The organism is Methanolobus sp. WCC1 (assembly GCF_045690315.1).
GTDB classification, from domain to species: Archaea; Halobacteriota; Methanosarcinia; order Methanosarcinales; family Methanosarcinaceae; genus Methanolobus; species Methanolobus tindarius.
On record NZ_CP146979.1, the window covers coordinates 3,110,189 to 3,167,859 of the forward strand.

Here is a 57,671-nt window from a genome sequence, read left to right on the forward strand (position 1 = left end):
TGAAGCAACAGGATTCGGTACCTCTGTTATTATGTGCCCTGCAGAAGCAGGTATTGAAAAGTTCGTAGGTCCTGATGAGACTCCTGACGGAAGACCTGGTGTATATGTCCAGTTCTGTACCTTCGGATACGAATCACTTGAACACCAGTTACTTGAGCGCCTTGGCCAGTGTGTGCTTACAGCACCAACAACAGCTGTTTTCAACGGTATGCCAGAAGCTGAGAAGCAGTTCAATGTAGGGTTCAAATTGAAGTTCTTCGGTGACGGAATGGAATCCGAAACAGAAGTAGACGGTCGCAAGATGTACAGCATCCCAATCATGGAGGGTGACTTCCTTGTAGAAGAGAACATCGGCGCTGTAGCAGGTATTGCAGGCGGTAACTTCTTTATCTTCGGTGACAGCCAGATGACAGCACTTACAGCAGCAGAAGTTGCAGTAGACGCTATCAAGGACCTTGAGGGTACAATCACTCCATTCCCAGGCGGAATTGTTGCAAGTGGTTCCAAGGCTGGTTTTAACAACTACAAGTTCATGAAGGCAACTGCAAACGAGAAGTTCTGCCCATCAATCAGGGACAAGGTCGAAGGTACCGAAATTCCAGAAGGTGTAAAGGCAGTTTACGAGCTTGTCATCAACGGTGTCGACGAGGATGCTATCCAGAAGGCAATGAAGGCAGGTATCGAAGCAGCTATCGCAGTTCCTGGTGTCTCAAAGATCACCGCAGGAAACTACGGCGGCAAACTCGGTAAGTACCAGTTCCACCTGAAAGACCTTTGTTAAAAAGGCTCTTTCATTTTTCATATTTTTTGTATTTTAGTCATATTGTAATTCTGTTAATCTAAGTGGCTCCAAAATTGCTATTTTTCATCTTCACAAAAGCAACCTGTAATCTAAAAATAAAGTAGCTATCCGCCGAAGGTGGCACATTACGATTCTGCTGCACAGAATATAATTACAAAAATGATTGTATTTATACAGAGATTTCTACAGAGCCGGAAATGAAGAGATTTATTCTTCTCTTCATGCAATTGAATACCCAAAGTCTATGGATAAGGTTCCACTGTTATTATTAATATCCATGGAAACTTCTGCAGTAGGTTGTACTTCGAAATTATATGTGCTAGTTACATTATTTCCCAAAGTGGCCTTATATACATAACTCGTATCATTTTTATCGATTGGTGCTGACATGATGTATGTATTGGCCTCCAAATTGTATATCTCACTAAATATTGATGTTCCTGCGGAATCGAATATTTCGACTTTAATGTTATGTGAATATATGTCATTATTAAAGACTGAGAAACGTAGTGGTTCTTCTTTATTTCCTAAAGCATACATCAATATAAGAGCCAAGATTGCTATAATTATGATGGAGACAATTAGTTTATTCTTGGTCATTTTTTCCTCAGTTTAACTTCAAATAATTATTTTATTTTTATAGTAGATTTATTAATATGTCTGCGTTTTTTAGTATATATAAATTTTGTATTAAAAAATAAAAATAACACCGTAGTGTTATTTATTTTACTGGAAGCCTGCTACAGTAGATTTATGGGAAGAAACTATACCCGCATTGTCATGTGAATCATCACCATGTCCTGAAGGGCCTGTTGTTGAGAATTCCATCATTGTACTAGCCACGAACATCTCAGGCATTACTGTTGTGTATGTAATTACTCCACCTGCCATATTGTAGATTCATCATATGATTGTGATTGGTAGACAGTAATATGTCCTTGAGTCCAAGTAGTTCCCTCACTATGGGTTGCAGTTTCTTTATTCTTCATGTGATTTTTCAAGTATCTGTACAATGACTAAAATACACATAAAAACTAATGTCATAAGAGCCAGTATCGAACTGGAATTATCTTTAATCACCTCTAGATAAAAATTAGTGGATGCAGTTATTAAAGTTATTATTCCAAGAAATCGAGACATTTTTTTACTTAAATTATGCATATCTTTCACCTATATTGTCTCCTGTGTCAGGAACAGCATATAGTTCCACTCTCTGATTACAAAGCTTGGCTCCAATCAGAAGCACTTTGGTTTATTTGCAATACATCCATACCTAATTCTTCTACTTTTGAATCTCCATAAGCAGGATTTGGATAATCATAAAATACTTCTGCATAAAGTTGTATAAGTACGTCCTGATTTTCTCTTTCCAGATCAAGTCTTTGTCTGTAATGATATTCTTCCATATATTCCAGAGTCAGAGGTTCTTGATACCTCAATTCATAATTGCCACTTGGTAATCTTCTGGAACTAATGTGAATATCCGCGGACAGTATGTCTCCAAATCCATTTGGATATGCATACTTATCATTGTAGATTAAGTCAAAGGAGAGAGTTCCTCTGGTATGAGTTTCATTTATAGCTTCATTATCCGTCCATTGCATATTTGTTATTTCCACATTTTCGGTCATTCCGGCTTCAAATGGGAAATACCATGCAAGAAGCAAAATAACTGATATTATGATCAATATAACCAAACCAAAAAGTCCCTTCTTCAACCAGGATAAACCGAAATGAAAAGCAATTATAGTTAATACTATCAGAGTGATGATTACAATGAGAATATCCTGTAATGGACTAAGTTTTATATTTTCAGCACGGTTGTCTGCAAATGAATTATCCTCAATGGTATTTTTATCGTCTGGAAATCGATGGTAAATAGCATATTCTTCATTTGACCGGAACTTATTATTTTTAATAATATTGTTGTCAGTGCTTTCGATGGTTATCCCATTTAGGTTGCTGTAGAAACTATTTCGCTCGAATATGTTGTTTGAACTCAAGGAAATTAAACGTATCCCAGAGTTCTTATTTTCTGAAAAATAATTATCTGTCACTGGATTTGAGTTTGAATGCCATACATTGAGACCATACTGATTGTTTTCATTCAGATTGTTACCAAAGACTGTGTTTTCATCAGATGATGTCAATGCCAGACCGATATTATTGAGAATAAGTTCGTTCTCGGTAATTGTGCAGAGTGAGGATTTCCTGAGGGCTATTCCATACATCTGGTTATTACTAAATTTATTATCTTTAATGGTAATCTGATCAGATTCATCCACATAAAGACCACGTTTGTTATTCAGAATATTGTTATTTTCCAGTTTGCTTAGCGTCGAATCAAGAAGATGTATCCCATGTTCAATATTTGAAAAAACAGTGTTATTTTGAATCTCATTACCTGAAGAGGACTCGATATAAAAACCGTCCTGCGTATTAGAGATAATGTTGTTACTTACATGGCAATTTTTTGACTTTTCAATAAATATACCTGCAACAGAAGGATTGGTACTATCTCCTTTAACTGTCAGGCCACTTATCCTTACGTTATCTGCTGTTATGTGAATTATTGAAGCAGATGAATTGTTAGATGTAATAACGACATCATCAGGTTCAAGCGAAGAAGATCTTATGCTTAAAGGTTTGTCCACCTTAAGAGTTTCAGAATATGTTCCACTGTAGATAATTATGGAATCATTCTTTTGAGCCTGATCTATTGCATCCTGTATAGAACTGAAAGAGTTATTTGTATTGCTGTTGTCACCTACTGTTATTGTAGTTGCAGAGACACAACTAACAGTAAGAAAAAGAAAGATCATCAATGTGATTATTCTAAGATTCACGGTTTTTGTCCTTTAAACTTGGATCTGATCAGAAAATCGGTCTAACTTCATACTAATTTTTTAGTATAATATATATTTTTTATGGCCAATGTATCCAACCAATATGCTTGTCATTCCTGACTTTACCCTGCTGAAAGCATCAGTTGGATTGTATGACCATAATTAATAAATAAATTACATGTAACTTTTAATTAATTTATGAACTAATTTTAGAATATAGTAATTTTTGTAAATAATGGAGTGATTAAATGACAGAAAACCGAGGAAGATACCTGGCAATAATTGGTGGAGTTTTAGGTATCTTTGTAAGTTTAGGACTATACGGCTTAATTGAAGGGTTAATACCCACCAATGGTATAGCTATAGGCGTTATTTATGGTGCGACACCAATACTGGGAATATCTGACCCAAAAACAGTGTTGGCAATCCATACATTTTCAGCAACAGCACTTGCAGTTATTGGGATCATAGCAGCTTATAAATTATCGAAAAACGTGCGTAATTCTGCATTAATTATAATTGCATCAGGTATTGCCGGATTCATATTCATGGGAATTTTATGGATTCCAACCGGAATTTTGTTTGTACTCGGCGGGATACTATTAATGAGAGACATGAAGGTTAGTACCTCAGCTTAGCATTATACAAATTAAGAACTGATTGAGAAAAGAAGTGGTACTAATGCCAATTGAGAAAAGAAAACTCGATGAAAATAAGGAAAATCCATATATTTCTATAGCAAAAGCAGTTGGATTGTTAGTTGTTGTATTTTTCCTGCTTTTTGCAGCCTTTTTTACGTGGAGTGCTTACAACCACATGTATTCAAAAGCAATTGATGCAATGTTATTAGACACTGCCTCTGATGATTTCATAATACTTACGAAACAGGAAATCAACAATTACCCAGCACTATTAAAAGGTAATGATTATTTTCTGATAAAATTTGATACTACCACCTCTTAAAAATAAGTTTACTCTTTCAACAGGAATTATTATTCTTATCCTGTCCACACCTGAACAACTGCACGAGTATCCATATCAATCAGGGCAGATATCGAACTATCCATCCAGGTTACACTAATCAGGGGTTTTCCGGTATAGAATTTCTCCGAGGTCTCTGGTAATATTTGTTTTACGAAAGGATCTCCGTTGGTATACATACCAGAACCCATAGCACTGGCAACTTCTTCGTTTTGAAGAGCAAGGCTAATAGCTTCAGACCGGACAGATTCAGGGATAGCTTCAAGGATATATCCGGTGATAATTATTTCATTGTCACTGTATACGAAATCATATCTATCCATATACTTTGAAGCTGATGTAGAGGCAGTAGCATGTATGTGGATTTTGTTATTCTTTTCTGATGTAGCGAGTGTTATGTTGTCATATTCTATACCCTGGTAAGGACTGACCAGCTGAGATATTCTTGCCTCGATTTTATCAGCATTAGAAGGAGGAGCCCCGGTCCATAGAAATTCATTAACAGAAGAAGAATTAGTAGAATTTGTCAGGGAAATAATACCTGCAAAGAGAAATATCATAACTACCAAAGCTATGGATATTTTAGACATACCAACCATGTATTTCACCTAAAAAGATAGACAGGACGTACCAATACGTCCATGTCTGGTATTTATTCCGAGTCCCCAATGGTTATCAAATAGTCAAACTCTTCTATATTAATCGGAAGAATGTTCAATGTCCATTCTCCAACAGCACCTGATGTTTCATATGTTTCCACATATGATTCCAGAGTTTCCTGATAAATTCCAGCACTATCGATTTCCCATGGAGGATAGGAGGAAGCTCCAAGACTTACAGTACCGCCATAAGTTGTTCTGATCAGCTTCAGTTCAACATTACCGGATCCATTTTCAAGTTCCAGGTCAAAGGAAGGATCTTCGGTTTCTGTTTCACTGCCTGTCCCCATCCATTTGTCATAATTGTAAACACTAGAGGACAACTCAATTGTGATAGGATCGTTGGTCTGAGTTGTAAATTTCTTAGCGTAAGGCTCAACAGGCTGGGTCCATACATCAAAGTTCAATGAAACTTCATCGTCCCATTCATCTATAGAAGGATCATCAATATTCAGATCAATATCCCCGTAATATGTGCCTCTTGCATCCTCAGGTACTTCAAGGTGTACATTGACTACAGCCGTTTCTCCGGCTTTGACGACAGATGGAGCAGTAATTTCCATTGCATCACTTTCAAATGCAAATCCACTTGTTCCATATCTACTGGAAAAACTCCATTGATCATCATCAAACTCAGGATCGATTTCAATATCATAGTCAGCTATGTTCTTAAGTGTGATCTCATAATCATATTCTTCTCCTGATTCGACACGGTCTCTTATGTATGATGTCTGTATCTGAATGTTTGGAGGAGTCCATACTTCGACATATAAGTACATAGCATTGATATATTGTGGATAGACGGAGTATGATTGCGGCATTGTATCGTCTGTGAAAGCAACACTAGCCCCGTAGTCTCCTATATCTGCGTCTTCAGGAATGTCCACTTTAATTGTAAATTCTACCTTTTCTTCCGGTTCCAAATCTTTGCTGGAAGGTGTTATGCTTACCCAGTTTTCATCAATGAGATTTTGTTGATATGCCGTAGGAACCATTTTTGGCTCAAGAGTGATTGTTTTATTATCTTTGTTGGTGACTGTTACGGAAATCTCATTATTGTCCCCTGGCTTTAAATCAATGTTTGAATAAGTCGGATTGATATTGAGTTTTGCAAAAGTTATATCCGAGTATAGTATTGCTTCATCACTGCCTTCGATTAATATCGTTTCTGATGTGGCATATGTTTCAATATCCGCACTGGCAACAGGTGAAAATGCCATTCCGATAAGTAGCATCGAAGCAATTAAACTGTATATTCGTATTCTTTCATTGTTGTACATATTTTCCTCCTCTTTGATCAGATCATTTTGTTTGTTGGTTTAAAATCTAAGAGCATTTTTAATTTTTATGTATATAATGCTATATTATTTTCAATGTTAGTATGCTTAATTGGTAGCCTACTTATAAAATAATTATGGCCATTGTCTAAAACTATGAAATAGATTTTTTATATATATCTAATAGTTTTCATCAAATAACAGAGAAGCTTGTGGATAGTATTTTTTGTATCGTCCATCCTTTTTGAACTCAATCAGGTCATCTTCATGGAGTGCTTTGATATGCCAGTGTACTGTACTTTTGTCAATGTTCAGGGTAGAGGATAATTCCTGCCCTGTGATACCCGGTCTTTCAGATATTATCTCAATTATTTTCCTGCGGTTCTTGTTCTTCCTGTGAAGATGAAGCAATTTTGCATCTTCCGTTTTTGAATAAGTGATATGAAAGAGGCCTTTTAACTTGCCTTTTTTAAATGTCTGTATTCGATTATCAGAGGACAGTTTCGAAAGATAATAACGTAAAGTACCTCTTTTCAAATCAAGGTCTTCAGATATCTCAGACTCCATACAACCAGGATTTTCAGCTATGTAAGAGGCAATTTCCTGCATTTTAGGATTGGTACCTCCTGTCAGTATTTTCCCAAGAAGAAGTGGAAGACATTTAAGTAGTGTTACCGTAGAAAATACAGCTCCACTTATGACAGATAGTTGTATCCATAAAGGCAGTTCCCAGAAAGTGATTTGCTTGTCTGGACCACTGTCATCAACTACATCACCTTCTTCAAGGGGCAAATGCCCCGGAGTGACAATATACTCGTGCTCATCACCACCACCAAATGGATGCAATAATGCAGAAGGATGATATAGATAGAAAAATGGACTTTTTTTAACACGGTAGCCATCATCACCATTTAAAGTGCAGACTGTCACTATCGTTCCAAAAATAATAATCAGGATTAATCCTGCTCTAACCAATGAACCAATTCTCATAATTTTCTAAGTTTGTCCAAATCTAACATTTTAGCATATAGTAATTGTCAACTAATTTCATCAAATATTATTAGAACTTTTTATATAGCTTGCCAAGAAAATTTCTTACCTGAATATGTTATTTATTTTTTATGGCCATATTGTCCAACTGTTCTCCACCCCAAACTTACCCGTGTATTTTTTCTCAAATAACAGAAATCTCTACATTAGATAAAATTATGACAGCAATGCAGGATTATCTGAAACCAACATCCATCATCAACTTTAACCACCCAGCCGTCTTTAAAAAAGCAAAAGAAATCGCCGGAAACAGTCAAAACCCAACAGAAATTGCCAGACTCTGCTTCGAGTTTGTCAGGGATGAGATTAAACACAGCTACGACTACCGTATGAATCCTGTCACCCTGAAAGGATCTGAAGTTCTTGAACACGAAACCGGATACTGCTATGCTAAAAGCCATCTCCTTGCAGCACTTCTCAGAGCAAACTCAATTCCGGCAGGTATCTGTTACCAGCGTCTGAGCAGGGAGGATAATTCAGAAGAAGGTCCATTCTGTTTACACGCTTTAAATGCAGTTTATCTGGAAAATATCGGATGGTACCGGATGGATGCAAGAGGAAACAAGGAAGGAGTAAACGCTCAGTTCAACCCACCTTATGAACAGCTTGCATATGAAATCAGGATCGAGGGCGAAGCTGATCTGCCGGAGATTTGGGCTGATCCACTTCCGGTTGTTGTTGAAGTATTGACTAAGTACAAGAGCTATGATGAAGTTTACGAGAACCTTCCGGATGTTCCGTTGATTAGTAAAAAATGAGAGTTACAGGTAAGTAAGGATTGAGATAATGCGTCCGAGAGAACTTATAGAAAAATGGGTCGAAGCCTTCAACAATGCAGACTTCGACGGACTTGGTGAAATGTATAGTGAGGATGCCGTAAACTATCAGGTTCCCGAAGAACCGGTTGAAGGTAGAGAAGCCATCAGAAAGATGTTCAAAGAAGAGTTTGCCAGAGCCGAGATGGTCTGCATAGTTGAGAATATCTTTGAGGACGGAGAGTGGGCAATTCTTGAGTGGAAAGACCCTCTTGGACTTCGTGGATGTGGATTTTTCCATGTTGTAAATGATAAGATAGTTTTTCAGAGGGGATACTGGGATAAATTGTCGTTTTTGAGACAGCATGGACTTCCGATACCCGAGGAATAGCTTGGAAAAAAGTTTTATCCTAACCGTATTTTTACTCAATCATTCACAGACCCAGATCATCAAGAAAAGAATCAAAATCCTCGCATTTGTCAAGGAAAATTCGGCCTTTATTCGTGATAGAATAACTTTTTCTACTATTTTTTAGCAAACTAACGCAAATAAGGTCTTTCTCCTCCAGTTCTTCTATATACTCCTCAAACATCTGGAAGGAAAGATTTGAAAGGCGCTGAACTTTTGTTGGACCTATCACATCATTAGATTCACGAATTACCTGAAGTATATCTCTTATTATTTCCAGCCGGCTTCTTTTCTGAAATAGCTTTGTTTTTTTAGATTTTAATCCCATCTTTGATTTCCTAAAAAGTAATACAGTCCTCCCCCAATGATTTACCAATTCAGTAAAACATTTCTGTATATGGCTATTGGAGAAATTGGATCCTAAATAGATAAAATTATCGATGTTATGATAGCTGACAAAAGTATGTAGTTAAGTTACCTATTTCAGCTACTTCCTACTCTTATAGATGCCAGTAATTACAGAAAGTCATGAAAAAAGCATTGATCTCATTTCGAGATGTTTGGAAAGTATACCAAATGGGAGAAGTGCAGATCAACGCACTGAAGAACATTAATTTTGATATTCAGCCCAATGAATTTACGGCTATAATAGGACCTTCCGGAAGTGGAAAATCCACCATGATGAACCTTGTCGGCTGCCTTGATAAACCTTCCAGAGGTGAAATACTATTGAACTCAAGGAACATATCCCATATGGACGAATCAGATCTTTCCAGGCTGAGGGGAAAAACAATTGGATTTGTATTCCAGCAATACAACCTGATACCTGGAATAACAGCCCTGGAAAATGTACTTCTTCCATTGGAAATACAGGAAATCGATGACGATAAAGCTCTCAGGACGGCAAAAGAAGTCCTCAAGCTTATGGGTCTTTCAGACAAATTGGACAATCTTCCAAGCCAGCTCTCTGGAGGACAGCAGCAGCGAGTTTCAATTGCCAGGTCTCTTGCCTGTGATCCTGAACTTATTCTTGCAGATGAACCCACAGGAGCGCTGGACAGCCAGACAGGTATTGACGTTATGAACATACTCTACAAACTCTGGAAAGAGGAAGGCAAGACTGTGGTAATGGTTACCCACGATATGAATCTGGCTCAGTATGCCAGAAGACACATAATTCTGAAAGATGGAATAATCGTAGGTGATGAAATAAACAAGCAGCCAATGAATCCGGGCATTGATGATAATGATTTTAAGAAGTGGTAAAAAATGAATTCTAAATGTATAAGGAAAACCCTGCTATTCCTTGTTATCCTGATATTATGTGGACCAAATACCCTGGCTTTAAGTACTACAGATCTTGGACTAACAGTTGATATTCTAAACCAGGACCCTGACCCGGTAAAACCAGGTGAGGTTCTCGAGGTGAGCTTTTCTATCCAGAATACAGGCACAGAAGAAGTAGAAAATGTTATTGTAGAACTGGTGCCTAAGTATCCTTTTTCTGAGATTTCGGGACAAAGCCTGAAAAATAACATCGGCACCTTAGGAAAGCGTTACGTGGACGAAAGAAGCAAGACTGTAAAATTTGAAATACTTGTTGATAACAACATCAATGCAGGCCAGTATCCTCTTGAAGTTATGGTCTATGAACTGGGCAACAGGGACAGTATTTGTATCTCACAGGAATTTGATATTGACGTAGACAGTGAATCTAATGCCGAGATAGAATCCATCAGTCTTGAAAAACTGGTACCGGGAAAAAAAACAAACCTGAGCTTTGTTATAAAAAATGTAGGGAATTCTCCTCTTAAAAATGCAATGTTCTCTTGGGAAAGCACAAGCGACCTCATACTTCCGGTTGGTTCAAGCAACGTAAAATACATCAATTTCATAGATGTACAGGACAATGCAACAGTTAATTTTGAGGTACTCACAAACGTCAACACAATTCCGGGACTTTATAAACTGGATATGAAGCTTACCTATGACGATGTAGAGGAACTGCAAACCATAACCGAAGCAGGAACTGTAGAGAACCAAAAACGTAAGACCATTGAAAGCAAGGCAGGTATCTACATCGGCGGGACAACGGATTTTGATATTGTTTTCCTTGAACAGACAATGAATGGGGATTACTCATTTTCGGTTTCAAATATCGGAAATAATAAGGCCAGTTCAGTAACTGTTTCTATTCCCAACCAGGAAGGGTGGAACGTAAAAGGCGGATCGAATTCCGTAGTCCTTGGTACTCTACAGAAAGGAGACTATACAATTGCAGATTTCGGGCTGACTCCTGATACGTATGATGAATTCCTTCCCCTGAAATTCCAGATAGCTTATACTTCAAGCGACGGTGAAAGAGAATCACAGGACAGGGAACTGTCTGTTTTTGCATCCGAGCCTGTTGTTATACAACAATCAATTCAAAGAGGGCAAAGCGAGAAGTCTGGTAGCTGGCTGTTCCCGGTAACTATACTTGTACTAATCGTCGGTTTTGTGATATACAGGAAGAAAAAACAGTGATCTATCTCTGAATCGGGGATTACAAATGAAACCTGTTAAGATATTCAAAGTATCACTGAACATGGTAAAACATAACAAACTCCGAAGCTGGCTTACCATAATAGGAGTTGTTATCGGAATCGCATCCGTTATGACAGTTGTTACCATGGGAGATTATTTCCATGACCAAGTGACTAAGACACTTGAACAACTGGAAACTGATACCATTTCCATATATGCCTACACGTCTCATGGTTTTTTTTACGAAGAGGAAGTAGGCATTCAGGACTCAGACCTTCAGGTTGAAAATGAATATATAGAGGACACAGATTCTAATTTTGAAGGGAAACTAACAAAAAAAGACATCTATACACTTAAAAAAATACCGGAAATCGAATATATTGATGTTGTAGTTGAAAATTATGCCATGCTAGACACCGGTTTTATTCAGATGGACGTGCGTCTTAAGGGAGTTGACCCTGGAGTGTGGGGTGAGCTCAATGCAGAAAAAATCGCAGAGGGTCGTTCACTGATAGCAGAAGACAGGAACGCAATAGTTATCACTCATTCACTTGCTAACGAAGAATTCAAGGACAGAAAAATAAGAGTTAACCAGATGGTTCTTCTCAACAATAAATCATACAGAGTTGCAGGAATCCTTGAAGAACAGGAAGGAGGACTTTTCGGAGGATGGGGAGATGGTACTATTATTTACATGCCATATGAAGAAGTATATAGAGTTGATTCCGAAAACACCGGTTACAAAAAAGAGAAAGATGTATATGATTCAATTGAAGTGACACTTTATGAAGGCTACGATGAAAGAACTGTAATTGATAAAATGGATCAGGAACTTCAATTAGCCAGGAGAGTGGATGAAGACTCTAAAGATTTTGATATTTATGCAAATCTTGATGGTATCGAAAATGCAAACAAAATCATCACCGGATTGACAGCATTTCTTTCATTAATTGCCGGTATTTCGTTGCTTGTTGGTTCCGTAGGTATTGCTAACAGCATGTTCACTTCTGTACTTGAAAAGACGAAGGAAATAGGCATTATGAAGGCTATCGGTGCCAGAAATCAAGAAATACTGCTGATATTTCTCTGTAATGCTGCTCTAATTGGACTGGTCGGAGGGATTATTGGCATCATTATTGGCACCGTTGTAGTTCAGCTTATTATTCTTGGAATATCAATGTACATGGAGATTCCATTCGAATTTACCCTGAGTATAAAAGCAACAATATTTGCAACATTAGTTTCGATCATAGTCGGATTGATAGCTGGATATATGCCTGCAAAAAGTGCATCGAAGCTAAATCCTGTTGATGCTTTGAGATACGAATAAAATCGTATCAAATTCTGTTATTACTTTTTGAGATTTTTTGGTTTTTGGATGTTATGCTTAATAGCAGAAACAATCTATACTAATATAGAAAATGGTTACAAGACAATTGGACAAACTCAGCAAAATCCTGAAAAATACACCGCTTAATGCATTCGCTGGCTGGACAATGGTCATGTTTCTGACACTGCTTGGAATAGGGAACTTCATCTACGGCAGGTTCATGTGGACCATATTGATCGCCTTTGTCATAGGCATAATAATAATACCTGCCATCAGGATGCGTAAACTCTCAGTTATGCCATCGTGGTATTTTATCTTCCTGGCAATCCTGCCAATAGTAGGGAGTTCCACAGCATGGTACTTCTTTTCTACCAGTATACCGTTTTACATTTCAGTGGCAACCATTTCACTACTTGTAGCTGCTGAAATCAACTGGTTCACCTCAGTTAAGATGACCTACAAATTTGCCATATTGCTGGTTATCGTCACAACACTTGCAATATCAGGACTGTGGCATCTTGTTGAATGGCTGCTGGACATTTATTTTGGAACCAGCTACCTCCTTGGTGATATTTCACCTGATGCTATTAATGATGCTGTGATGTACCAATTCATCTATGCCACAATAGCCGGGGTTGCAGCAGGGGCTTTATTCGGATGGTATTTCAGGTCATCCAATAATACAGATCTTGTTGAGGTTCCAACTTATTTTTCGGTAGAAACAGATGATTATGTCACACACAGACCACCTGCCCCCATACGCAAACTTCTTGGAATTTCCGATAAAACACAGGTTTTAGCAGCCAGAATACTGCAGGGTGGACTTGTACTACTGCTACTGTTTGGAATCTTAAGAAGGGACTTATCCACCACAGTGAATGCAACAACCGGACTTATCCTCACTTTTGTACCTCATATAATCACACGCAAATATAACATCAAACAGGATACAGGAGTAGTACTCTGGCTCACTTTGGCTATCTTTCTGCACACCATTGGGACTTTTGAATTCTATGACTACATTGACAACTGGGACCATGTAACCCATGCACTTTCAGCAAGTGTGGTTGCAGCTGCCGGATATACCCTGATAAGAGCCATCGACATTTACGTCGATGAAATTTACATACCTCCCAGAGTGCTCTTCATTTTCATCCTCATCTTCGTACTTGCAATGGGAGTAGTCTGGGAAATTATCGAGTTTTTAAGCGATGTGTTTACATCAACACTTGGATTTGATGCCATACTTGCCCAGCATGGAATTGGAGATACAATGCTGGATCTCATGTTCGATCTTTTTGGAGCTGTACTTGCAGCAACCTGGGGAACTGCCTATCTCTCAAATATATCCTACATGCTTGCAGCTAAGTTTGATGAAATGGGAAAACTCAAAAAACAAGTGTAAAAACAAATGTAAAAAAGAAAGTAAAAAGGGATTAAAAATGGTTTACTTTTTTAACCCAGTCCAAGAGCTGCAAATCCGGCACTTATTCCATTGCGGATAAGTTCCTGAGGATCGATTCCTGTAACCTGAATCATTACATAAACACCAAGGAAAGTACCGATCATACTTCCAAGATTTGCAAGAGCTGCAACCATTACCACACGGAAAAGGTTGTTCTTCATCATATCCTCAGTTGTTTCGATCTCAACAAGCTCTTTGAAATTATCAGTTGTTGGTGGGCGGTATTTTGCTTCGGTCAGACCTGCAAACCATCCTGCTGCCATCATCGGGTTAAGGGATGTGAGCCATGCAACAGAAAACGCGGTCATAACTGAGTATGGATGACCTCTTGCAAGTATTGCTCCTGCAGCACTGAGAACACCATTTATAATGAACCACCATGCAAATGCAATTGCAAGTGTTTCCAGTGGAACACCGGAAAGAATCAGTAATGCAAATGTTCCAAGAGCAAGTGCAACCACCAGAACACCGAAAAGCTTCATGATGCTGAATTTCTTCTTCGGAGCTTCAACTCCATAGTTAATTCTTGGAATTGACTTTGGGTTCTCAAGATAGCGCTGGATACCAGCCCTGTGGCCAGCTCCTATAACGGCTACGATCTTCTTATTGCCGCCAATGGCAGCTTTAACAAGATTATTAGCCATGTATGCATCTCTTTCATCAATGAGAACTTTGACAGCATTTGGAGATGTGTCCCTGAATTCCTCAACCAGCATGGAAACCATATCCTGATTGGTAATTGTGTCCATGTCGATATCCTGAGTGCCACCAATACCTAAAACAGCAGCAATAAGTCCACCGAGCATCTTCAGTTTCTCGAAAAAGCCCATCTTGCTCCAGAAACGCTGGAGGGTTACCTGAACATTCCTGTCAATGAGTAGAACCTGTGCACCACTGGCTTCAGCAGCCTCTATAGCACTAATCATCTCAGCACCAGGCTGTACACCCATCTCATCAGCGAATTTCTTCTGGATATGAGCCAGCAGCATGTGAACAAGATAGAAATAAACCTTGCCTTCCTTGAGAAGCTCCTTTACCGGAATGTCCGAATTCTGAACATTACCTTTAAGAGCCTCATACCTTGCATGGCAGAGTTCAACTGCAACTATGTCCGGTTTTTCACGCTCAATAGTCTCATTAACTTCCCTGACACTTTTTTCAGAGACGTGGGCTGTTCCCACAAGAATTATCTCGCTGGGCCTACCAGTATTTTCAGTTTCACCTTCAGATGCAGGTTTTTCAGAAATATCATCTTTGATGACCTCTTTTATAATCTGGATCTCAGAAGGCCCTGAACTGGAAAACGATGAACTCCCCGGATATTCCTCAGAATACATCTCATCATTTGTTGATGTGTAACTGTAATCCGAAGAGTTTTCCTGGGAATCACTTAAATTATCATGTTTCAATGTAGATCCTCTTTAAAACTTTAGAACTACCTGCTCACTCGGTCAATAACATCAGTGATCTCATAAGATCAGTTCTTGAGAGGATGCCTGTAACATTACCGTCATCCACTACCAGAATACGCCCTATATTATTGATTGTCATTATCTTGAATGCTTCTGCCGCACTGGAACTTGATGGCAGTGTTACGACATCTTTAGTCATAACATCGGATACAAGAACCGCATATCTTTCATGTGGCATTACATTTCGTATGTCTGTAAACGTTACAATCCCTTTTAAAGAATTGCTTTTTATTACAGGGTATCCCAGATGTTTGTTCTCAAACATAAAATGTGAGAGATCCTCAACTGTCATCTCCGGTTCAACTGATATTACTTCTTTGGACATGACATCAGCAACCTTGTAATTCTCAAGACCAACAGTAACAGTTGTTGATTTGTCCTCTTCTGAAGCGCCCATATATACAAAAAATGCTATCAAAAGCAGCCACAGGTTTGAAACTACACCAACGAGGGCCATCAGGAAAGCAAACATCTTTCCAACTGATGCGGCGTAGTGAGTGGCCTTTACATAGCTCATCCTCTTTGCAAACATAGATCTTAGAATTCTTCCACCATCCATAGGGAAAGCCGGAATCAGATTGAAGATTGCCAGTATTATGTTTATAGTAGCAAGGATGCTTACCATAAGGAAGATCCAGGTATTACTATAAGTTGGGACATAAGCAGAAGCAACCACATTTAGTCCCAGAAGAACGAAACCTATTATCAGACTTACAAGAGGACCTGCAAATGCCATCTTAAATTCCTGTGATGGTTCTCTTGGAATTTCTTCCATGGATGAGACGCCACCCAGTAACATCAGTGTTATATCTTTTATTTCAACACCATAGCCTTTAGCTATGTATGAGTGACCAAGTTCGTGGAGCAGTACACAGACAAATAGTAATATGGTCGTTAAAAGTGAGAGACCGTATGTCATTACAGGCGAACCAATATCCGCAAAACCATAAGGTTGTGGGTTTGTTGCGAATACAAGTGCAAAAATGGGAAGAATAAACAGAAAAGTGATATGCACTTTTATGGGTATTCCCATGATGCTCCCGATCTTATATGAAGAATTCATGACAGTATTTTAGATGGGTTAATATTTAGTTTTAACTTATTTATGAGAATAAGCACAATATTTTTCCTTAACCTCGTTCCTGAAAATATTCTGAGAAATATTTCTGAATACTTTCACCCCGCTTGGCTCAGGAGTATAAGTAACAAACACATACTAGAATTTAGAACAGGCAAGATGAACACACGCCTTACACGCTTCAAGGCCAGGTGTCATCAAGCCTCATCCCCTCAACTTTTATTTTCAACTTTTTTCATTTTCATTATTTCCTCTCTTTTTCGTTTTATTTTTTTATTCTAAAAACTTAAAAAGGGGAAATATAGAGGAGGTCAAAGCGTGTCGAGGACTTTTTTTAGGTCAGCAACAAAAGAGTCTATCATCTCAAAACTGACATGAGGCATAATAACAAGACGAAGTCCATGTGGGTTCTGGGTTATGGAAACCTGCCAGTTAAATTCCTTTGCCAGCTTGCTTCTGACAAGGTCACATTCTGGGACTTCCAGTGCAACTACGTTCATAACTGGTTTGATAAGAAGATGAATATCCAACTCCGCAAGTTTATCCAGAAGATAATCAGTAAGCTCCATACATCTGGAGACTGTTTTCCTGTAACCTTCTTTTCCAAGATAGTTCATAACAGCATAAGTTGCTGCAACTGCGGCTCCACTTCTTGTTCCTGTCAGTGTGTACTGTGTGGAAACAGTAAGATACGGAGTATCCGCCTTAAGACTTTCAAGCTGATGAGAATCACGGAAAAGAAGAACTCCTGCCGGGATTGTGCTCAGACCCATTTTATGAGGATCGATTGCTATGGATGTTACTCCTGGCAATTTAAAATCAAAATCAAACTCACAGGAAGTTTTCATAAAAGGAAGGACAAAACCTCCGAATGCCGCATCAACATGCAGGAAAATATTTTTTTCAAGAGCAATATCTGAGAGTTCTTTTATCGGGTCGACCTGGCCGAACTCTGTTGAACCTGCAATTGCAACCAGGCCAATTGTGTTCTCATCAATTAATGACTTTACAGATTCAACCGAAACTTTTAGTTCATCATCAAGACTTGCTTTCCTAAGCTCGACATCAAGAATGTCCGAAACCTTATCGAAAGAAAAATGAGCTGAATCAGGAACCACCAGATTTGGTCGTGAACATTTATTATGAGTTTTTTTATTGCTGTTTACAGATTTCTGGTACTCCGGACTCTGTAAAAAGAGATTTCTCATTGAACGAATTGCCTGAATATTAGATTCAGTGCCGCCTGTTGTCATATAGCCTACAGCATCGGCTTTATGGAGCAAATCCCCAAGTGACCCCAAAATTTCTTTCTCGAGATTATAAGTTCCTCTGAATAGACCGAAGTCACCCATATTCGATTCTATGAACTGCATGTGCGCTTGGACAGCTATTTTATGCGGATAAGTACACATGGAACTCAGTACGCGTTCGTATTTCAGGTCCTTACCTTTAGAATCACTTAAGATGCTACGTATTTCCTCTTCAGATAGGCCGGTTTCGTTCATTTGCTATATGAATAAAAGAAGATGCTTAAAACAATTGTGTTACGAAACAGCAAATATAATTATTTAAGGAATTGTTTAAGAATTCGTTGTTAAAATCTTTCAAAAAGAGGTTATTCAAAAATAACAAAAAATAAAAAAAGAGAAGGTATAGAAAGGGAAGATCAGGAAACACCTTTGTATATTTTAAGACCTTCATCGGAAACTGTAACCACCCAGGGATCCATACTATGGGTTGTAGCACGCATTTTAAGAACTCTTATGAAACGATAAGACACATTTTGCTTTGAAGCTATTCCAAGCTCAATTATCCCATCTGTAAGATAACCTTCTATACCTGATTGTGACTGGTGTGTATCAAGGGTATTGAAATTCTCGAATATGATAAAGGAGGTAAGGTTCTCACGGCGAAGAGGCTCGAAAAGATGATACAGACGTTTACGCATTTCATCATCACTCTCTTCCATAAGAGAATACAATGCACCCAGGGAATCCAGTGCAACACAGGAAAATTTGTCACCCCACTTTCTTTTATACTGCATTATCTGGGTCTCAATTGTAGCAACAAGATCCTGTGTGTATTCATCAAACTGCAACCGGTAATCGCTATAATCAAGGATACCAAGTCTCTCTGTGAGATTTACTCCCATATGCTCCATGTTTCTGATGTGGTTAGCCTTGCTTTCTTCAAGAGTTATATACAATCCATACTCATCAGCACCTTCCAGGTATTTTGAAAGAATAGAGAACGTCAGTCCTGATTTTAGAGTACCTGGGGCACCGGTAATCAGAACAACACTATTTCTTGGTATATCAGTCTGGAAAACCTTGTTCAATCCCTCAATCGTATCTATGAATCTCATTTACATCACCTTTTCATCACAATAATTTATCCATCATCTTTTTCTTAGCATATTCCATTTCAAATTCCCTGAGCCTGTCAGATTCCACAAAACCGGTCAAAGAAGAATCTGTTAATTTCGAACTCATGTTGTCTCTTATCATCTTAATTGCCTTGGGGGTCAGGGTAAGATCATCTTCAATAAGTTCTGTCTGCACCATATATTCAAGTTTTGAAGATACAGCAAAAGGTTCAATGGAACACAGGTAAGCCAGATCTTTTTTATCTTTAACTCCAATATAAATAGCATTGACAAGTTTATATACAGAATTATATTCACTATTCAGAATATCAAAAAGAGCAAAAGTAATTGTATCTTCAATAGAGTCAAGAGTAACTTCAACATCATGCTCAGTGTTCATTTTCAGATTTGAACCTGACTCTGAAATTTCAATGCTGACTTTTTCCAGGTGTTTCAGTGGAAGAAATTTCCAGAGATGTTCGGTATTCACATGACCTATCAATGAAGAAATATCATATTTCCAGGAAACTTTGTTCATATTTTCAGTAGCCTTGAAACTTGTAGTGTTGCTCCAGCTTTTTGCTATCTGCTTGAAAGATTTGCTAAGATCTTTTCCAATGGTACCTTCGCCTTTCCCTTTAAGATCTTCAACCATTGCAAATCCTTTGGAAGTGACAAGAGCAAATTCATCAACAAATTTTTTCTTTTTAAGTACTGCGAATGCATGTTTCAAAAGAATCTTATCCTTATCGAAAATAGGAAGGAGTACATCCATATCGCTTATTCCTGAAGAAAGCAGGAACAATAATCTTACCTGTTCAGGACTTAGTTGCTCATATTCTGCATCTGCGCTGAAACCCAGATATGAAAGCAGATAGGATTTTATTTTTTCAATATCATTTTTGTCTCCGGTAAAGATCATAGAAGAAGTCACATAACCTGTACCAAACATTGAGAGTTTTTTGTAATCCACGACAATATAATGAGAATGACGACTGGAAGCCATTATCCTGTTTTCTATGGTTTTTGGTAGTTTCCGGTTTACAAGTTCTATTGATTTTAAAGGAATAGTGTCCCAATCGTTTCCATTTGAAAGCCACAATTCCTGCTCACTTATGCCTACTTTACCGCGTGTCCACTGAGAATCAGAAATAGTTATATTAGTAACAAGCTGAGGAATACCCACTATAAAGTCAAGTTCAACTTCAGAGTATTCCATGACAGATTACCTCTTGTCTTATTTTACAACTGTTTTTAGTTAATTCATTCTCCGGCATCTTCCACACTGCTTTTAATATGTTTCATCCAGCGGGTCATTAAGTGAAAATCCTTTTGTTCAAGGGTTAAAGAATCAACATGAATAACCATGCTGGATGTTGAGCTCATAACCGAATCGTTTACTTCCTCAACGGCTTTTATAACAGATTTAATGTCATTGTCAAGAGCTAAATATTCTAGGCCATCCAGAAATACGACTCCACGATCAACTTTTTCTATAAAATTATAAATTGCAGGCTGCAACTTGTAAAGCTCACTGGAATTTATGTACGGTTGTCCAGATTCCTGATTTTTTGTTAACCAGATAAAAGGAGTTTTTAACAGACCATATTCTGCTCTTATTCTTTCAGGATTCTGTCTTGTTATACAAAGACCTGGTATACCGCTTTTGACCATATTTGCAAACATCGTGTAACTTTCGTCTGATTCAATTCCATCCTTGTAATAAATGTGACCAGCTTCAAGTTCCATATATTTTGAATTGATGTCAATATCCGATATTTCTTCCTGCAAAGGATCAAAAAAGAGACTTCGAAGATCGGAAATATTCTGGAAAGTAATTACAGCTCTTTCATCCATGCCTTCTTTTGTCACAATTGATTGTGAAACATTAGCCATTAAAGAAGTTCCGTCTTTTGTGATGAATTCAAGCACTTTAGACTTTGTAGATCCTCTTTTGAATTTTTCCGGCTTTTTCAGTAAATTCAAAAAAGAAACACCAATCAACTCATCAAATTCAAAACCTAAAGCATCAAGAGCTCTCTGGTTTATTGTTATAATTCTCATGTCATTATCCAGAGACAAAGTTGCTATAGGTGAGAGCTCCATAAGGTTATGAATAAATTCATAGGTCTGGACAAGTTCATCCCTTGATATTTTCAATGTTTCTTCAGAAATCACATGTTCTGTGACGTCACGCATTAGGGTGACGATTCCTTCCATATTTTCTTGTGAATCAAAAATCACTGTTTTTGTTACTTCAATGAATTTCTTCTCTCCTTCCTGATCAATGAAATCCATTGTTTCACGTATAGTTTCACCTGTGGTGATAGCTTCCTGATCAAGCTCAAAAAATTTGTCTGCAATATTTTGTGGAAAAAGTTGTTTATCTGTTTTACCTGTAATTTCAGAGCTGGAAAGATTGGTAAATTTTTCAAATGCTTTATTGCAGATTACAGCCTGTCCCAATTTGTTTTTAAAATACACTACCGATGGAATTGATCTTACCAACGAATCAAAAGTAATATGAGTTTGCTCATCTTCATTCTGAAAACTGCAAAAAAAGTTTGAACTTTCAAATCTGGCAAATTCTGTAATATAACTTAAATCTCCAGTATTTAAATCTCCGGTTGAACTATAATTAAAAGATGATTGCAGACAAATGTATTTGTCTTTCTGATCCAGATAGGCATTATATCCGAATGAATCATCTTTACGTGAAATAGTTTCAGGACAATTTTCACAGGGATTTGATTTTCCAAATATCTGAAAACATTTTTTTGTTTTTTCTTCTCCGGGATTAAAACCTGACAATATTAATCCAGCATGATTTAAAAAAAGAATATTGTAATTCTTATCATATATACCAATTAAATGAGGAAATGAATTTAATAATGATTTAAGTATTAGATTATTTTCTATATCTGTTTCTATAGATCCTAGTTTTGACTGGATTGTTGCATTTTCGGTTTCAACTAACATTACCCTTGTCACCACACAGTTTCTATTAAGACTATATTTCTTTTATTCTATATATCTATTTATAGAAAAATAAAATTATTTTAAGACTGTTTATCGATGATATAATTTAATGGATGATATTTAATTTGACAAAGTCAAGTATCGGATTTTAAATATTGATATTTCTTTCTTAGGTTTTAACAGATTTTTAAATAAGATAGTCACCCCATGGTTTCCACTGGAGTTTGGTTTTTGAATTCCGGATTTTTTGAGATTTTTATTAAATCAATTTTATTAATGAGTGCAACCCCATGATTTCTACTGGAGTTTTTAAATTTCATTCTATTTTTGGAAATTCAATCAACTTTATACCAACTTCATATGTTTTTAAGTTTAATTATTAAATTAATCTTAAAAAATTTAATTAAAATTAACTTAAACTTAAGAAAAGCTTATATAGTAATATATTGATACATACACTGCCATCTTTTTTTATTAAATTTTAAAAAAGATAGTCATATCTTTTTTCTTGGCTTCCAGACGAAATCATAGGGTCACTGTCTTTTATAAACCTTCCAGTTGAAACAAAGGGGTTTACTTCCATATGAAACTCTTTTCTTTATATCCTTTTGAGTTTGCGAATCGTTAACAAAGTATATTGATGCTTTTTTTCGTTCATGTTTGTTATTTTATATAAATCTCCAATTGAAACAAAGGGGTCTAAACCATAAACATTAATAACCACCACTTCCATTGTATCCTTTGGAATTGAGAGAGGAAATCCAGTCAATCATTTCAAGTTAACAATTTGTTTCCCAGTTTTATATTAAGATCCAAATTGATTTTGATTTGTTTTTGATTGGTAGTTCTTATCCATAACAACAGATGTTTGAGTACAGTTTGTAAGTTAAAGGATAGGGTGAAATAAGTAAATGCAAAGTAAATCATTAGATGGCCTGTTCCAGGAATTACTGGAAAATGAACCTATTTTTAAAAACAAAGAGGTTTTAAGACATTCATACACTCCTGATTCGCTTGTCCACCGTGACGATCAAATCAATAGCCTTGCTTCTATTCTTGTTTCAGCACTCAGGGGAGATACACCTTCTAACATTCTTATTTACGGAAAAACAGGTACAGGAAAAACAGCTGTTACAAGACATGTTGGAATTGAGCTTGAAAGAAAAGGCGAGTCCCTGGGGCTTTCATGCAAAGTTGTCTACCTTAATTGTGAAGTAATCGACACGCAGTATAGACTTCTTGCAAATCTCACAAGACAGTTTGGTGAAGACGTCCCGATGACCGGATGGCCTACTGACCAGGTCTTCTTCAAATTCAAGGAAACAATCGATAATGAAAGACAGGTTGTTATTATTATTCTGGACGAAATTGATAAGCTGATAAAAAAAGGCGATGATGTCCTTTACAATCTTTCAAGAATCAACACAGATCTTGAAAAAGCAAAAGTCAGTATGATTGGCGTTTCCAACGACCTCAAATTTACAGAATTCCTTGATCCAAGAGTAAAGAGTTCACTTGGAGAAGAAGAAATTATTTTCCCACCATACGATGCTGATCAGATTAGTGATATCCTGCATGAGAGAGCCCAGATTGCTTACAAGCCAGATGCACTGGATGAAATGGTTATTCCGCTTTGTGCTGCTTTTGCAGCTCAGGAACATGGTGATGCAAGACGTGCTCTTGATCTTCTCAGGGTTGCAGGGGAAATTGCAGAAAGAGAGAACAAATCGCGTGTTGAGGAACAGCATGTAAAAGGCGCTCAGGAAAAGATTGAGATTGATCGCGTCATCGAAGTTGTGCGCACGCTTCCCACACAATCAAAGCTTGCACTCTACAGTGTAATGCTTCTGAGAAACAATGGTTACAAGAATGTTACAACCGGAGAAGTCTACAATGTGTATCGTCAGCTCTGTCTTCAGGTGGATATGGATATTTTAACACAGCGCAGGGTAACGGATCTCATGTCAGAGCTTGATATGCTTGGTATTGTCAATGCAGTTGTCGTCAGCAAAGGAAGATACGGCAGGACAAAAGAAATAGTATTAAGTGTCCCTATAAACAGTACGAAAAAAGTATTGTTTGAGGATTACAGGCTTAAACCACTTGAGTTCTTCAAACCTGTTCTCACAACACAGTTGCATCTTTAAACTTAAATTCAGGTTTAAAGATTACAACTTTTTTATTCTTAACTTTTAAAATCTAATTTTTGTATTTCAATTTGCAGCTTTCTAGCATTTGGCTTTATTTTAGTCAGAAACCAGGAAGTAGCAGTCTCAGATATCCAATATATGGAACTCTGTAACGTGCAACGCCAATTACCCAGTCTTCCTTAACAGGCATCAGGTAACTGACTTGTCCCTGTTGATCATAGTATTTGTTGGTAATCTGGTTGTCACCTTTTGTAATGTAACCGGCATAAGGCGCAGCAGGACCACCATCCCACATAGGCTCTCCTTCTTCAACGTAATACATAGCCCTGTGAATAATCGGGGTCACACCTTCCTGTCCGTATGGTTTATAAAGTATTACATTACCGTATTTTTCGAAGGTAGTGTAATTATCGTTATTCATGCCTTCTTCATAAGTGACAATTTCAGTCCTGTCGATACTCTGGATGAATATGATATCACCGATATTCATATGTGGTTCCATGCTTCCGGATTCCACTGCAACCATAGGTGTCCACATACCGAAAACAATCTGAGAGAAAGTTGCAAATACCAATACGGCTAACAGAACAGTCAGAATGTCCCGGGCAAGCGAAACAAAGAAATTGTCACTTTCTTTGAAAACATGGTAGGTTTCTTTTAAATTCATATTCTTACCTGTCTTCCGTCCAAATCAATGAAAGAATCTATTAATGAGTATGGAATATAATTGCAAAAATAAAATGTTTCCCCCTTATAAAACATTTTTCAAATTTTTATTGTAAAATAAGCTGTACTTATATCCGAATTGTATCACCATGAATGAAATTGATGTGCTTACAGCCTTTATTGAAGAAGGCTATCAGATAAGTCCTGAAGCAGTGGACCTTATATGTTCTCATTGTTCCCCCGGGGAACTTGTGGCTTACGTACTTGAACACATAGATCTTTCTGTGCTTGTTATTGATGTCGAACACATTGATCTGGAAAGTTTCAATTCATCACTTCATGTAAATGAAGAGACATTTAAGTTATCAGAAGAACTTTCTCCTGAACCGGAAAAATCCTACAATTACAATGATTCTCATGATACAAATGGTTCTTATGATTCATATTCATCCTACCAGACATCTCCAATATCAGGTTTCAAGAGTAATTACTGTAATGTTGACAGTCCAATTTCCATACTTTCTGATATTACCGACAATTCAACGTGTGTCGGTGAGTACATGGAATTTGTTCAGTTTTTCAGGAACAGGTATACAAGACTTAGTGATATCATACGCGGCAGGATAACAGCCCGACCTATTGAGAGTCTGAAAAAAGGCAAAGGAACTAACTTCAGAGGGAGCCGCGAGGCAGGGGAAGTTTCTATAATAGGCATGATCTCTGATATGAAAAGCACCAGTAATGGTCATAAGATTCTTGAGGTCGAAGACCCTACAGGCTCATTTTCAGTTCTTATACGCTCTGCTGACAAAGATCTTTTTGAGCAGGCCAGTCATTTTGTTCTGGATGAGGTAGTGGGGTTCACAGGAACTCTCACAAATGACGGCAACTTAATGATAGCACAGAAAGTCACGCTTCCGGACCTTCCTGCGGTAAATCCAAAAAAGACCGGAAGCTTTGGAAAAGCAGTTCTCACATCTGATATCCACATAGGAAGCAACACTTTCCTTGAAGAACCATGGGAACGTTTTCTTGATTTCCTCAATGGGGATACTGATAACGAAGCCCTGCTGGAGATTTCTAAGGAGATACGCTATTTGCTTGTTGCAGGGGATCTTGTGGATGGCGTTGGCATTTATCCGGGACAGGAAAATGAACTTTCCATTATGGATGTGTACGACCAGTACAAAAAAGCCGGTGAATATTTTTCCATGATCCCAAAACACATCAAGATCATCATTTCTCCTGGAAACCACGATGCAGTGCGTCAGGCTGAGCCACAGCCAAGACTTCCTGAATGCATCAGGGACTATTTCCCTGAGAATGTTACATTTGTAGGAAATCCATCTATTGTTGATCTTGATGGTGTGAAAGTAATGCTTTACCACGGGCGTTCAATTGATGATCTGGTGGCTTCAGTTCCAGGTGTGTCATATACTGAACCCACAAAAGCAATGGTAGAAATGATGAAATTCAGGCACCTTTCACCAATTTATGGAAGCCGTGTTTCCATTGCACCCGAAAAGAAGGATTATTTTGTTATTGGAAATGTACCTGATATACTACATTGCGGCCACGTGCATACCATTGGTGTGGAGTGGTACAAGAATGCCCTGCTGATAAATTCAGGAACATGGCAGGACCAGACTGAGTTTCAGAAAAGAGTAAATGTTGTACCGACACCTGCACAGGTGCCGGTGGTTGATCTTGAAACACTGAAGACCACTATTCTAAAGTTTAATGAATAATCTTCAATAAATAAATCAGAATCCCCCTGTTTCCATTGGAGTTTCAAATTTATTTGAATAACTTTATTTGATCATTCTTCCTTAATCTTAAGCAATGAATGATTCATTGTCTGCTCAGGACAGATTGTCACACAGCGCCTGCAACTTGTGCCAAGACAGTGCTGACTGTCGATATTGACAATTCTTGCACCGTTTTCTTCAATTATTTCCAGTGCATCCTCAGGACATTCTTCCACGCATTCATGGCAGAGTATACATTTCTCAACCGGAGCTTCAAGTGTGATTCCTATATCCTTTACAATATCAAGGCCAAGGTAACCAACGTCATCGATATCCCTGGAAACTCTTCTTTCGATTTCAACTTTTTCAAGATCCTGCGGGAATACAGGAATACCATACATTTCCAGCATCTGAGCGTACATCTCTGCAGGCATTCCCTGCTGCCAGGTTGATAGTTCGCAGACATAGATATCCTTAAAAGTATCACTTGTTGCCATCATCAGGTGGTCTGCATGTATCTTCTTTGCAACTGCAATAACCTCATCAAGCTTTGAAACATCGATTGCAATCTTCCTTGCCAATCCGATTGAAGTGTTACCGAATTGGATAATTCCTCTTGAAAAACCAGGAACAGAACCGATGTGTCTTGCTTTATCAGCATCCACATACGTGCCAGTTGCACCTGACATGTATGAATACCTGAGATCCTCATATTTAAGTCCCGATTCAACCATAAGTGTCATGTGAGCGGCACGGATTGCTCCGATTGCCTTACCTACTTCCTCGACATCCTGGTCGGTGATAACTATTCCATCACCAAGTATCAGTTTTCCATTGGGTAGCTGCGGAAGTTTCTCGATAATTCCTTCCTTGATTGCAAGTGCCATTGTAGAAATAACACCTGTACCGGTGATACCTTTTGGAACAAGATCTCCTTCTTCTATTGTTTCACCACTTACCGGATCAACAAGAGGACCCTTACCTGAAGTCATTGTTTCATCAAGAACAGTGAGCCTCCAGTGTCCATTTTCCACGTTAATATCACTGATTGCTCCAGGACCTGCAAGCATTCCACATGCAATTCCCTGTCCTTCGATTGCAGGACCTGCGGCTGCACTTGCAGTTATTATTCTTTCACCTATTTTCAGTGCCATTTCGGCATTGGTGCCGTAATCAGTAACAAGACATGGTTCTGTCTGGTGAATAAAATCTGTTTCTAGCATCATTGCAAGGGCATCTGCCCCAATCTCATGTTTGATTGCCGGTGGAATAACTATTTCACAATTATCCATTGGATATATATCTGCAAAAATCTCGTTTGCAGGGAATATCCTTGCATCCCTTTTCACATCTTTAACACCAAGTGATGCCTGTTTGTTTTCACCTGCATACGCAAGATCCCTGATCTCCATATTCTGGAAAAGTGAGAGTTGTATTGGATTACCGCAGACAGCTATTCTCTGTATCTTTTCAGGTTCAACATCGAACTTTTTAAGTATCTCTTTGACAGTTTCGATGATAAGCCCGTGAGCCACATCCGTTCCGGTGCCCATTGCAAAGTCGAGGTGGTCCATTACATTTCCACCAGGAAGCGGGTGTCCCATTGTGATTACAGTCTTTACAGTTTCCTGTTTCTCAAGATCGATAAGTTGTGACCTGAAACCACTGGTTCCAAGGTCAAGGGAAATCACATACATATTCTCAAAACTCCAATTTCAATTTAGACTTTTAAATTTAGACTTACACTTTCAGTTCTGTATCACAGAATACAACATTGAAGCCACACCGATTGCAAGTGGCTCCATCACAAGGTCAACATGATACTTCTGCCCAATTTCAGGTGGAAGTCCGCAGGGAATTCCCGGAGTTGAGACAAGACATCTCTCCTCGATCATACCTTCTGATATAGTATTTGCATTGGGCGTTGCCTCAAAGACCATTGAGAACTTTTTCCTGTCATCACTGCAATAGGGCTTGATCCCAAGTTCATCCACAGCCTTCTGCAGAAATTCCTTGTTTGGATCACATGCATAGACATTAAATCCCTTGTTCACAAGGTGACAGGCTCCTGCATAACCAACTCTTCCGAGTCCGATAACAAGTATATCTTTTGACTTTGCTTCCTGAAATCTTGATGCAATGTCAGCATATATCACACCTGTAGCAACGTGGTTGCTCACTATTTTCTCATTTCTCAGGTTGTGAGCGGTGAAGATGTGGTCATCTGCCATCATTATGATATCAGCACCCTCAGAAACGGCTTCATAATAACCTGTGACATCGGGGTGTTCTGTCACAAATCCTTCAAAACCGAAATACTGGACTATGAACAGGAGTGATGATGTGAAAGTACTGATGATACCATTGCCGGCAGTTATTGGAATAATAGCTACTTTTTCAGAACCAGGTTCTGTACCGTATAATGCGGAGCATATACCTTTGATATCAAGACCTGTAATCCTTTTTGCAATCTCATCATTCTCTTCAAGTTGCATTGAAAGGTTTTCAAGGTCTTCCGGTGTTAAAAGTGCCATTTTTATTCCTCCTATTCTATATTCCTGAAATGACCGATGATCATTTCCATTCCATTCTGTCTTATCGTTTCAGTCTCTTCTCTGTCAGTTCCATAGCTTATGAGGGTGAAAACACTGTTTCTGTTCTCTCCTCTGGATTCGAATATTTCTAGTCCTTCTGATTTGTGGAACTGCACGTATTCGTCTCCCTGTGAAAGCACATGCTCACCAACAGGTTTCAGTTCTCCATTTTCAAGTAAAATGTGCTCGTAAATGCAATAGTTAGTTTCAGGAGCCATTCCCATTTCCTGAACTTCTCCCACAAACGCCTGCATGAGCATCTCCACAAGGTTGATTCCTGTAGAGTGATAAACTGCCGTAGGTGTTTGGCTCGGGAACCTCGCATCTATTTCCAGTACCTTAAGTCCCCTGGGACTGTCTATTGCTTCAACATCCATTATTCCTTGAAGATTGATGTTCCTGGCAAGCTCATAAGTTATTTTCCTGAATTCAGGATAATTTTTAATGGGAGTCACCATATGACAGTCATAGGTTTCATCGATGTGTATCTTTGTTTCCTTTACAACTGCAAAGTGAGTTCCATCACCTATCACTTCAAGGGAAATCACATCTCCCTCAACATACTCTTCAATGAGCATCGAAGGGTCAAGTCCTTCAAGTCCCTTGTCATCATATATTATAGATGTCCCGATACTGCTGCTCTCACATGGTGGTTTCACAAAATATGGCGGGCTGGTAGGTTTATCTGCGGGAGTTGGGATATCAATTGACTTGAAATAGTCCTTGGAACGCTTCTTGTCCATGCTGATGTGATATGCATCGAAATCAAAGAGTACGGGACAGGCAAGCTCATCCTTTATGCCTCTGAGAAAATCTATAGTTTCAAGGTTCTCGTTCACAGGGATGATAGCATCCATATTTTCTGAGAGTTCGATGAGTTTTTCAGGTTCCCTGACCACATCGAAGCAGTGAAAACTGTCAACAACCTTGCGTATCAGGGGCTTTTCCCTGCGATCAACAAGTACGACATCCATACCTGCTTTATGTGCAAGATAAGTAACCTCAAAACCCTGTAGCTTGCCACCGATTATGCATACAGTAGTCATAGTGCAGCCACCGGGATTTTTATCGGAGTTCCCTGCTTTTTTTCTATTATCCTGTTAAATTCAGCCTGGCTCGCAGGCTCCATGCCTATTTTTCTCAGGCGATTAATGACACTTCTTGAGTCCCTGTCCCTTTCTTCAAGTTCCCTGTCATAGTTGACAACGCCTTCTAGTGAGGAATCTGCGGATATAATTGATGTAACCACATTTGCACCTGCGTTAAGACGGTCTACCATACCATCGATTCCTTCAAGGTCAAGGGATGCTGGAATGAGTTTGTCAGGGAACATCAGTCTGAGAACTGAGATTATTTTAAGTTCTGACAGGCTGGACTGCTGTGATACCAGTTCAAGAGGAGTTCCTTCCTGTGGAACGAAGGTCATAACACGAACCATATCTGGTTGTCCCTTTTGCATTCCACGAAGTGAGATTATGGTTGATTCAACATCATTTCCGACACCTGTGAGGATACCATCTTCAACGCAGTAACCATTGGTTCTCGCAAATTCTCTGGCATGATTCCTTTCATCGAAAGATTGTCCCACCCTCAGTTTCCGGTAGAGATTCTCATCATGGGTTTCCTGGTAGAGTGCAAGGAAATTAGCTCCGCTTTCGTGGAGTTTGCTGAGAGTCCTGTCATCCATAACTCCAGGAGAAATCATAATTGGAAGTCCTGTTTCTTCCTTAACTGCTCTTACAACATCAACGAATTTTTCAGGATTGTTGTGGAAATAAGGGTCCTCTCCCATTGTAAGGTCTACCATGTGGATGGTCTCGTTCCTGATTGCCCGTGAAATTTTACGTATTTCTTCAAGATCAAGGCGATAGCGCTGTATGTCGTTGCACCTGTTATAATAACAGAAGGCACAGTTGTTCTTGCAGTGGGTTGAAAAATAAACGAAGCTGTAGAGGAAGACCCTGTTCCCGAAATGGTGGTCTCTCACTTTTCTTGCAACGTATTGCAGCTTCTCTATGTCTTCTTCTTCTGTCAGGGAAAGAAGTTCTCTTAAGTTATCATCTGTGAGCTTCTGTGCGTTTATTATATTTTCAGCGATAATGTCAAGATCCCGGTAATTACTGTCCTTTATCATGGTTCCACCTCAAAGATTGATGCTGATTCCGTTGTAGTATGATTCTGATCTGGCTGCACGTTTTATGTTCTTGAAATCATGTTTTGCTTTTAGCAACCTTTCAAGACCAAAACCGGCTCCAATCCAGGGTTTGTTTACTCCCCAGTCCATATCCATTGGGACCGGGCCGACAACGGCGGATGAGAGTTCCATTTTTTTATGCATCACATCGATGGTGTCACCATAGACCATGCAACTGTCTGCAACGATCTCGAATTCAATTCCCATGAAATCCAGGAGTTCCTTAATAAGATACTCAAGTTCATCCCTTGTACAATTTGATCCCATCTGGCAGAAATTCAGCATTGTGAATTCTTCAAGGTGGCTGTTTCCATCAGATTCTTTACGATAACAAGGACCTATCTCAAATATTCTGACAGGGTCAGGAAGTACATTATCGAATTTTCTCAGGTGGTTGTAGAGTCCCGGAGCAAGCATTGGGCGCAGACACATGTTGTCTCCAACCCTGAATATTTGCTCTGAAAGCTTCTTGTCCTCGCCAACTCCCATTCGTTCCATATATTCAAAAGGAATGAGAATTGGGGACTTGACTTCAAGGAAGCCCATATCCACGAAAAACTCAGTAATTGTTCTCTCAAGTTTTCCAAGCAGGTTTTCGCGACTGTCCTCGTACATTTCCCTTATATCCTTCTTACGCTGTAGGGTCAGGGTGGATTCGAGTTCTGCAAAGGATCTCTTTTCCTTTGCAAACGATATCATTTCTCCGGGACCTAAAAGTGAAAGAATCCTGTTCTTTTGCAGGGGTGTGAAATCAGTCTTCTTTGACTTTGCTTGTGGCTGGGAAGATGTTTTCTTAGCCTTAGAATTATTACCAGGATTGGAAGGGCTGGAACTGCTCTTTAAGGATTTAGGATTTGATCTGTGGTTGGTGGAACTATTGGCAGTTATTCCAGCCCGAGGTTCATTATGAATGTGATCTTTAATATCATTCGCAGGCTTATTATTTTCAATAGCTTCTGCAGGTATTGTAACAGGCTCGGCAGGCTTTTCAGAGGGTAGTCTGAACGAGCGGACAATTTTGATCTCAGCTTCATCTTTCCTTGAGATCTTCTTTGAGAATTCGTTAATTCTGTCGTCTGAAAGGCGACAATGTTTGCAGGGTTTTTGGAATTTATGGTTCCTTAGTGCTCTTGCAGACCTGCTGCTTCTGGAGTTGCGTACAGTGATGACCTCTCCGCAATCCATTTCTATTCTAATATATTTTTGTGATGTCTGACAACTCTTCACTCCGTGAAGGCGTCCGTTGCGTGACACCCATAATCCGTTATTGCTAATAAGTGTATCAAGTGGTTTTCTTTCCATGCTAACAGCTCCTGGAGTTTGACCTTTTTTCCGATCAATTCCTAGAATCCCAGGAATGCAAGTATCCAGTTGTGGTCATTGTTGTTTCGTTTCATGATTTTGCATCCATAGTTTGTGTTTTTGGACTGTTTCTCATTGCTCTTCTGATTCTAAGAGAAACATCTTTAGCTTTGGTCATCGACATATATATATATTGTCCTGTTTGGCTACTATTTATATTTTCTCATTGCCTCGTATTAACATAGTATATATAACTTTTGATACTACTGTTGTCTTTTAAATGTGCAAGAAAAACGATTGCTTCTTAGCATATTGATTTTATTTTTTATAGGGGGACACTTTCACCAGAACAGAATGGTTATAGCATAATTTGCTAGCAATGTTAGCATTACATGTGAATTATCATGAGGTATAATAATCCTGAAATAACAGACTCATACATGAGTTTCAGATTCTAAATAACTAAATGTAGATGGCAAAGTGTTACTTATTTTTGGGAAGTGCAGGAATACTGACCCGTATCCCTGCCTACGGATATAGACCCCCTTTATTAAGGGACACTTCCAGTAGAACAGAATAATATATAGCATAATTTGGTGCTATTATCTGCATGACATGTGAATTGTCATGGGGTACGATAACTGTCAGCACATGAATGAAATTATGTGCTCATAAGAAAACCTATTAATATCCCCAAAATGAGAATTTGAAATTATTTATCGTGGCAATGTTCCATCTGATACTTATATAATGCAATTTCAATTGTTGTTCGAAGGTCATCCTCTTCGAAAGGTTTTAAAATATATCCATAAGGTTCTGTCTGTTTAGCTCTTTTGAGCGTTTCATCATCAGAATGAGCCGTAAGATAGATTACTGGTATATTAAAACGTTCCCGGATTATTTGTGCTGCCTGAATTCCATCCATATCTCCTTTTAACCTGATATCCATAATCACAAGATCAGGGAGAAACCCTTCGGCTTTGTTAATTGCTTCTTTTCCGGTTGATGCAACACTGGAAACCTGATACCCAAGTTTATTAAGTCTTTTCTTTAGCTCCAAAGCAACTATATTTTCGTCCTCAACAACAAGTATCTTTGCATTATTTACCTCTGTTTCTTCCATTTTAGTTCCTCTCTGAAAAATTAATGATAAATTCTGTTCCATGAATTGAGTTCAGTTCGATGGTTCCATCTATCTGGTCAACCAACGTGGTCACAAGCTGTAAACCCAGGGATTCTGTATTTCTGAAATCTATATCAGGGGAGATACCAATTCCATTATCTTTTATTTTCAATAAAAAATCATTTTTAATGACATTAAGTTCCACACTGATTTCCCCTTCTTTCATTTCGGAGAAAGCATGTTTTAATGAGTTTGAAACAAGTTCATTGATTATCATACCAAGCGGAACAGCTGTATCAACGTTGAGGTAAACACCCTCAATCTTAGAAACAAGCTTAATATCCTTCTTTCCATCTTCGCATGATCTGGATAGGTAATTCATTAATTTCTTCGTGTAATCGGAAAAATCAACACTTGTCATATCCTTTGATTGATACAGTTCTTCATGTATCAGAGCCATTGAACGCACACGGTTACGACTATCTAAAAAAGCCTCTATTACATCCTGCTGCTCAAAATTATCAGATGCAAGATAGAGCAAACTTGAAATTACCTGTAAATTGTTCTTCACACGGTGATGTATTTCTTTCTTGCGTATATTCTCTGCCTGAATAAGTGCTTCTTCTACCTTTTTACGTTCAGTAATATCCAGAATTATTCCCTGCAATGAAATCCTGCCGTAGTTATCCCTTCTTGTAAAGGTTCTTTCATCTACCCATTTTATATCGCCTGATTTGGTGTATATTCTGTATTCGTAGTTTAGTTCAGCCTCCTTTTTCATATAATAATTGGAAATATGCAGGTGAGTCCTTTCGCTATCATCGGGATGTATAATATCGGCATACTTAAGACGGTTAGATGTAAAATCTTCTACAGTATAGCCAAGTTTTGTGATGTTTTTTGAAACAAATTCTACTGGCCAGTCAGTTTCTGTCTTCCATTTGAAAGCTATAACAGGACTGTTATTGATTATACTCTCCATTTCTTCCTTAAGTTCGTTTGAGTGCTCAAGTTCTTCAGCATATTTTTTGAGTTCTTTTTCACTTTGTTTTCTTTTACTAATATCTCTTGCAATAGTAATGATTGCTTTATGCCCATCGAACCTGATCATACGACTGCTCAATTCTACCGGAAAGACAGTACCATCTTTTCTCATGTGGATTGTTTCCAGGAGATTGCTCTTCATTTTACATAATTCTTTAAGTACTGTAAGAAAATCTTTGCCACGATTTGAAGCATCAATGTCCATATAAGTTAAAGAAAGGAATTCATCATGGCTATATCCCATTCTTTTACATGAGATCTCATTTATTTCCAGAATATTCCCCTGCAGGTCGGTGAGATATATTGCATCATTCAGGCTTTCAAACAAAGTCCTGAATTTCCTTTCAGAATCTCTTAGAGCTTTTTCAGCCTTTTTTTGTTCGTGAATTGCCAGATCTAATGAGTTTCTTGTTTCTTCGATTCCTTCGGTGAGGATATTAAAATCACCCTTTCCATGTATCCGAACGTTGCGGGAAAAATCATTGTTCTGTATAGCAGTAAGTACGTTATTGGAATCTGCAATAATATTGTTTAAGGAATCTGCAAAATCATCTAATGTATCTCCAAGATGCTTGAATTCCCCTTTCAGTTCCAGTTCGGTACGAGCCCCAAGTTCTCCTTTTGCAAGTGCATTTGTAACTCTGATAGATTCCCGTATCGGTGCTACCACAGCATCAAGGATCATATTAAGTCCGATTGGAATCTCTTTGAAATCCCTTTCTACATCTGTTTTTGCTCTTGTATCCAGTTTACCGTCAACAGCATCCTGCGCAATATTCCTGAAGTTCTCAACGATTTCATCTATAGGAGACGTTATCGATGTTGCTATCAAATAAGAAACAAAGCCCATAAAGAATATTGAAATAGTAGAAATAATGACTAGGGTGTTTCTGAGTTTGGTAACCCCGGCAAACATCTCTTCTTTTGGGATCACAAGTACAAAAGAGTAGTTACCTGTTCTCACAGGTTCATAAAACATTATTACTTCTTTGCCTGTCAAAGGATCGACAGTTTCAATGCTTCCTCCTATTCCATTTTTGATCTCTTCTGCAGCACCTGATATTTGAGGAATTCCAAGATCGTAAAGGGTATGTGTGCCTATTCCTTCTTTGTATTCAGGGTGGGATACCAGAATACCGGTATTTCCTGTCACAAATGCATATCCTGTATCAAAGGCTCTTATGTCACTAACAACATCGTCGATGTAATCAAGAGAGACATCAACACCTGCGATACCTGAAAATTCACCATTCTTAAAGATAGGAACGTCATAGCTTACCATGAATATGCCCTGATAATAATAAGGTTCAGTGACAATATTTTCGTGTGTTAGCTCCGGAAGCTGGTAGTAATCCTGGGTGTCATAGTTCACAAGGGGTTCAACTTCTATTGTTCCCTGGATAGTATTCCAGTAGGGTATGAATCTCCCGGTGGAGTCGTGATATGGAGCATTGATATATTCATCATCATTTCCATCAAAAGCATCAGGTTCGTATCCTACATACACTCCCGTAAGAGAAGGATGAGTTTCAAGAATATTTTTGAGAATATTGTTTACTTCATTTCTGTCATCGGCTGTGTACATTTCCATTGTTTTAGCAATTGTTTCTGCAATAGCCATATTTGCCTGCATGTCACCGTCGAACTGATTCGCATAGTCCCTTGCCATTTCTACGGATTGAAGATATGCAAGTTCTTCTTGTTGGGATGTTACGGTTTTGATACTAACTGCGGTTGAAACAACGAGTACAAGAAAGACACTGACCACTATATACATAATCAGTTTGGTTTTAATTGTCATCTCATTCTTTTTCAATCACATGCACCTCCCATTCCCCTTCACACCGACACTCAATGTACTTCCATACCGAATTCTAGATTTCAGTAGCCAGACTTTTGTAATGTTCAAACATCTCTTCCCCCCACTTAAGTGAACTTTGAGAAAAAGCCATTATATCCCTGTGGTCATACATTCCACTGATATTGAAAAAGCTCGCCGAAAATAAAGTATCAGTAACCACAATTGAGGGTGGACACATCTCTTTTTCATACAGGAACAATTTTGTATTTTCCAAGTCTTTCATTTTCTGCAGTTCTTCATTCCTGTCTTCAGTTATTCTTTGCAAAACAGATTGAGTGAAAATTATTGACACCTGGATCCCTTTTTCTGCAAGCTCACTGTAAAATGGGGGGTAAAGAGGGTGATAGATAGAAAAAATCGAATGTACGTGTTTTGAATGCAAAAGCCCATCTGTAAACTCCACAGTAGGTTCAAACATATCATTAAGTTCCGGTTCTGAAATTGTATATTCTTCAATTTCTCCTATTCTGTCCAGAAGATATTCAGGTATTGAATCCAGATTTCTTTTAACCCAGTAATCAGTGTCCTTTTCAAAGAACTTTAGTATTTCATTAATTGGTTTCACTGTTTCTGCGATAAGTTTTCCAATATAGGACAGTTCATATATTCCTTCAGAATTGCATACAAGTTCTGCTTCCTTCAGTTCTTTAAGTGGGAGTATTAGTGAACGCCATGTAACACCGAATGCTTCCTTCATTTCGTCGGGTTTTTTTGGTCCGTCCAGTAATAGCAGCACTATTTTTCTTCTTTTTTCAGAAAACCATATTGTTTCGGTTAATGATGATTCCATAATTCCTGTCTCCCCATCCCATATTTGTATTAAGCATCATTTTCCATTTGGCAAATCTCTTTTGAACTATACCTGTAATACTCAAACAACTCATGGCACCATTCCAGTGAGCTTTCATCAAAACTTATGATATCTCTGTGGTCGTATCTTAATTCTTCATTGAAAAGACAGATGTAACAAAACCAGTCAGTCACTGTTATCATTGGTACCTTAAAGTTTTCTTCACAGAGAAAGAAAGTTATGCCATCCATTCTAACCAATTCGTTGAATTGTTCCAGATATTCCTTCTTTATTTTGTCTAACGCCGATTCTGAAAGGAAAAGTGAAATTTCTGCCCCTGAGTGGGCTGCTTTAAGATAAAGAGAAAGAAATGAAGGATGAAGGTACGAAACAAAAGTCATAATTGTTTTTGATTTTGGAATATTATCCACAAATTCTCTGGGAAGCTCAAACATATGGTTAATATCGGGTTCTATAAGGAAATAATGTCCAAGATCTCTCATCCTGCTGAAAAGGTGTGCTGGTATAGCATCGAAATTCCTGCTTGTCCAGAAATCTTTATTTTCTTCAACAATTCTTGATGTATCAAGAAACGGCAGCATATTGTTAGCAATTATATTTCCTATGGAAGTCAGGCTGAAATTCTCATCTTCCTGTTTAATTAGATTCTGCTTTTTCAGGGTTTTTATCTGAGGCATTATTGATCTGGTTGTTACATTCAGTGATTTCTTAATTTGTTCCAGATCCCTTTCTCCCTCACTTAATAATAACAAAAGATTTTTCCTCTTATCAGAATACCATACAGTGTTTACCAGTGACGTTTTCATACCTATCCTTTCCTATTCCCACTTCAATACTATCATAACAGAACTTCTGGTTATATCAAATGGTTTTAAATTTACCTTTCTTACCATTCAGTGATTTTTAGCATGTACAATTCTTTTTCCACTACTAGTAACGTTTTTGGTTTAAACTATATTAATTTATTTTATATGGTAATTCACAGTGGTACTTACAAGTCACATACCCTGTTACAATTCACAAGGGTAGTTACAATTCATGAAGCACATGAAAAATCAAATTCTCTTTTAGAAATCAATTCGAATTCAAAATTTCCATTATTCTAATTAAGTAACAATGAAGGAGCTATATCCTGCAATTAATGAAAAATCGACAAGGATTAGTCTATATGTTGTAAAGTAAATGATGTATTTGCAGTGGCAGTCCCATGGATAGCCCGCAACAGGCAGTTGTTTTGAGAATGATTGTAAAGATAGTTGCAACGCTGTAAAAACAACTGCAAAAGGAGATTAGGAGGTAAAATATGTCAAATCAGGAGATATTAGACAAACTCAGAGATACTATAGTCAATCAGGATATAAACGGCTGTGCTACAGCTACTCAGGAAGCTGTAGATGCAGGTATTAGTGCTGTTGATGCAATAGAAGGCGGTCTTTCGGTAGGTATGAAGATCGTAGGCGATAAATTTGAAGCGGCAGAGATCTATCTTCCACAGATTATGATGTCTGCAAAGGCTATGAATGCTGCAATGGAAATTCTTACTCCTATACTTGCAGAAGAAAAGACAGGAGAAGGAGTGGGAACAGCAATCACTTTTGTACAGGAAGGCGACATCCATGACATCGGTCACCGTTTAGTCTCAACTATGCTTGGTGCAAATGGTTTCAAGATAGTTGATCTTGGTGTTGATGTACCTGATGATACCATCGTGGATGAAGTCAAAAAGCTTGAGGGTAGCAAAATCCTCCTTGTAGGCTCTGCACTCATGACCACATCCATGCTGGGTCAGAAAGACACAGTAGGCACTCTTGTAGAAGAAAATCTCAGGGACTCTGTCAAGATAATGTTCGGTGGAGCACCAGTATCTGATGCATGGATCGCAGAAATTGGAGCAGATGCAACAGCAGAAAATGCAGCAGATGCAGCTCGTGTGGCATTGGAACTTATGAAATAAGGGGGTATAATATGACATTTTCAAGATCACTTGATTGTTTTGAATTCTATGAGCGTGCAAAGAAAGGTCAGAAGATGACCCAGGATGACTGGGACCTTATGACCATCCCAATGAAGGCAATGGAACTCAAGCAGAAATACAACCTTGATTTTAAGGGTGAGTTCGTACCAACTGACAAGGACATGATGGAAAACCTATTCAAAGCAGGTTTTGAGATGCTTCTTGAGTGCGGTATTTTCTGTACCGACACAAGTCGTGTAGTAAAATACACAGAAGACGAGATATGGGATGCAATCAACAATGTCCAGAAGGAATTCGTGCTAGGTACCGGCAGGGATGCTGTAAGAGTACAGAAGAGAAGTGTTGGTGACAAAAGAAAGCCAATTGTCCAGGGTGGTCCGACAGGTTCCCCTATTTCTGAAAACATGTTCATGCCGGTTCATATGAGCTATGCACTTGAGAAGGAAGTTGACACAATTGTTAACGGTGTCATGATGACAGTCCGTGGCAAGCCACCAATTCCAAAGAGTCCGTACGAGGTTCTTGCAGCAAAGACCGAGACAAGGCTCATTAAGAATGCAGCCGCAATGGCCGGAAGGCCAGGCATGGGCATATAGGGACCAGAGACTTCCCTGTCCGCTCAGGGAAATATCGCTTCAGACTGCGTCGGTGGCCAGGTCTGCAGTGACAGTCACGAAGTATCACAGCTCAATGAGCTTAAGATAGACCTTGATGCTATCAGTGTAATGGCTCACTATCAGGGTAACAGTGACATTATCATGGATGAACAGATGCCTATCTTTGGTGGATATGCCGGTGGCATAGAAGAAACCACAATTGTAGATATTGCAACCCACATCAACGCTTTTGTAATGAGCAATGCAAGCTGGCACCTTGACGGTCCGGTTCACATCCGCTGGGGATCCACAAACACTCGTGAGACCCTCATGATCGCTGGATGGGCATGTGCTACAATTTCAGAATTCACTGATATACTCTCAGGTAACCAGTACTATCCATGTGCAGGACCATGTACCGAGATGTGCCTTTTGGAAGCATCCGCTCAGTCTATCACTGACACAGCTTCAGGTCGTGAGATCCTCTCCGGTGTTGCAGCCGCAAAGGGTGTCGTTCAGGACAAGACAACCGGTATGGAAGCAAGAATGATGGGAGAAGTCGCAAGGGCAACCGCAGGAATGGATATTTCCGAAGTTAACAAGGTTCTTGATGCTCTTGTCAGTTCTTATGAAGGCAACTATGCAACTGCACCAGAGGGTAAGACTTTCCAGGAATGTTACGACATTGCAACCGTAACGCCAACCGACGAATACGTCAAGGTCTATGACGGTGCACGCAAGAAGCTAGAGGAGTTTGGACTTACGTTTTAATCCCTCCGAGCAAGCCAGCGATTAATTTCGCTGGCATTTTTTATCGGGATAAAGGTAACGAATAATCGAGTAAAATCTATTAAAATGGAGGTTTTCCAATGGATGCGTACTGGACGATCATTAATGGAATAATATACTTGCTGGCTTTTGCATTGATCGGATGGGTCTTGCTTGATGCGAGTAAAACATCCAAGAAATTGAAGAGGTGATTATGTGACCGACGAAGTTACAGAATCACCCGGACTTGTTAAGACGCTCAGGCCCTACCACGTCTGGGCATTGGGAGTCGGAATAGTTCTTGTTGGTGAGTTTATGGGGTGGAACTTCACCGTTGCAAAAGGAGGAATTCTTGGAGCTCTGCTTGCAATGCTTGTTGCGGGAACAATGTACGTCATAATTTCCCTGTGTGCAAGTGAACTTGGATCCGCCACCAAACTGGCAGGTGGGCCTTATGACTGGGCAAGGCTTTTTGTAGGACCCGGTGCTGCAGCCAGTGTTGGACTTGCGGTATATATGGAATTTATAGCCCTGGAGGCTGCTGATGCTATAGTTGTTGCTTTTATTGCGCAGGAGATTTTCCCGCAGTTGCAGGTTTTCCCCGTTACATTGCTAGTAATTGCTACTCTGACATTTATTAACTACAGGGGTGTTGTGGCCGCACTTACACTTAACTTCTTCATGACTGCCATCGCTTTCCTTGCCATAATATTGCTCTTCTTCTCAGGAACATTCGGCGTCTTTGAACTTCATCCGGAGAACCTTTTCCAGGGTGCAATGCCAAACGGCATGATAGGCCTGTTTGCAGCTTTGCAGTTTGGTCCGTGGTTCTTCCTGGGTATTGAAGGAGCCGCAATGTGTGCAGAAGAATGTAAGCGACCATCAAGGGCAGTTCCTCTGGGACAACAGGCAGGGATGATAACACTTCTGGTCGGAGCCGCAATGACGCTTTTCATATGTGCAAGTTTGCTTCCATCCAACATACCTGCTGAAGGTCTTGGAGTTTCTGTGTATCCCCTCTTTGAGGCTGCACAGGTAAGCGGAGTACCGGTACTGGTTGCACTTCTGGCAATTGGAACTTTGCTAACATGTATTTCCAGTGCAAACGGCTGTGTTTGTGATTCATCAAGGTCATGGTTTGCTCTTTCAAGAGATCATTTTGTCTCTAATTGGTTCGCTTCAGTTCATCCAAAATACCAGTCACCTTACAAAGCGGTAATTTTCACCATGCCTATCGCAATAGCCTTTGCATTCAGCGGTTATCTTGACCAGGTTATCACTTTCTCTATCGTATCAGGTCTGCTTTGTTACGTTCTGATACCATTCTCCCTGCTACGTTTCAGAAAGATGTTCCCTTCACATATCAACAAGATCCGTCCATTTGTAAGCCCGCTTCAGCCATGGATATCCTACTTTGCAATTATAATTGCAATAACAATCATGTCCACACTGTTCTGGGGCTACAGATACAACCTTATCTTCGCTTTGGTCTTCTATCTGATAGCGTACTTCTACTTCCATAATAAGCACAAGAAACATCAGAAAGAATTCGATTGGCAAAGGGAAATGGGATGGCCGAATCCAAGCCACCATAATATTGAGGAGTGATAAAAATGGATGGAATCAATGAAGCAAAATATAATAGTGCATTTGCAAAGGACACCTTTCTGATACTGGGTGCAATTGCGCTGTTGATTGTTATTGAAGGTTATGTGGTCTTTACCATACTGTCTGAGGCTGGTTCAGCTGTTTCACCTGCAATTCAGGGGATATACATCCTGTTCTTCGGTTTGGTAGTGGGTATTGAGACTATAGGCTACATGCAGGTCAGGCGCTCAATAAAACAGCACATGTTTGATTTCAAGTACTATGATTGAGGTGAACAATATGAGTGAAGACACTGAAAAGAAAAACTGGATGATGGAGGCATTTGACATCATTTTCATTTTTGTGCTTGCTTTCATCTGTCTGGTTGTACCAACGCAGATACAGGGTTCAGTACTTGTGGGATGGTCAGAGACCGGTTCAATCCAGTTCATATGGGATCCAGTGGGCTTTTTCAGTTTGCTGGGGGTCATAATCGCGTTTTTTGTGATTATGCTTTACCATTCTGTAAGCCATTACAAATACTGAAGATGTGTCAGCTTAACTGACACTTCTTTTTGGATTTTATGTTTAAATTAATCTTTAATTTGCTAATTAATGGATATTATAAGGTGAAATTATGAGTTCAGATATCAATATTCAACGGGCAAAAGATCATGATAATCTTACCGAAACGGAAAAAAAGCATATTCCTGTCATTGAGGCTCCTTCAGAAGTGAAAGCCGGGGAACCTTTTGATGTTAAGGTAACTGTAGGAGCTATTCCTCATGTTATGGAAGAGGAGCACTACATAAAATGGATAGAACTGCACCTGAACGGAACTCTTGTGGGAAGAAAGGAACTTCAGGCATCAGAAGGGAAAGCTGAAGCGACATTTACCACCGTAGGCACTGAAGAGATGATCACTGCAAGAGAAATCCAAAATTGCACAATTCATGGCTTTGGTGTATGTGGTACATGCGGCACAAAATCAGCTATTGTCAATCTCAGAGCAGTTGAAAGTTGCAATGTTCATGGATTGTGGGAAGATTCGAAAGGTATTGAAATTATTTCTTCTGTTGTCAAAGATGGGAAGAAATGCACAGGGGGTTCCCAGTTGTGACTCCATTTAAGTAAGGAGATTATATCTATGACAGAATATACCCCTAAAGAAAGATTAGCGCGTGCATTGACAGGCCAGCCTGTTGACAGGATGCCTGCCGTTTCTGTCACCCAGACAGGAACAGTTGAACAAATGGAAGCTTGCGGTGCCTTCTGGCCCGAGGCTAACAATGATGCCGAAAAAATGGCCACACTTGCAGAAGCAGGTCATACAGTAGTTGGATTTGAAGCTGTGCGTGTGCCTTTTGATATTACAGCAGAAGCTGAGTTCTTCGGCTGTGAGATAAAAGACGGTACAAAAGAACAGCAGCCATCTGTTGTAGGTCATGTTGTAAGCAATGTTGAAGACATTGAGAAGCTCAAAGGTTACAGCCTCGAACACGGCAGGATCGGTGTTGTCTGTGAGGCAATAAAGATACTTGCAGACAAATATGGTGATGAACTTCCTGTCATGGGAAGCATGATCGGTCCTTTCTCACTTGCACAACACATCAATGGTGATGACTGGTTTATGGCAATCTTCACAGACGAAGCATTCGGTCTTGCCCTCATGGAATTCACAACCGATTTCTGTGTTGCATATGCAGAAAAAATGGTTGAGAACGGTGCTGATACGATGGTTATCATTGATCCTACGGCAAGTGCACAGCTTATTGGTGCCGAATTCTATGAGAAGTTTGTTGTACCTTTCCATGAAAAGATAGTTGATGCAATGCACAAGGTCAACGTTCCTGTAGTTCTGCACATATGTGGTGACACCACCCTGGGTCTTGCTCTTATGGAATCATCAGGTGTAGACGGCATTAGTGTAGACCAGAATGTTGATGTAGCAACCGCCGTTGGCAGTGTCGAAAAAGCTGTGATCGTCGGGAACCTTGACCCCGTGAACATGCTCTGGAACCAGACTCCTGAAACCATCAGGGAGCAGTCACAGAAGGTCCTTGATGCAGGAGTGGGCTTGCTTGCACCGGGCTGTGGTATTGTCAGCAAGACTCCCACAGAGAACCTCCGGGCAATGGTAGAAATGGCAAGGAACCACAAATACTGATTAAAAGTTTCTCCGGGACAAATCCTTCATACGAGTAGTCACCATTTTTGCCCGGAGAACTATTTTTTATGAGTTCAGAACATCATTCAGCCTGAGAACCGGAATCCGATAATTTCTGCGTTTTTCTTTTTTTTGGAATACTGATATTCTGTTTATAGTTCATTTCCTGCTTTTTCCCGAATTAGTTCAGATTATTTGTTTCTTAATGGATTCTTCCTGTTTTCTGGCGATCATGCAAAATTATAAATACTATTAGACCAGTTACCAGATGCCGACTTCCGCAAGTCGGGTAAAACAATCAAAACTAAAAGGAGAAAACGGTTATGCCTGAAAAATCAGAAGACAGAGTATTTGCTGCATCACCATTGCCACCTGTATTGCATGGAGTCAGATTAAGGGATACAAAAGCTCAGGACAAAGCACATACATCCTGTGAAAAGTAAGAATTATTCCTTCTTAATAATTTAACATTCTGTTTGGAGTTGTAGGGATGATAAGTTCATCCTTACTCTGGAGGTTGACCCTCATTATGTTATTATACTAATGAGGGTCTGATGGCAACAAACGGTATGCTTGTCTTCCATTTAAAAGCAAGGAACATGTTACCGTTTGAGCCTGAACTATTTTTTTTACAGATCGAGCAAAACAAACTTAAAATGGTGAGCAATAAAAAACCCTTATATTTCATTATTCCTTATATCATAGTATTATAATTACCCTTAAATATTCGGATATATTGCTCCGAACTGAAAAACAGAAAAACTGGCTTTTTTGCCTTCATTCACCTGGTGTAAAAATGGAAATTGAAGATTTTATTATTGCTAATATTGCTATTGCCATTCTGGCAAGTTCTTTCATCTATGCAGCGACCAATCCTCTCCCTTCAGGGATTCCAATACTTGAAACTCTGGCCATTGGTGGTCTCTGTGCCTACCTTTTTAATAATCCAAATATTTTGTAAGATCCATATCTGGAATCTTATTTATTATGGGTCGATCTAATATTTTCCAGATTTAATTTAATTGGATCTCCTCAAGATTGAGTGGGTAATTTAATATTCTGTTCATCCAATCCATATTGGATGGACGATAAACTCTTGATTCAAATGGCTCTGGGAATAACCCCTCCATGGTATGTGAAAGACATTGATCTTAATGTTTCTAAGAAAAGAATGGATATTTATCTAGATTTTACCAAGGGAACGAAGTTCCCTTGCCCAGTTTGCAACAAACTGTGTGATCTCCATGATACCAAAGAAAAAGTATGGAGACACCTTGATTTCTTCCATCATGAAACATACATTCATGCACGAGTTCCCCGAACAAAGTGTGATGGAGATGATGTAAAACTTGTAGAAGTTCCATGGACAAGACAAAATACTGGATTTACATTATTTTTCGAAGCACTAATCGTTGCAATGTCCAAAGAAATGAGTGTTTCTTCAATTGCTGAATTGATCAATATTCATGAAAATTCTGTATGGATAATTCTAGCTCATTATGTTGAAGAAGCCAGAGCAAAGATGGATCTCTCTGAGTTAGATACTATTGGAGTAGATGAAATATCTGTCAAAAAAGGTCACAGCTATGTGACCTTGTTCTATGATCTAAATCAATCAAGAGTAATTCATATTGAAAATGGAAAGAAAAGAAGTGTTTTCAAGAACTTCAGGGAAGTTCTTTCCAGAAAAATAGACCCTGATAATATCAAGTATATTTCAATGGACATGTATCCTGCTTTTAGGGGTGGAGCAAGGGAATATTTCCCAAATGCTAAGATCGTTTACGATAAGTTCCATATTGTCAAAATGATGAATGATGCAATTGATAAGGTTCGAAGAAAGGAGTATCAAACAAATAAAGATCTGGGTAAAACGAGATTCATGTGGTTGAAAAATCCTGAAAATCTATCGGATAGGGAAATAGCTAAGATTCGATCAATCAAAGATTTGGATACTAAAACAGCAAAAGCTTACAGATTTAAGCTTGGACTTCAACGTCTGTGGGATATAAAAAATATAGAGGTAGCGAGGGAATATCTTGACAAATGGCATTATTGGGGAACACATAGCAACATCAAGGAAATTATCACATTGGCCAAGATGATTAAAAGAAATTCTCATGGGATATTGGAATCAATCAAACAAGGTATCAGCAACGGTGTTGTTGAAGGATTGAACAACAAAATTAAAACTGCTTTTAAGAGATCATATGGATTGAAGACTGAGAAGTGTAGGAATACAATGATATTCTTGATGGCGGGTAAACTTCGTTTACCCACACGATGTTAAAGAGAGCCAAAAATAATATTAAGACTGCAATATATGTGTCTGTTATTCCTTTGATTAAGTTAGAATTTGTTACAAACAATATAAATAAGGAGCATAATATCAAGTTAGATAGTATATATGGAAGTATATATTTTTGGAACTTTTTAAAATCCTTGTTTTTCTTCAATTTGATATCAATCACTTGAATTCCACTATAAAATAAAACAAGTCCTACAACAGCAACGGCGTACAGTAGTGAAATTAGCTTTGCAGTTGAAGTGGAAATTATTGAGTCATCTGCAATTATTTGGATTGATGAGACTGCAAAAATATAAAATGTAATTGTAACAACAACAATCTCATTAATCTTCCTAGATATCATTACATAAAAAATAAGTTACATAAATATTAAGTTTCTTATTTTATATTGATTAATACATTTTTTATTTTATCTGTAATTGTCAACTGTGAGCAATGTCTAAATCTTGCGTCTTTTGAACTTGCAGAATCCAGATTATTCTATACTTATGTAGTTAATCCCTTTGGAAAGACATATTTCTCATTTCCCTTCCATCAGATACAAAAGCAATGACTAACTTTTTAAAGTAAATATGGACACACTGAATTTTGACGGCTCATGCGACCCGAATCCAGGAGGGATAATGGGATTTGGATGGATTATAAACTGGAGCAATGGCAAAAAACCAACGGAAGGTAGCAAGGAAAAGGAACCTTCAAAATCCAATACCAATAATGTTGCCGAATACACAGCCCTGAAGGAAGGTATAAAGAATTACCTCAAACTCGGGGGGAAAGGTCCTCTTCAGGTTCGTGGTGACAGCAAACTTGTCATTAGTCAGATGTCAGGGAAATGGAAAGTTAAAAATGAGAACCTGGCCGAGATAAAAAATGAAACTTCAGAGATAATCAAAAAGCACAATCTGAATGTCAAATTCACATGGGTTCCCAGGGAACAGAACAGTATTGCAGACAGGCTTGCCCTTCCTAAATCCAGACGCAACAACATGCCAAAATCTGATTCAAAAACAGAATCAAAATCAAACTCTGTTAAACCTGAGAACAGGAAGTTTGTTGCAGATGTGAATTCATCTTCTGTATCCTCAAAACTGAGACTTCAGATAAATGAACTTAATACTTCTCCCTCACCTGGTTTCAAATCTTTTGCACAGCTTAAGGTTGGAGGATTTGACTCATTTTCAAGGAAAAAACTTGAGACTTTACAGAAGGAAGCAGGCCCAAAAGCTTCTTCCATTGCTAAAAAGGAATTTCCCAATAATTCAAGTCAACAGGCTTCAGCACTCAGGTGGATGCTCAGGGGACTTTCCACAGACCTTGCGGTAAAAAAAGTCAAGGTAGATATTGAACTCAGTAAAAAGAGAAAAAAGTAAGAAAAAACTAATTTATCGGAGTTTCAGATAGTCCAAAGTTTCTGTTTTAAATTCAGATTCATATTAAGATTCAGAAGCATGGAGCCTTTCTGATGGTGAACCAGAAAACACTTCCACGGCCAATCGGATTGTTTTCAACTCTGATTTCCCCACCGTGAAGTTCCACTATCCTTTTTGCAATTGCAAGACCAAGGCCGCTTCCTTTTATGCTTCCTTTATCAGCACGTCTGAAACGCTCAAATATCATTTCCTTTTCATCATTATTGATTCCAGGACCTGTGTCAGTAACCTGTATTTTCCATTTATCCATGGCATCTGAAATGGCTATTGATATTCTCCCGTTTGGGGGAGTGAATTTTATTGCATTGGAAAGCAGGTTGAGGAATACTTCTTCCATTATAGGGTTAACAAATGAGGGATAAGGCCCCATTGCTTTCATATCGAAATTAATATCTTTTTTAGTCATTTCAGAATTGAGGTTCCTGACTACTTTTTCAAGAATGGGCAAAAAGTCCTGCTCCTCAAATTTGATATCGTCCACAGATTCCAGTTTAATGAACTTTGAAGCTGATTCTATCATATAGATCATTCTTTCATTGTTCTTGTGAATCTTATCAAGCAGAGTCTGCTTACTTTGCTCATCCTCGACAATTATCATCTCTTCAGTAAAACCGCGTATTATATTTGCAGGATTAAGAAGATCGTGTGTTAAGATATCTGTGAAAAGCACTTTCAGGTGGTTTGCATCCTCAAGACGTTTTGCATAGCTTTTGAGATTCTCTTCGGCTTCTTTTCTGCTGAGAGCTTCTGCAAGTACATTGGCCACAGATTGCATGAAGTGCATATCATCTTTAGTGAACACCCTTCTCTGCGTGGTGTGTACATTCATAACACCGTAAGGATCATCCCTGCTTCCGATAGTAACATCCATTCCGCTGACGATTCCATTCTCTTTTAGCAATGGTAACCCGCTTGTAAAGTTGTATTTCTCCTGTGAAATGTCTTCACTTATAGCTGGATCTTCATTGCGGTCAGAGTACAAAGTATAGCAGACAATGTCATTCTTGCTGTTTTCATTCTCATTTTTGCTGTTGTTTTCTTCTTCCCAGCCAACACCAGCAACCATGACTGCGCCATTACCTTCTTTTTCCATTATACGGCAGTATTCCACATCAAGGGTGTCTGTCACAAGTCTCACAGATTCCTGCATAAGCTTATCAAGGTCTGCTCCTGCAAGTCCTTCCTGTCCGAGTTTTGCAACTACAGCCTGTTGTTTTTCTCTCATTTTCAGGGTATTTTCAATGGATTTGCATTCGCTGATGTCCTTTGCATGTCTAACTACCATGGACACATTTCCATCATCGTCAAAAAGAGGTGAAAGCTCAATGAGTTTTGTTTTGTTGTCAAGAGGGTCTTCAATCTCAAACCTGCAGCATTTTCCTGTGGCAAAAACCTCCAGCAAACGGCATGATTCGCAGGGTTTTGACTGTTTCATGAGACAACTGTAGCATAATGGATTACCCATTTTTTCATTTGCAGGTATAGAATTGCAATTCTTCCAGTTGCTTGTTACAATCCGCATATTCCGGTCTATTACAACTATGAGATCCTGTACTGATGACAGGGTTTTTTTCAAGAGGTTGAGCTGCATACTGCTTGCATTGTCCAGCTCATCGTTTTTTGTGTCATAGATTGACATGTGAATCCCCCGGATACTTTCAATTATTGTGATTCAGGCGCAGGTAAGTTGTTACTGGAACTTTATACCATTAGTATAATGTTATAATACTGAATCAGGATGAAAACTTCTTGAATTCTGCTATTTATATGTATCCGGGATTTGCATATATGATGATGAGCATGAGTGTGATATATCAAAGCCTCTTATATATACTTCTAAAAAAATATGGTTACAATCTATATGCAGAGAATCAATAATATTATAAAGTGATAATATATCCAATCTCATATATTTACTGTAAATCAAGATATGATATTTCTCTTATAATTTTGTTCCGCAATGCTTGCAAAAGCGTGCATCGCTGTCGTTTTTATCATTACCGCAATTATTGCAGACGATCTTAAGTCTTTTCTTTTCTCTCTCTTCAATAGAGGCAAAACTTATCTCTGCCGTTACGATACCAGTTGGAACAGCTATTATGCTGTAACCAATTATCATAATAACCGAAGAAAGTGTGATTCCAAGAGGGGTTTTCGGAACAACATCACCATATCCGACAGTTGTCAGGGTTACGATAGCCCAGTAGATACTGAAGGGTATACTTGTAAATCCATTCTCTTCTCCCTCTATAAGATACATTAGTGAACCCAGAATGACTACGAGAGTTAGTACCGTGAAAAGAAAAACGGTTATCTTTCTTCGGCTGGCTTTCATGGCTGATACCAATAGTTCAGCTTCATCGAGGAATTTAACAAGCTTGAGAATACGGAATATTCTCAGCACCCTGAGTATTCTAATAACCAGCAGGAACTGGCTTCCCGGAAGGAAGAGACTCAGGTATGTGGGCATTATGGCCAGCAGGTCAACAATTCCAAAAAGACTGATTGCATACTTTGTTTTGCTTTTGACACAAAGCATTCGAAGGAGATATTCAATTGTAAAAATTATGGTGAAGAACCACTCTATATTGTAGAGCAGGTCGCCGTGTGCAAGCCTGAATGATTTCACGCTGTCCAGCATGACAGCTACCACGCTCAGGAGAATACTCACTATCAGAATTATATCAAAATTCTTCCCGGCCGGAGTGTCTGCCTCAAATATCACTTCATAGAGCCGGCTTCTCCAGTTATTCCCATCAGGTTTGTTATCTGAATATTTATCCTCATATGCAGCCATTGTAATCCTCAGAAATCAAAAAGGCTCTTTTGTCCCGTGCTTTCCTGCAGGTTGCCAACTCTCACTCCGATACGCCTGAAGTTAATAGTGCTTTCTTCAAGGAACTGTTTCATCAGTTCTACAGCATTCTCAGCAAGTATTTCCCTGTCATTAACGGCATGATTGAATGTTTTACTTTTTGTTGAAGTTTTGAAATTTGAGAATATAACGGTTACTGTTACGGAACGGAATGATACTTTCCTTTTTTTGACCTTGCCGATAACATCATCCATAAGCTCATCCAGCAATGAGAAAATCAAATTCTCATTTCGACTGTCATTTTTAAGTGATGCCATCCTGCCAATCTGGTCGCTTGCAGTTCTCTCCTTCACAGGACTATCATCCTGACCCGATGCAGCATTTTTCAGCCACATGCCTTTGCTCTTTCCAAAAACAGAGATAAGTTCCATAACATCAAAGGCAGCCAGCTCTTCAACAGTTTTAATCCCCATTTCAGCCAGCTTATCCTCAGTTACTTTGCCAATTCCCCATAATTTCTTCACCGGCATCGGTTTAAGAAAGTCCTCAGTATCTTCTGGTTTTATAATAGTTATTCCATCAGGTTTACGGAAAGATGATGCCATTTTGGCAATGAGTTTGTTGGGACCGATGCCAACTGAGCAGGTTATTCTTTCCTGCGACTTCACTTCTTTTTTAATTCTGAGACCGATTTCCTTTGCAATATCATAATCACCATTGCAGGATTCGCTTATCTCCAGAAAAGCCTCATCAATACTTATCTTTTCAAAGGCTTCCTCGCTGTCTGCATTGGACCTGAGTATCTCCATCACATTTGCAGAAACATCTTCATAGAACGCTTTCCGTACCGGCAGAAAAACAGCATCAGGCTTTTTGGATTTTGCAAGCTTGCACGGCATTGCAGAACGTATTCCGGCATCCCTTGCTATATAATTAGAAGTACTGACAGCTCCACCTGATTCCCCACGATTGGAATACATGCAGACAACAACAGCTTTCCCTTTGAGTGTCGGGTCTTCCCTCTCTTCTATTGCAGCATAGAAGTAGTCCATGTCCACATGAATTATCACACGTTCCATCAGTTAGTAAGAATGTTCAGGAGCTTTTTATGGTTAACTGAAAAATGGGTGAAAATTGAATGAGAAAATAAGTTTGAGGGATGAAACTTAAAGAATCGTATCCCTGCAATCCACATAAATGCGGCTAAAGTCTGGAACTTTTCCTGAAATTGGTTTTGCGTAGAGGTACAGGTTCTCATGCATTGGCTTGAACTTCTTCAGTACTCCTAGAACCGGATCATCAGGGTCAGTATAGGCTCCGAAGAACTTGCAGTTCGTTTCAAACATAAGGTTGTTGCAGTAGTCGATTATCTCTTCCATTGCAGGACTGTGTTCCTGCTCAAATGCGAAATCTACAATTGAATGCATTTTACAGACCTCACCTTCCGTTGGAATATCCGGCACTCTTGTAAAGTGTCTGAGTATTCCGTATGCATTTGCCATTACTTTCCACATCATCGGCTCCTTTGTGTATGTAACTTCCATAAGGACTGAAGCATCCCAGAAACCTGCACAGGCAACAATATGTCCTTTCCATTTTGCCGTTATGAAATTCTCGAGACCATATCCAAATATTCTCTCAGTATAGTCTTTGAAACTCTCTATGGTAAAAGGACAAAATTGGGCATTTCCATGGTAGTAGCTGTTGATCAGTTTGATGGTATCATGAATGTCTTCGGCATTTATTCTTTCAATTTCATAACCGCTTTCCATATTCTCTTTTTTGTAAGCTGAAATCGAAATAGCCTGTATGCTTTTCTCTCTCATGTAACCAAGCTTTTCAAAAAGATCCATGAACTCTTCATTAGGTTCATACGCATAACAATAGATGTAAGAAGCCTTTGCTTCAGCTGCAGCTTTTTCTGCTTCCCTGACAAGTTCGACTTCTAGTCCCTGATTTTTGTGGTCAGGATGAACCATTACTTCTGCAATGTAAAGATATGGTTCATCCGTTCCTTTTTTAATAGTCCAGCCTATCCATCCCACAGCGGTGGCATTCTTTTCTGCAACACGGATTTCCCAGTTGTCATAAATTTCGTATCTTGCTGTAATATCCGGTCCCTTGTCAATGATCATTGCACATTCTTCATTCCCCTGAGGACACAATTTTTCAATATTCAACAGAGAATCGTTATCCTCTTCCCTAAAAGGTCTTATATTGACCATGCAATCACCTGGTATCCTTTATTAGATGTCCCGGTAACAAAGGAACCCGGAAAAACAGAGTCATTACTCCGCATCACAGATTTTGTATTTTACTACTCCCAAATAAAAATTGAATTTGATGGGATATATAGGTTTTGGATATAAATAAACTCAAATGCATAAAATATACAGGGACAGTCATCAATATAGTTTGCAATGTACAGCTCCTTACAATTTTCATTCTTCAAAATCAGCAAGTGCTGTGCTTAGATATCTCTCCCCTGTGTCCGGTAATATTACAACTATCATTTTTCCGGTGTTTTCCTGCCGTCTGGCAACCTGCAATGCTGCATGAAGAGCCGCTCCACATGAGATTCCTACAAGAATTCCTTCTTTTTTTGCCATTTGTCTTGCAGTTTCAAAAGCCTCCTCATTGCTGACTTTTATAACCTCATCAATGATCTCCGTATTCAGTACATCAGGGATGAAACCGGCGCCAATTCCCTGTATCTTGTGTGGCCCGGGATTCCCACCGGAAAGAACAGGTGAATCTTCCGGTTCCACAGCTATTGCCTTAAAAGAAGCTTTGCGGGATTTAATTACTTCAGAGATTCCGGTAATAGTTCCTCCCGTCCCGACACCTGCCACAAGATAATCCACTTCACCATCTGTATCTTTCCAGATTTCCTCAGCCGTTGTACGACGGTGAATATCAGGATTTGCAGGATTCATAAACTGGTGTGGAACAAAGGAATTCTTAGTCTTCTTTGCCATCTCTTCAGCTTCCACGATGGCTCCATTCATGCCTTTACTTCCAGGAGTGAGAACTATCTCAGCGCCAAGCAATCTGAGTATCTTCCTTCTTTCAATGCTCATGGTTTCCGGCATCGTAAGAATAAGACGATATCCTTTTGCAGCACAGACAAATGCAAGTCCTATTCCTGTATTTCCTGATGTTGGTTCTATAACAACAGAATCCTTATTGAGAAGTCCCTCCTTTTCAGCTGTTTCTATCATATTAAGGGCAATACGGTCCTTAATTGAACTCAATGGGTTGAAGGATTCAACTTTACCTATCACAGTTGCATGGCACCCTTCAGTTATTCTGTTCAGGCGGACAAGAGGGGTCCTTCCAACGGTCTTTGTTATGTCTTCATGAATTCTGATTTTACCAGCTCCCTTTAAAATTAATTGATTTCCTGAGATTCAAAGCATATGACAGATACTCTCATTTTTTCTCCTTGAAAATGAGTCTTGGTTCTTCGATGACTACCTTCGTATCAGGTGGAACAGATTTTGTAATCCAGACATTACCACCTATTACCGTTCTCGCTCCAATTACGGTATCTCCACCAAGAATAGTTGCATTGGAATAGATGACGACGTCATTTTCAATGGTAGGATGCCTTTTTTTGTCCCGGATGAGCTTTCCGGTTTCATCCTTTGGAAAGCTCAGGGAACCCAGGGTAACTCCCTGATAGATACGAACATTGTCCCCAATTTCACAGGTTTCACCGATAACCACACCTGTACCGTGGTCGATAAAGAATCCTTTACCTATATTTGCGCCAGGATGAATATCGATTCCTACAACGCTATGAGCATACTCAGTCATGATGCGGGGTATTATGGATATTCCTTGTTTGTGCAGTTCATGTGCTGATCGGTATACAGTCATTGCAAATATTCCCGGATAGCTGAAGATGATTTCATCATAATTCTTGGCTGCAGGGTCTCCCTCATAAGTGGCAATGATATCTGAAGCCAGCATGGACCTGATTTCAGGTATTTTCTTCAGGAACCGTAATGTTTCCTCATGGCCGCGATCTATGCATTCTGTGCACTCCTCATCGTGGCGGTTACATTCATGAATTATGCTGTTGGTTATCTGTTCCGAAAGCTTTGAAAACAGTTCGGTGATCTCATTTCCCAGATGATAGGGGAGAGTATTCTTATCAACTGTCTGATCCCCGAAATAGCCGGGAAAGAGAATATCCTTAATCAGGTCGATAATTTCAATAAGTGCTTCCCTGGATGGAATCACGGCCGCTTCAAGGTGGTCAAAACATCCCTTGTCAGAACAACTGTTGACAACAAGGTCTACGATACCAGGAATTTCCGGGCGGTATATGTTGTCGACCATGGAGTTCAGAATCGAGCATCTTTTTTGTTCTGATGATGTTTTGGTCATGTTTATCACACCTTTTTCACTGTTATTTATTTGTACTGTTAACACCGTTAACAGCATTTCCCTATCACAAACTTCTTTTTTTGTATAGTGTTTTTATTTCTAAATTTTGACTGCACTCAGAAGTACCCACTTTCAGCAAACCCATAATAAGATTGAAAATGATTGCATTTAAGATTTTGGAAGCTGTTATCGAAGTATTGATCTGGAATAAGAGAATAGCAATCTTAGCTGGTTAAAGGACTTTTACTGAGAATCAGGGCACTTTAAGACCCCTTTATTTCCAGTAGAGAAGTATGACAAGTTAAATCCAGTCTATGCCTGGAATCAGTTAATTATAATAATTAATATCCTATTTGCTTACATTTTAATAAGCCATCCTTCCTGAGATGATGTAAATAAATTTAAATAGAAACCAACATTAGATATTTTATGCAATTATCTGAAGATCAAAAAGAGATTATAAGTGAGGAACTGCTTCCGGTTACCGATATTGATATCAGGGCGCTGTCTGAGATATATGATGAGCAGGACATCTATCTTTCAGTTTACCTGCCTGTGTCAGGTAGGGAAAATGAGCACCTGAATAATATCTTTGTGGATTCAAGGGTAAGTGCTATCAAAAAAGCTTTGAACCCTGAACTTCGCTTTGAGTTTGAAAAGACTTTTGAGATGGCAAAGTCCTCAGTTTTTGGCGAGCCGATTTCAGGCGAAAAAGGAAGAATCATTTTTGCAAGCTCAAAAGAAGCTTTTCTTCATGTTTACAGACTTGCAGTGGAACCGGAGCAGTCTTTCGTTCTTGACACATCACCATATCTGCTTCCACTGGCGAAACTGAGAGCAGATTATGAGGACTACGGCGTGCTTCTGGTTGATTCCCAGGAAGCTAAGTTCACATGCATACGCTCGGATATTGCAGAAGAAAAGAAACACCTCTCAACCGATCTTATGAACAAGCACAAAAAAGGAGGCTGGAGCCAGGCTCGTTTTAACCACCTGAGAAAAGGTGCAATCAAATCCTTCCTGTCAGAAGTTGCTGAAAATGTTCAGGAGACCTGTGACCAACTGCAGACAAGAGGTTTTGTTCTTGCAGGACCAGGAGAAGCAAAGCAGCAGCTTATGGAAATGCTTCCACAGGAAATCCAGCATAAGGTTCTGGGTGTTATTGACGTTCCTATTGATATCTCAAGGGATGAGCTGGTAGAAGCCGGAGATGCTGTGCTTCAGGAAAGTGAGCATTCTGAGGCAGTAACTGTGGCTGAAGAACTTAAAGCTGCGATTCTCAAAGGTGGTCTTGCCGCTTATGGACTTGAAGATGTAAAAACCGCACTTGAACAGGCAAGAGTCAACACCTTAGTAATTCTGAAAGATTCATCTGTTCCTGGATGGATTTGTGAGAAGTGCCAGAACCTGCAGGCAAATGCCAAGCCTCCAAAAGAGTGTGAAAGATGTGGAGGTCCGACATCGGTTGTGAATGTGGTCGAAGAACTCTATGAAATGGCACAGCGTACCGGTGCAAAAGTCGAGTTTGTGGAAATAGAGGATTTTTTTGACTCTGATAATGTGGTGGGTGCGCTTCTGAGATATTAAAATCAGAGGACTTCAAGGGTATAAGAGAATTAATCCTTTGCCCATTATCTTTCGATCAGATATGGAATCTAGATTAGATTCGATGCAAAATAAAAAGGAGAATAATAAATGGAAAATATGGAAAAAGAAGATATCACACCTTTTAATGTGATCGTCGTTTTCTTTTCTGCTACGGGAAATACAAGAAAAATTGCTGATACAATTAAAAGTAAACTAAGTGACCTGGGAGTTTCTGTTACTCAGTTTGATATAAGCTCCCCCAAGGACAGAAATAAAAATATTTCTTTTAGTGACTATGATGCTGTCTTTTTCGGATTCCCTATTTATTCTTTAAGGGCACCACGCGTTTGCAGGGAATGGCTTATGCGCCAGAATGGTGAGTCAAAGAGGTGCTCGGTGTTTTTTACTTATGGAGGATTCGGAAAAGAACCGGCTCACTATTATATCAAGGAATTACTTGAGAAACGTGATTTCTCTCTTGTTTCCACTGCAGAATTTCTGGGAGCACATACCTTTAATTATAGCGGGTGGGAGGCTGCTCAGGGGCGACCGGATA

The 57,671-nt window shown here is 39.0% G+C and carries 51 protein-coding genes and 1 pseudogene (2 of these 52 running past the window's edge); 23 read left to right on the forward strand and 29 right to left on the reverse strand.

The window, feature by feature from the left end:
- On the forward strand, positions 1–781 hold the 3' portion of the coding sequence (gene fhcD / locus V7O61_RS14755) for a formylmethanofuran--tetrahydromethanopterin N-formyltransferase (RefSeq protein WP_407283189.1). It extends 113 nt beyond the left edge of the window; only the last 781 of its 894 coding nucleotides appear in the window; its start codon lies beyond the left edge, outside the window; it ends in the stop codon at positions 779–781.
- Positions 782–1,021: 240 nt separating this feature from the next.
- Here the strand turns inward: fhcD and V7O61_RS14760 are convergent, their stop codons facing one another.
- The 3 genes from V7O61_RS14760 to V7O61_RS14770 form a co-directional block, all read right to left on the reverse strand.
- Entirely contained in the window at positions 1,022–1,402 is a 381-nt protein-coding gene (locus V7O61_RS14760) for a hypothetical protein (protein ID WP_023845188.1), read from the reverse strand.
- Between the two features lie 126 nt (positions 1,403–1,528).
- Complete coding sequence (locus V7O61_RS14765; protein ID WP_023845189.1) at positions 1,529–1,693, reverse strand: hypothetical protein; 165 nt, start codon at positions 1,691–1,693, stop codon at positions 1,529–1,531.
- Positions 1,694–2,019: 326 nt separating this feature from the next.
- Positions 2,020–3,624 (reverse strand): nitrous oxide reductase family maturation protein NosD, encoded by a 1,605-nt coding sequence (locus V7O61_RS14770; RefSeq protein ID WP_407283188.1) that lies wholly within the window; start codon positions 3,622–3,624, stop codon positions 2,020–2,022.
- 272 nt (positions 3,625–3,896) lie between these two features.
- Between V7O61_RS14770 and V7O61_RS14775 the strand changes: the two genes are divergently transcribed.
- Both V7O61_RS14775 and V7O61_RS14780 read left to right on the forward strand, forming a co-directional pair.
- Entirely contained in the window at positions 3,897–4,286 is a 390-nt protein-coding gene (locus V7O61_RS14775) for a hypothetical protein (protein WP_407283187.1), read from the forward strand.
- A 43-nt stretch (positions 4,287–4,329) separates the two neighbouring features.
- Positions 4,330–4,611: a hypothetical protein gene (locus tag V7O61_RS14780; protein WP_407283186.1), complete on the forward strand. Its 282-nt coding sequence runs from the start codon at positions 4,330–4,332 to the stop codon at positions 4,609–4,611.
- Positions 4,612–4,646: 35 nt separating this feature from the next.
- Here the strand turns inward: V7O61_RS14780 and V7O61_RS14785 are convergent, their stop codons facing one another.
- The 3 genes from V7O61_RS14785 to V7O61_RS14795 form a co-directional block, all read right to left on the reverse strand.
- A complete protein-coding gene (locus V7O61_RS14785) occupies positions 4,647–5,228 on the reverse strand; it encodes a hypothetical protein (RefSeq protein WP_407283185.1) in 582 nt (193 codons plus the stop codon).
- Between the two features lie 53 nt (positions 5,229–5,281).
- Positions 5,282–6,568, reverse strand: a complete 1,287-nt coding sequence (locus V7O61_RS14790; RefSeq protein WP_407283184.1) for a hypothetical protein — start codon at positions 6,566–6,568, stop codon at positions 5,282–5,284.
- Between the two features lie 177 nt (positions 6,569–6,745).
- Entirely contained in the window at positions 6,746–7,495 is a 750-nt protein-coding gene (locus V7O61_RS14795; RefSeq protein WP_048135273.1) for a winged helix-turn-helix transcriptional regulator, read from the reverse strand.
- A gap of 278 nt (positions 7,496–7,773) precedes the next feature.
- Between V7O61_RS14795 and V7O61_RS14800 the strand changes: the two genes are divergently transcribed.
- Both V7O61_RS14800 and V7O61_RS14805 read left to right on the forward strand, forming a co-directional pair.
- On the forward strand, positions 7,774–8,373 hold the full coding sequence (locus V7O61_RS14800) for a transglutaminase family protein (protein WP_407283183.1): 600 nt from the start codon (positions 7,774–7,776) through the stop codon (positions 8,371–8,373).
- A 28-nt stretch (positions 8,374–8,401) separates the two neighbouring features.
- Entirely contained in the window at positions 8,402–8,761 is a 360-nt protein-coding gene (locus tag V7O61_RS14805) for a nuclear transport factor 2 family protein (RefSeq protein ID WP_407283182.1), read from the forward strand.
- A gap of 43 nt (positions 8,762–8,804) precedes the next feature.
- On the opposite strand, the gene V7O61_RS14810 is transcribed toward V7O61_RS14805, so the two are convergent.
- A complete protein-coding gene (locus tag V7O61_RS14810) occupies positions 8,805–9,107 on the reverse strand; it encodes a winged helix-turn-helix domain-containing protein (RefSeq protein ID WP_407283181.1) in 303 nt (100 codons plus the stop codon).
- A gap of 248 nt (positions 9,108–9,355) precedes the next feature.
- On the opposite strand from V7O61_RS14810, the gene V7O61_RS14815 reads away from it, so the two are divergent.
- From V7O61_RS14815 to V7O61_RS14830, 4 genes are all read left to right on the forward strand, one after another.
- A complete protein-coding gene (locus tag V7O61_RS14815) occupies positions 9,356–10,045 on the forward strand; it encodes an ABC transporter ATP-binding protein (protein WP_407283180.1) in 690 nt (229 codons plus the stop codon).
- Positions 10,046–10,048: 3 nt separating this feature from the next.
- Positions 10,049–11,305 carry a COG1361 S-layer family protein gene (locus tag V7O61_RS14820; protein ID WP_407283179.1) on the forward strand — a complete coding sequence of 419 codons (1,257 nt, stop codon included), beginning with the start codon at positions 10,049–10,051 and terminating at the stop codon, positions 11,303–11,305.
- Positions 11,306–11,330: 25 nt separating this feature from the next.
- Positions 11,331–12,635 (forward strand): ABC transporter permease, encoded by a 1,305-nt coding sequence (locus V7O61_RS14825; protein ID WP_407283178.1) that lies wholly within the window; start codon positions 11,331–11,333, stop codon positions 12,633–12,635.
- 106 nt (positions 12,636–12,741) lie between these two features.
- On the forward strand, positions 12,742–14,040 hold the full coding sequence (locus V7O61_RS14830; RefSeq protein ID WP_407283177.1) for a hypothetical protein: 1,299 nt from the start codon (positions 12,742–12,744) through the stop codon (positions 14,038–14,040).
- Between the two features lie 50 nt (positions 14,041–14,090).
- Here V7O61_RS14830 and V7O61_RS14835 read toward each other — a convergent pair whose 3' ends face one another.
- The 6 genes from V7O61_RS14835 to V7O61_RS14860 all read right to left on the reverse strand — a co-directional run bounded on the left by V7O61_RS14835 (position 14,091) and on the right by V7O61_RS14860 (position 21,826).
- Positions 14,091–15,437: a TraB/GumN family protein gene (locus V7O61_RS14835; protein ID WP_084324051.1), complete on the reverse strand. Its 1,347-nt coding sequence runs from the start codon at positions 15,435–15,437 to the stop codon at positions 14,091–14,093.
- Between the two features lie 106 nt (positions 15,438–15,543).
- Positions 15,544–16,635 (reverse strand): M50 family metallopeptidase, encoded by a 1,092-nt coding sequence (locus V7O61_RS14840; protein ID WP_023845203.1) that lies wholly within the window; start codon positions 16,633–16,635, stop codon positions 15,544–15,546.
- A 326-nt stretch (positions 16,636–16,961) separates the two neighbouring features.
- Positions 16,962–18,155 (reverse strand): tyrosine decarboxylase MfnA, encoded by a 1,194-nt coding sequence (mfnA, locus tag V7O61_RS14845; protein ID WP_407283176.1) that lies wholly within the window; start codon positions 18,153–18,155, stop codon positions 16,962–16,964.
- Positions 18,156–18,316: 161 nt separating this feature from the next.
- Complete coding sequence (locus V7O61_RS14850) at positions 18,317–19,015, reverse strand: ATPase domain-containing protein (RefSeq protein ID WP_023845205.1); 699 nt, start codon at positions 19,013–19,015, stop codon at positions 18,317–18,319.
- A 16-nt stretch (positions 19,016–19,031) separates the two neighbouring features.
- On the reverse strand, positions 19,032–20,234 hold the full coding sequence (locus tag V7O61_RS14855) for a CheF family chemotaxis protein (RefSeq protein WP_407283175.1): 1,203 nt from the start codon (positions 20,232–20,234) through the stop codon (positions 19,032–19,034).
- A gap of 44 nt (positions 20,235–20,278) precedes the next feature.
- Positions 20,279–21,826 carry a DUF835 domain-containing protein gene (locus tag V7O61_RS14860; RefSeq protein ID WP_407283174.1) on the reverse strand — a complete coding sequence of 516 codons (1,548 nt, stop codon included), beginning with the start codon at positions 21,824–21,826 and terminating at the stop codon, positions 20,279–20,281.
- A 1,079-nt stretch (positions 21,827–22,905) separates the two neighbouring features.
- Here V7O61_RS14860 and V7O61_RS14865 point away from each other — a divergent pair.
- Positions 22,906–24,141 carry an ORC1-type DNA replication protein gene (locus V7O61_RS14865; RefSeq protein WP_023845207.1) on the forward strand — a complete coding sequence of 412 codons (1,236 nt, stop codon included), beginning with the start codon at positions 22,906–22,908 and terminating at the stop codon, positions 24,139–24,141.
- 103 nt (positions 24,142–24,244) lie between these two features.
- Here V7O61_RS14865 and V7O61_RS14870 read toward each other — a convergent pair whose 3' ends face one another.
- A complete protein-coding gene (locus tag V7O61_RS14870) occupies positions 24,245–24,811 on the reverse strand; it encodes a signal peptidase I (protein WP_023845208.1) in 567 nt (188 codons plus the stop codon).
- Positions 24,812–24,959: 148 nt separating this feature from the next.
- On the opposite strand from V7O61_RS14870, the gene V7O61_RS14875 reads away from it, so the two are divergent.
- Entirely contained in the window at positions 24,960–26,558 is a 1,599-nt protein-coding gene (locus V7O61_RS14875) for a DNA-directed DNA polymerase II small subunit (RefSeq protein ID WP_407283173.1), read from the forward strand.
- Between the two features lie 71 nt (positions 26,559–26,629).
- Here V7O61_RS14875 and V7O61_RS14880 read toward each other — a convergent pair whose 3' ends face one another.
- From V7O61_RS14880 to V7O61_RS14920, 9 genes are all read right to left on the reverse strand, one after another.
- A complete protein-coding gene (locus tag V7O61_RS14880; RefSeq protein WP_407283172.1) occupies positions 26,630–28,255 on the reverse strand; it encodes a methylamine methyltransferase corrinoid protein reductive activase in 1,626 nt (541 codons plus the stop codon).
- A 51-nt stretch (positions 28,256–28,306) separates the two neighbouring features.
- Positions 28,307–29,092 (reverse strand): 3-methylornithyl-N6-L-lysine dehydrogenase PylD, encoded by a 786-nt coding sequence (gene pylD, locus V7O61_RS14885; RefSeq protein WP_288069609.1) that lies wholly within the window; start codon positions 29,090–29,092, stop codon positions 28,307–28,309.
- A gap of 11 nt (positions 29,093–29,103) precedes the next feature.
- A complete protein-coding gene (gene pylC, locus V7O61_RS14890) occupies positions 29,104–30,198 on the reverse strand; it encodes a 3-methylornithine--L-lysine ligase PylC (protein ID WP_288069611.1) in 1,095 nt (364 codons plus the stop codon).
- On the reverse strand, positions 30,195–31,286 hold the full coding sequence (gene pylB / locus V7O61_RS14895) for a methylornithine synthase PylB (protein WP_407283171.1): 1,092 nt from the start codon (positions 31,284–31,286) through the stop codon (positions 30,195–30,197). Before pylB ends, pylC begins: the two co-directional genes overlap by 4 nt.
- A 9-nt stretch (positions 31,287–31,295) precedes the next feature.
- On the reverse strand, positions 31,296–32,648 hold the full coding sequence (gene pylS / locus V7O61_RS14900; protein ID WP_407283170.1) for a pyrrolysine--tRNA(Pyl) ligase: 1,353 nt from the start codon (positions 32,646–32,648) through the stop codon (positions 31,296–31,298).
- Between the two features lie 712 nt (positions 32,649–33,360).
- Positions 33,361–33,771 (reverse strand): response regulator, encoded by a 411-nt coding sequence (locus V7O61_RS14905; protein ID WP_023845215.1) that lies wholly within the window; start codon positions 33,769–33,771, stop codon positions 33,361–33,363.
- A 1-nt stretch (position 33,772) separates the two neighbouring features.
- Complete coding sequence (locus tag V7O61_RS14910) at positions 33,773–36,616, reverse strand: PAS domain S-box protein (protein WP_052324366.1); 2,844 nt, start codon at positions 36,614–36,616, stop codon at positions 33,773–33,775.
- A gap of 73 nt (positions 36,617–36,689) precedes the next feature.
- Positions 36,690–37,466: a helix-turn-helix transcriptional regulator gene (locus tag V7O61_RS14915; protein ID WP_407283169.1), complete on the reverse strand. Its 777-nt coding sequence runs from the start codon at positions 37,464–37,466 to the stop codon at positions 36,690–36,692.
- A 29-nt stretch (positions 37,467–37,495) separates the two neighbouring features.
- The gene (locus tag V7O61_RS14920) at positions 37,496–38,293 is read right to left on the reverse strand and encodes a helix-turn-helix transcriptional regulator (RefSeq protein WP_407283168.1); all 798 of its coding nucleotides are present in this window, start codon (positions 38,291–38,293) and stop codon (positions 37,496–37,498) included.
- Between the two features lie 497 nt (positions 38,294–38,790).
- Here V7O61_RS14920 and V7O61_RS14925 point away from each other — a divergent pair, with 497 nt between their 5' ends.
- The 10 genes and pseudogenes from V7O61_RS14925 (at position 38,791) to V7O61_RS14970 (ending at position 48,258) form a co-directional block, all read left to right on the forward strand.
- Positions 38,791–39,441, forward strand: coding sequence for a methyltransferase cognate corrinoid protein (locus tag V7O61_RS14925; protein WP_407283167.1), 651 nt, complete (start codon positions 38,791–38,793; stop codon positions 39,439–39,441).
- 11 nt (positions 39,442–39,452) lie between these two features.
- Positions 39,453–40,829: pseudogene (locus V7O61_RS14930) on the forward strand (monomethylamine:corrinoid methyltransferase).
- A 213-nt stretch (positions 40,830–41,042) separates the two neighbouring features.
- Positions 41,043–42,434, forward strand: a complete 1,392-nt coding sequence (locus tag V7O61_RS14935; protein ID WP_407283166.1) for an APC family permease — start codon at positions 41,043–41,045, stop codon at positions 42,432–42,434.
- A gap of 5 nt (positions 42,435–42,439) precedes the next feature.
- Positions 42,440–42,703, forward strand: coding sequence for a hypothetical protein (locus V7O61_RS14940; protein WP_023845222.1), 264 nt, complete (start codon positions 42,440–42,442; stop codon positions 42,701–42,703).
- A 10-nt stretch (positions 42,704–42,713) separates the two neighbouring features.
- Positions 42,714–42,959, forward strand: coding sequence for an efflux RND transporter permease subunit (locus V7O61_RS14945; protein ID WP_023845223.1), 246 nt, complete (start codon positions 42,714–42,716; stop codon positions 42,957–42,959).
- Between the two features lie 91 nt (positions 42,960–43,050).
- Complete coding sequence (locus V7O61_RS14950) at positions 43,051–43,533, forward strand: class II SORL domain-containing protein (protein WP_407283165.1); 483 nt, start codon at positions 43,051–43,053, stop codon at positions 43,531–43,533.
- A gap of 27 nt (positions 43,534–43,560) precedes the next feature.
- A complete protein-coding gene (mtbA, locus tag V7O61_RS14955) occupies positions 43,561–44,580 on the forward strand; it encodes a methylcobamide:CoM methyltransferase MtbA (protein ID WP_407283164.1) in 1,020 nt (339 codons plus the stop codon).
- Between the two features lie 796 nt (positions 44,581–45,376).
- Positions 45,377–45,541 carry a hypothetical protein gene (locus V7O61_RS14960; protein ID WP_023845228.1) on the forward strand — a complete coding sequence of 55 codons (165 nt, stop codon included), beginning with the start codon at positions 45,377–45,379 and terminating at the stop codon, positions 45,539–45,541.
- A 120-nt stretch (positions 45,542–45,661) separates the two neighbouring features.
- Entirely contained in the window at positions 45,662–46,870 is a 1,209-nt protein-coding gene (locus V7O61_RS14965; RefSeq protein WP_023843742.1) for an ISL3 family transposase, read from the forward strand.
- A 590-nt stretch (positions 46,871–47,460) separates the two neighbouring features.
- The gene (locus V7O61_RS14970; RefSeq protein WP_407283163.1) at positions 47,461–48,258 is read left to right on the forward strand and encodes a ribonuclease HI family protein; all 798 of its coding nucleotides are present in this window, start codon (positions 47,461–47,463) and stop codon (positions 48,256–48,258) included.
- 70 nt (positions 48,259–48,328) lie between these two features.
- On the opposite strand, the gene V7O61_RS14975 is transcribed toward V7O61_RS14970, so the two are convergent.
- From V7O61_RS14975 to epsC, 6 genes are all read right to left on the reverse strand, one after another.
- Complete coding sequence (locus V7O61_RS14975) at positions 48,329–49,957, reverse strand: ATP-binding protein (RefSeq protein ID WP_407283162.1); 1,629 nt, start codon at positions 49,955–49,957, stop codon at positions 48,329–48,331.
- A gap of 303 nt (positions 49,958–50,260) precedes the next feature.
- Complete coding sequence (locus V7O61_RS14980; RefSeq protein ID WP_407283161.1) at positions 50,261–51,115, reverse strand: ion transporter; 855 nt, start codon at positions 51,113–51,115, stop codon at positions 50,261–50,263.
- A gap of 8 nt (positions 51,116–51,123) precedes the next feature.
- Positions 51,124–52,212 carry a DNA polymerase IV gene (dinB, locus tag V7O61_RS14985; RefSeq protein ID WP_407283160.1) on the reverse strand — a complete coding sequence of 363 codons (1,089 nt, stop codon included), beginning with the start codon at positions 52,210–52,212 and terminating at the stop codon, positions 51,124–51,126.
- An 87-nt stretch (positions 52,213–52,299) separates the two neighbouring features.
- Entirely contained in the window at positions 52,300–53,358 is a 1,059-nt protein-coding gene (locus V7O61_RS14990; protein WP_407283159.1) for a GNAT family N-acetyltransferase, read from the reverse strand.
- Positions 53,359–53,574: 216 nt separating this feature from the next.
- Complete coding sequence (cysK, locus tag V7O61_RS14995; RefSeq protein ID WP_407283388.1) at positions 53,575–54,504, reverse strand: cysteine synthase A; 930 nt, start codon at positions 54,502–54,504, stop codon at positions 53,575–53,577.
- Between the two features lie 61 nt (positions 54,505–54,565).
- The gene (epsC, locus tag V7O61_RS15000; protein WP_407283158.1) at positions 54,566–55,528 is read right to left on the reverse strand and encodes a serine O-acetyltransferase EpsC; all 963 of its coding nucleotides are present in this window, start codon (positions 55,526–55,528) and stop codon (positions 54,566–54,568) included.
- A gap of 429 nt (positions 55,529–55,957) precedes the next feature.
- Between epsC and V7O61_RS15005 the strand changes: the two genes are divergently transcribed.
- Entirely contained in the window at positions 55,958–57,115 is a 1,158-nt protein-coding gene (locus V7O61_RS15005; RefSeq protein ID WP_407283157.1) for a Vms1/Ankzf1 family peptidyl-tRNA hydrolase, read from the forward strand.
- Between the two features lie 108 nt (positions 57,116–57,223).
- Positions 57,224–57,671, forward strand: the 5' portion of a protein-coding gene (locus tag V7O61_RS15010; protein ID WP_407283156.1) for an EFR1 family ferrodoxin. The gene runs 407 nt beyond the window's last position; only the first 448 of its 855 coding nucleotides appear in the window; its start codon is at positions 57,224–57,226; its stop codon lies beyond the right edge, outside the window.

Excerpts from the sequence above, each read along its gene's own strand:
- mtbA (WP_407283164.1), top strand. The coding sequence starts at position 43,561 with ATGACAGAATATACCCCTAAAGAAAGATTAGCGCGTGCATTGACAGGC.
- V7O61_RS14990 (WP_407283159.1), bottom strand. The coding sequence starts at position 53,358 with ATGGTCAATATAAGACCTTTTAGGGAAGAGGATAACGATTCTCTGTTG.
- V7O61_RS14785 (WP_407283185.1), bottom strand. The coding sequence starts at position 5,228 with ATGGTTGGTATGTCTAAAATATCCATAGCTTTGGTAGTTATGATATTT.
- dinB (WP_407283160.1), bottom strand. The coding sequence starts at position 52,212 with ATGGAACGTGTGATAATTCATGTGGACATGGACTACTTCTATGCTGCA.
- V7O61_RS14805 (WP_407283182.1), top strand. The coding sequence starts at position 8,402 with ATGCGTCCGAGAGAACTTATAGAAAAATGGGTCGAAGCCTTCAACAAT.
- V7O61_RS14910 (WP_052324366.1), bottom strand. The coding sequence starts at position 36,616 with ATGACAATTAAAACCAAACTGATTATGTATATAGTGGTCAGTGTCTTT.
- V7O61_RS14760 (WP_023845188.1), bottom strand. The coding sequence starts at position 1,402 with ATGACCAAGAATAAACTAATTGTCTCCATCATAATTATAGCAATCTTG.
- pylD (WP_288069609.1), bottom strand. The coding sequence starts at position 29,092 with ATGGCACTTTTAACACCGGAAGACCTTGAAAACCTTTCAATGCAACTT.
- V7O61_RS14820 (WP_407283179.1), top strand. The coding sequence starts at position 10,049 with ATGAATTCTAAATGTATAAGGAAAACCCTGCTATTCCTTGTTATCCTG.
- V7O61_RS14875 (WP_407283173.1), top strand. The coding sequence starts at position 24,960 with ATGAATGAAATTGATGTGCTTACAGCCTTTATTGAAGAAGGCTATCAG.
- V7O61_RS14915 (WP_407283169.1), bottom strand. The coding sequence starts at position 37,466 with ATGGAATCATCATTAACCGAAACAATATGGTTTTCTGAAAAAAGAAGA.
- V7O61_RS14790 (WP_407283184.1), bottom strand. The coding sequence starts at position 6,568 with ATGTACAACAATGAAAGAATACGAATATACAGTTTAATTGCTTCGATG.
- mfnA (WP_407283176.1), bottom strand. The coding sequence starts at position 18,155 with ATGAACGAAACCGGCCTATCTGAAGAGGAAATACGTAGCATCTTAAGT.
- V7O61_RS14865 (WP_023845207.1), top strand. The coding sequence starts at position 22,906 with ATGCAAAGTAAATCATTAGATGGCCTGTTCCAGGAATTACTGGAAAAT.
- V7O61_RS14840 (WP_023845203.1), bottom strand. The coding sequence starts at position 16,635 with ATGAATTCTTCATATAAGATCGGGAGCATCATGGGAATACCCATAAAA.
- V7O61_RS14925 (WP_407283167.1), top strand. The coding sequence starts at position 38,791 with ATGTCAAATCAGGAGATATTAGACAAACTCAGAGATACTATAGTCAAT.
- V7O61_RS14780 (WP_407283186.1), top strand. The coding sequence starts at position 4,330 with ATGCCAATTGAGAAAAGAAAACTCGATGAAAATAAGGAAAATCCATAT.
- epsC (WP_407283158.1), bottom strand. The coding sequence starts at position 55,528 with ATGACCAAAACATCATCAGAACAAAAAAGATGCTCGATTCTGAACTCC.
- V7O61_RS14970 (WP_407283163.1), top strand. The coding sequence starts at position 47,461 with ATGGACACACTGAATTTTGACGGCTCATGCGACCCGAATCCAGGAGGG.
- V7O61_RS14800 (WP_407283183.1), top strand. The coding sequence starts at position 7,774 with ATGACAGCAATGCAGGATTATCTGAAACCAACATCCATCATCAACTTT.
- V7O61_RS14835 (WP_084324051.1), bottom strand. The coding sequence starts at position 15,437 with ATGTATTCTGAGGAATATCCGGGGAGTTCATCGTTTTCCAGTTCAGGG.
- V7O61_RS14880 (WP_407283172.1), bottom strand. The coding sequence starts at position 28,255 with ATGTATGTGATTTCCCTTGACCTTGGAACCAGTGGTTTCAGGTCACAA.
- V7O61_RS14850 (WP_023845205.1), bottom strand. The coding sequence starts at position 19,015 with ATGAGATTCATAGATACGATTGAGGGATTGAACAAGGTTTTCCAGACT.
- V7O61_RS14825 (WP_407283178.1), top strand. The coding sequence starts at position 11,331 with ATGAAACCTGTTAAGATATTCAAAGTATCACTGAACATGGTAAAACAT.
- V7O61_RS14815 (WP_407283180.1), top strand. The coding sequence starts at position 9,356 with ATGGGAGAAGTGCAGATCAACGCACTGAAGAACATTAATTTTGATATT.
- pylC (WP_288069611.1), bottom strand. The coding sequence starts at position 30,198 with ATGACTACTGTATGCATAATCGGTGGCAAGCTACAGGGTTTTGAGGTT.
- V7O61_RS14765 (WP_023845189.1), bottom strand. The coding sequence starts at position 1,693 with ATGGCAGGTGGAGTAATTACATACACAACAGTAATGCCTGAGATGTTC.
- V7O61_RS14950 (WP_407283165.1), top strand. The coding sequence starts at position 43,051 with ATGAGTTCAGATATCAATATTCAACGGGCAAAAGATCATGATAATCTT.
- pylB (WP_407283171.1), bottom strand. The coding sequence starts at position 31,286 with ATGATAAAGGACAGTAATTACCGGGATCTTGACATTATCGCTGAAAAT.
- V7O61_RS14980 (WP_407283161.1), bottom strand. The coding sequence starts at position 51,115 with ATGGCTGCATATGAGGATAAATATTCAGATAACAAACCTGATGGGAAT.
- V7O61_RS14770 (WP_407283188.1), bottom strand. The coding sequence starts at position 3,624 with ATGATCTTTCTTTTTCTTACTGTTAGTTGTGTCTCTGCAACTACAATA.
- V7O61_RS14975 (WP_407283162.1), bottom strand. The coding sequence starts at position 49,957 with ATGTCAATCTATGACACAAAAAACGATGAGCTGGACAATGCAAGCAGT.
- V7O61_RS14775 (WP_407283187.1), top strand. The coding sequence starts at position 3,897 with ATGACAGAAAACCGAGGAAGATACCTGGCAATAATTGGTGGAGTTTTA.
- V7O61_RS14960 (WP_023845228.1), top strand. The coding sequence starts at position 45,377 with ATGGAAATTGAAGATTTTATTATTGCTAATATTGCTATTGCCATTCTG.
- V7O61_RS14810 (WP_407283181.1), bottom strand. The coding sequence starts at position 9,107 with ATGGGATTAAAATCTAAAAAAACAAAGCTATTTCAGAAAAGAAGCCGG.
- pylS (WP_407283170.1), bottom strand. The coding sequence starts at position 32,648 with ATGGAAAGAAAACCACTTGATACACTTATTAGCAATAACGGATTATGG.
- V7O61_RS14855 (WP_407283175.1), bottom strand. The coding sequence starts at position 20,234 with ATGGAATACTCTGAAGTTGAACTTGACTTTATAGTGGGTATTCCTCAG.
- V7O61_RS15005 (WP_407283157.1), top strand. The coding sequence starts at position 55,958 with ATGCAATTATCTGAAGATCAAAAAGAGATTATAAGTGAGGAACTGCTT.
- V7O61_RS14920 (WP_407283168.1), bottom strand. The coding sequence starts at position 38,293 with ATGAAAACGTCACTGGTAAACACTGTATGGTATTCTGATAAGAGGAAA.
- V7O61_RS14905 (WP_023845215.1), bottom strand. The coding sequence starts at position 33,771 with ATGGAAGAAACAGAGGTAAATAATGCAAAGATACTTGTTGTTGAGGAC.
- V7O61_RS14870 (WP_023845208.1), bottom strand. The coding sequence starts at position 24,811 with ATGAATTTAAAAGAAACCTACCATGTTTTCAAAGAAAGTGACAATTTC.
- V7O61_RS14965 (WP_023843742.1), top strand. The coding sequence starts at position 45,662 with ATGGACGATAAACTCTTGATTCAAATGGCTCTGGGAATAACCCCTCCA.
- V7O61_RS14945 (WP_023845223.1), top strand. The coding sequence starts at position 42,714 with ATGAGTGAAGACACTGAAAAGAAAAACTGGATGATGGAGGCATTTGAC.
- V7O61_RS14940 (WP_023845222.1), top strand. The coding sequence starts at position 42,440 with ATGGATGGAATCAATGAAGCAAAATATAATAGTGCATTTGCAAAGGAC.